A 57,671-nucleotide genomic window follows, 5' to 3' on the forward strand; every position below is an offset into this window, starting at 1 on the left:
CCCGACTGCATTACTACGCCCGGCTGTGTGGGAGCCTCCGCTTGTACGGCGACATCCGGCTGTGCCGGAGCCTCCGGCTGCGTTGCGAGATCCGGCTGTGCCGGAGCCCCCGGTCGCATTGCGAGATCCGGCTGTGCCGGAGCCCCCGGCTGCAATGCGACAACCGGGTGTGCCGCAGCCCCCGACTGCATTACTACGCCCGGCTGTGTGGGAGCCTCCGCTTGTACGGCGACATCCGGCTGTGCCGGAGCCTCCGGCTGCGTTGCGAGATCCGGGTGTGCCGGAGCCGCCGGTTGCATTGCGAGATCCGGCTGTGCCGGAGCCCCCGGTTGCATTGCGAGATCCGGCTGTGCCGGAGCCCCCGGTTGCATTGCGAGATCCGGCTGTGCCGGAGCCCCCGGCTGCAATGCGAGATCCGGCTGTGCCGCAGCCCCCGGCTGCTGTGCATCCGGCGCGCGAGCGCCCGGCTCTGTGCCGGCGTCCGGTTCTGAGCGGGTGGTAGGTGGTTGACCGGGCTTGTGGGCGTGGGGTGGGTTTGGGTGGCGGGTGGTGGGTGGGTCGGCCCAGGTGGGGCGGGAGACGTGGACGGTGCCGTTGGTGATGGTGATGGTCCAGTGGCCGGCGTGGAGGTCGATGTGGTGGCGGCGGCAGAGGAGGACCAGGTTGGTGATGGCGGTGGGGCCGCCGTCGATCCAGGAGCGCATGTGGTGGGCGTCGCAGTGGATGGGTGGGGCGCCGCAGACGACGCAGCCTTTGTCGCGGGCGTTGAGGGCGCGGCGCATGGCGCGGTTGACCAGGCGTTCGGAGCGGCCGACATCGAGTGGTTCGGAGTTCGAGCCGAGGACGAGTGGGATGATGTTGGCGTCGCAGGCGAGGCGGCGGATCGCGGCCGCTGAGAGGGCGTCGCCGTACACCAACTGACCGGTGGCGTGGGCGGTGGCGGTCTTCAGGTCGTTGTAGTCGATGGTGACGGTGATGTTGGCCTTCGCACCGAAGCCCGGCAACCAGTTCCCAGCGTTGGTGGTGGGTTGGGCCGCGGAGTGGGTGCGGTGGTCGTGGGTCGCGGTCGCGGGGTTGGCCTGCGTGGTGCCGTCGCTCGCGGTTGTGGGGGCGGCGTCCGAGGTGGTCGCGGTCGTGGTGTGTGTGCCGGCGTTCCCGTTCCCGTTCCCGTTCGCGGCCGCGGCCGAGGTGGCGGGGTCGGCGGCCGTGGGGTGCGTGCCGACGTTCCCGCTCCCGCTCCCGTTCGCGTTCGCGTTCGCGGCCGAGGTGGCGGGGTCGGCGGTCGTGGGGTGCGTGGCGGGGTTGCCGGGTGTGGGGTTGGTGGCGGGTCGGGTGAGGGTCGACGGGTGGGGTGCGTGGAAGGTGGTGTCGGTGGCGGCTGCGGCGATGGTCAAGGCGGCGGTGAGTGCGTCGGCTTGGCGCTTGTCGCGGGGGCGGGGGTCCGGGTCGCCGTCGATGGTTTTGTGGGGGCGGGCGCCGGTGTGGGTGAGGGTGCGGAGGAGTTCGGCGTTCTCGTTGGCCAGGAAGCCGCGGAATTTGACGCCGTTCTCGGCGGTGGACAGGGTGAGGGACTCGCGGGCGTAGGCCTTGTGTTCGTCGGGTTCGGGGCCGTCGCTGTCGAGGAGGTCGCCGATTTCCTTGCCGGCCTTGCGGAGCTGGCCGGGTGACAGGTGGGCGGCAAGCCCGACCAGTTGTTCCTCGGCGACCGCGAGGTGGTGCGGTGGGACTCGGGAGGCGACGCGGTCCAGTGCCCACACGATGGCCTGGGCCTGAGCCGGGCGCAGGGGCCGCGCACCGGCGCGAGGCGCGTCACCGCGAGGTGCGTCGCCAACAGGCGCACCGGCGGCAGGCACCTCGCCGGGAAGTGGGTCGGATGCAGCTGCGTCGCCGGCAGGTGCGTCGGCGACGGGCGCGTCGCCCACAGGCGCGTCGGCGCCACACGCGCCGGCGGCAGGCACCTCGGCGGGAAGTGGGTCGGATGCAACTGCGTCGCCGGCAGGTGCGTCGGCGACGGGCGCGTCGCCCACAGGCGCGTCGGCGCCACACGCGTCGGCGTCAGGTGCGTCGGCGTCAGGTGCGTCGGCGGGAAGTGTGTCGGATGCAACTGCGTCGCCGGAAGGTGCGTCGGCGACAGATGCGTCGGCGTCATGGGCAGCGGTGGCAGACGCATCGGCGCAACGCGCGTCGGCGGCACACGCGGCAGCAACAGGTGCGTCGGCGGCAGGGGCGTCGGCGGGCAGGGTGTTGGCGGACGGACTGTTCGATTCGGTGGAGGTTGTGGGGGTGGTGTTGGGGAGGGCTGCGGAGACGGTGGGGTATTTGGGGAGGGAGCGGGCCAGGCGGACGTCGCGGTGGGCTTCGGCGCTGTCGAGGCGGTAGCGGAAGGCTAGGAGGCGGGCGGTGTCGTGGGCGCCGATCTCTTTGGCGTAGCCGATGGTTTCAAGGGCGGCGATCAGGTGGAGGCGGTAGGTCTGTCGGCGGGCGAGCTCAGCATCCAGCTGGTCGAGAGCCGACAGCATCTCGCTGCCGCTCATCGACCACACCGGCCGCTCGCCCAGAAGTTCCATGCCGACAACTCTAGACACCCCCACCGACAGTTTCCAAAGCCAGAACCCCTTTATTTCAAAGGGAATCCACCCCCTGCCGAGAGTGTCAGGTTATCCACAAGGGACCAGAAGGTGTTGACAGCGGCTACGGCCAGGGGATGAGTTCGCAAGAGTCGTACAGCCGGCGGGCCGGATGATTGCCCTCGGCAACACGCAGGCTGGCTCGGCCGGTGGTGCATCCAAGGCTATCGGTAAGGAGCGCGGGCGACACCATGCCGACGCCAGACTGTTGCGGTGAACAGGTCGAGGATGAACGGTCCATCCGGAGTGTCCGGCCACGGTGCTTGATCGACCACCAGGATGGCGCCGATCAGGTCCGTCCCCCGCGGTCGCGAGCCGGCTGATGCTGAGGTTCAGCGGGCCGTACCCCCCGACGAAGCTGAGCCTGATGTCTTCGACTGCCTCGGCTGCGGTGAACGATGCGAGCCCCGTTCGTACGACGCGAAGCACAACCGGCCAAGCTCGACGATTCGTCCGGAGACGGCGGATGCAGTACGACGCCGCTCGGCGCCGGGGTCAGGTCGAGGGGACCCGCAGGGCGGACGAGCGCAGCATCAGAGCTGGCGGGCGGAAGCGATAACGGCCCGGCCGAAGGCGACCGTCGGTGTCGCGTCGGCGACGGTGAACTCCCCGAGCGCCCCCGCACGGTGGTTGATGGCTCGGGTGCAGAGGTCGGCGTACGACGGGAAAGCCGCAGCACCATGCTGACGGGCGGCCGTCTTGGAAATGATGTTGCCAGTGGCAAGGAGTGCGTGCAGGCGCGGAATGCCGAGGACGTACCAGGGGATGATCCAGCCGTCGAGGACCTGATCGTCTGGCAGTTCGGCCGCGCGCTGCTCCAGCCGATCGAGCATCGGCTCCCAGTACGACGTGAGGTTCGCGCGGGTGTGGTCGACCAGCGCCTGGTGATCGTCGTGCACTGCCAAGCCGTCCACCGCTCGTACGGCGATCGACTGCCGCGCGAGTTCCGACCACAGCACCGGTGTCACCGTGCCCGCGGTGGCAGGATCCCGGAACTGACCATCGATCGTGTACACAACCGGCGTACTGCGATCTGGTGGCGCGGCCAGCGCGGATGCGGTCAGGTAGGTGACATCGAAGTACGGCCGCTCGGGCAACTTCTCGTGTACCGCTCGAACGATCTCCGGGTCCGTCACCGGCTCGGACACGACCACCACGCCGTCGATGTCGCTGCGGCCCGGATGGTAGTCGTCGAGCGGGATCGAACCAGTCAGATAGAACCCGCTCACCAAGCCCGGCAAGGCGTCGTCGATCAGCTCCAGGTACTGCGAGGTGACTGCCTCGAACTCAGTCATCGGTTGGAGGCTGAGCTGATGAAGGCTGCCAGGTCCTCCGACTGCTGCAGGCGCGACGGTTCGTGGATGTACATCATGTGACCCGCCGGGTAGTACTTCGTCTCGATGTTGCCGACCAGGTCGGACGGGATCTGCAGGCGAGCCAGCGTGTGATCGGTCGCGAAGTACGGCGTGGCGCCGTCGTAGTGCCCGGAGGCCACGTGGACCTTGAGGTGCGGGTTGACCCGCATGGCTTCGGCGAGCTTCTCGGCGACCGTGATCTGCTGTCCTTCGAACTCCTTGAAGGACCAGTTCTTCGCCGCGTCCATGTTCAGGATCTCGTAGGGCAGGTCGTTCTTGTACTCCAGCTCCACCCGCACGTAATGGTTCAGCGCGGCGGTGTACGGCCCGATGATCGCGCTGAACGACGGATCCTTGCCAGGAGTCTCCCCGGCGTAGTCCGCGTCCCAGCCGGTGAAGCGGCCGTCCAGCCGGCCGATCACCTGGCGGCGTGACCGCAGCAGCTCGGCGAAGAAGCGCATGTGCTCGATCCGCAGGTTCACCCGGTCGAGGTAGTCCTCGGACAGCCCGGTCAGCGACGCCAGCCGGGTGACCACCTCGGCCCGGTAGTCGGCCGGGATCCGATTGCCCTGGGCAAGCGCATTCGGGTAGCGCCCGGCCGCGAACCGCTCCGCGTCCGCGAGCACCTCGTCCAGCGACCGGTCCGGGATCAGGCCGTGGTAGTGGGCGATGGCGGCGTACGACGGCAGGAACAGGGTGTACGGCAGGTCGTTGCCCGGGGTGAAGTCGAGGGTGCCGAACTCGAGTGCTGCGGAGATCAGCATCACCCCGTTCAGATACATGCCGTACCGCTCCTGCAGGTGCGCGGCCAGCCCGGCGGCGCGGGTCGTACCGTACGACTCGCCGGCCAGGAACTTCGGGGACATCCACCGGCCGTTGCGCGATGTCCACAGCCGGATCACCTCGCCGACGGACTCCAGGTCGCGGGTGAAGCCGTGGTAGTCGCCGGGCTTCTCCCCCTCGACGGCGCGCGAGTAGCCCGTCGCCACCGGGTCGATGAAGACGAGGTCGCTGTGCTGCAACAGTGACTCGGTGTTGTCCACCAGCCCGTACGGCGGGGGCGCGAGCTCGCCGGCGTCACCGGACACGACCCGGCGCGGACCCAGCAGGCCGAGGTGCAGCCAGATGCTCGACGACCCCGGGCCACCATTGAAGGCGAACGTGACCGGCCGATCGGCGGCATCGGCGTCATCCAGCGTGTAGGCGGTCAGGAACACCTCCGCCTTCGGCTTGTGCCCGTCGAACTTCCCCTCGGTCAGCACCTCCTGCCGCAGCACGATGCGCCCGGTGGTGGCGGTGTAGTTCAGCTTCTTCCGGCCGATCGGCAGCACGTGCTGCGTCGACACCAGATCGTCGGCAGGGGTCGTGACCGCCGCAGGCTTCTGCTCCTCGGTCGCCGCCTCTGACGTGGGCTCGGTGCTCTCATCCTTCGCCATGCCGAGCACCTTAGTTCACCCGTGAGCACGGCCTGCTATGTTTGACACGACTGTCAAACATCATCGTCACCGGAGCGACACATGACAGCGAGTGAGATCGTGGAGGCCTTCTGGCAACAGGTCTGGAACGAGCACGACCCGGAAGCCGTCGACCGGTTCGTCGTACCGGATTTCGTGATCACCACCGCCGGGGACGACATCGTCGGCCGGGACGCGTTCAAGGCCTGGATCCGGGCTTTACTGGCCGAGCTCCCTGACCTGCGGCTCGACGTCGTGGAGACGTTCGAGAACGCCGCCGGGACCAGGGTCGCATCGCGCTGGCGGGTCAGCGGGACGAACAACGGTTACCTGCCCTCCGCCGCGATCGGTGCCCCGATCACCTTCACTGGGACGGCAGTGTGGGAGGTGCGCGACGGCAAGCTCGCCCACAACTGGGTGGAGCGCTCGGCGGCCAGGGTGGTCGGCGGCTGATGGCCGGTGTCCGCCAGTTCGACGAGGAGACGGCGCTCCGGCAGGCGCTCGAGGTGTTCTGGGACCACGGCTTCCAGCGGACCACGATGCTGGATCTCGCGGCTGGCACCGGCGTACAGCGCGGCTCGCTCTACCACGCCTACGGCGGCAAGGAGCAGATCTTCCTGAAGGCGTTCGACCAGTTCGCCGCGTCCTTCCTGGACGGCGCCGAGGCCGCACTGAAAGGACGTGATTCGCGCATCCGTTTGCTCAGGTTCTTCGACTACTGCATCGAGTCGATCATCAGCGGATCGCCATCCCGCGGGTGTCTGTCGACCCGGACTGCCGTCGAAGCCGGTGCCGAGCCGGTACGGCGCGCCGTACGCAAACTCCTGGATGATCTGGAAGAACTGGTCTTCCAGGCCTTGGACGGTGCCGACCTGGTCCTGAAGCCACGGGAAGCCGCACGCCTGGTGGTCGCCACCACGCGTGGACTCGCAGTCCTGGAGCGGGTGTACGACGACCCGCGGCGGCGGCTGGGTGACACCACCCGATCCTTCGTGCGGACACTGCTCCGATGATCCGCCGAGGCAGACGGGTGCGGCACTAACCTGTGGGCATGGCGACGATTCTGCACCTCGCGTTTCCGGACCAGTGGGAAGCCGCCAAGCAGGCGGGCAGTTACCGGTGGTCGACGCGAGGCAAGAGCCTCGACGACGGGGCGACGTTCATCCACGCGGCCCGGCCGGAGCAGGTGGGCATGGTGGCGAACTTCGTGTACGACGACGTCGAGGAGCCGCTGTGTCTGCTGGTGATCGACACCGAGCGCCTGGTGTCAGCGCTGTGTGACGAGGACCTGGATGCGATCGGCATCAGCTTTCCGCACATCTACGGTCCGCTGAACCTCGACGCGGTAGTCGACGTACGCCCGTATCTACGTGGTGCAGACGGCCGGTGGCCAGAAGTCCTCGATCACTCACTCCGTTCGTGATGTGACCGCCGAAGCCGTATCCTGAAAGCGGAACGGGTCGGTCGGGCGATCGCGTCGTCCCCTGGTGGGGGCGCCGAGGAAAGTCCGGACTCCACAGGGCAGCGTGGTGGGTAACACCCACCCGGGGCAACCCGCGGGACAGTGCCACAGAAAGCAAACCGCCAGCGGCTTCGGTGAATCCTTGGTTCATCGGAGTGCGGGTGAGGGTGAAAGGGTGGTGTAAGAGACCACCAGCTCCGCAGGTGACTGCGGAGGCTCGGTAAACCCCACGTGGAGCAAGGCCAAGAAGGGCGGTGGGCAACCACCGTCCGCGCGAGCGTTCGAGGGCTGCCCGCCCGAGCTCGCGGGTAGGCCGCTGGAGGTGCCCGGCAACGGTCACCGTAGATGGATGGTCGCCGACTACAGAATCCGGCTTACAGACCGGCCCGTTCCCTTGTCCACAGCTCTGGAAATCGTTGGTGGTCCAAGGCCGAAACGCGTTACATTCTTGGACAAGACAGGCCTGGACGGGCCGGAGCCAATCGGTTACCACTCCTAATGGGCGGGTCGCGGGTTCGAGTCCCGCCGCCGGGCTTCGGTTCGGCGTAGCTCAGCTGGCTAGAGCAGCTAAACGCCGGTCGGCACAACACGTCCGCCCAGGCCTGTCTTTTTCATGCACCGACGACAGGAGAAAGGGATGTCCAACGACCCGCTGGCTCTGATCAGCACCCGGCAGACGCCTCAGCACGAGCAGGCCGACCCACGGCAGCGGCAGAACCGCGCCGGCGGCTACGCCTTCGTGCTGGACGACCTCGCCCGGTTGCACCGGTTCCTCACGCTCGGCACCACGGGAGGCACGTACTACGCCTCCGAGCGTGAACTCACCCGGGACAACGCCGGAGTCGTCGTCGAGCTGGCGAGGACGCGTGCGGCCGACGTCGTGGCCGCCGTACTGGACATCTCTCTGACCGGCCGCGCACCCAAGCAGAACCCGGCGCTGTTCGCCCTCGCGGCCGCGGCCAAGCTGGGCGACGACGACGGCCGTCGCGCCGCGCTGGCCGCCGTACCGCTGGTCGCTCGGACCGGGACGCACCTGTTCCAGTTCGTCGGGTACCTTCAGCAATTCGGCGGCTGGGGCCGCGGCACCCGGCGTGCGATCGGGAACTGGTACGTCGGCCCGGACCGTGACGTCGACGCGATCGCATACCAGGTGCTGAAGTACCGCCAGCGGGACGGCTGGTCGCATGCGGATCTGCTGCGGCTCTCGCATCCGGTGACCACAGAGCCGGTACGACGGGAGCTGTTCGACTGGGTCCATGGTCGTGCGGCCGACCTGTCCGGACTGCCTCTGGTGACCGCGTTCGAGCGCGTTCAGGCATCGACCGACGTCACCGAGGTGGTCGACGTCATCGCGCTCAACCCGGGGCTGTCATGGGAGATGATCCCGGACCGGTTCCTGAACGAGCCGAAGGTCTGGGACGTCCTGCTCGCGAACGGTCTGCCGCAGACCGCGCTGATCCGGCAGCTTCCCCGCCTCACCCGGCTGGGTCTGCTCGATCCGCTCGGCTCCTGGACTCCGATCGTGGCCGGGCAGCTCGCCGACGCCGGACGCCTGAAGAAGGCACGGGTGCACCCGGTCAACGTTCTCGTTGCCCAGCGCACCTATTCGTCGGGACGCGGAGTGCGGGGTGGGCAGACGTGGACACCGTCACAGCCGATCGTGGACGCACTCGATGCGGCGTTCTACGCGGCGTACGACGCGGTCGAGCCGACCGGGAAGCGGCTGCTGCTGGCGCTCGACGTGTCGGGGTCGATGACGGCGGGGGTGTCGGGGCTGCCGATCACGTGCCGGGAGGCGTCGGCGGCGCTGGCGCTGGTCACGGCGGCGACCGAGTCGTCGTACGAGCTCGTCGGGTTCACCAGCAAGGGCGACTACCGGCGCTCCGAGCTGACCCGGCTCGCAATCAGCCCGCGGCAGCGGCTGGACGACGCCATCCGGGCGGTGTCCGGGCTGCCGTTCGGCGGGACGGACTGCTCGCTGCCGATGCAGTACGCGCTGCGGCGGAAGATCGCTGTCGACACGTTCGTGATCTACACCGACAACGAGACCTGGCACGGGGAGATCCACCCGCACCAGGCGCTCCAGCGGTACCGGCGGGAGATGGGGATCGACGCCCGGCTGGTCGTGGTCGCGATGACCGCAACCGGCAGCACGATCGCCGACCCGTCGGACCCGGGAATGCTCGACATCTCAGGGTTCGACAGCGCGGTCCCAGGCCTGATCGCCGACTTCACCCGCGGCCCGTAACGCCACTGCAGGCGCCCTCGGCCCGACCTGTGACGTCGGAGCCGAAGTCGGAACTGCGGTCTGTCGCGGGCAACTTCGCTTGCGGCCCGCGACGCCCGAGCCGCAGCCTGCCGCGATCTCCTCGCGCATGCTGCGGCCAAGGCGTTGACCGGCCCCGCAGCCACGCTCGGACGCCTGCACCAGGCACATGGTCAGGCAGGCTGACGTCGGACGCCTAGACCGGGCATGTGGTCAGCTCGGCCGCTCGGACGCCTGCACCGGCACGTTGTCGGCCAGGCCTGGGTCGGGAAACCCGCGCGAGCTATCTGTTGCCTGGCCCTGACCCGACCGCAGCACCAGCCACCAGGGCCGTGTCTGTGATGCCCCGCCGCGAGCAGGCGCGGGGTGCGCGCAGTAGGCGAGGGATCAGCAGAGAGGGCCCACCTGGTGGGAGGCTTGGGGTATGGCGGGTAGAGGGGTGCGGCGGGTGCGTACGGGGATTGTGATTCTCGTGTTGTTTGTGCTGGTCGCCGGGTGCGGGTATGTGGGCTGGGTGATGGTCAAGCGGTCGGAGCCGACGGCGTTGCCTGAGCCGACCGGCGATCACCTGGTTGGGCGGCGGACGTTCGAGTGGACTGACACAGTTCGTCGGGATCCGTACGGCGAGGGGCCGCGGAAGTTGTCGGTGTGGCTTTGGTACCCGGTGGCCAAGGAGACGACAGGGCGCAAGGTGCAGTACGCGCCCGGGTTGTGGAGCGACTTGCAGGTGAATGGGCCGGCCTCGGTCTTTCAGGGGCCGTTCGACAGTCTGAAGGATCCGGCGTTCGATCGAGCTGCGGTCGCGCCTGGACGGTTCCCGGTCGTCGTACTGATGCCGGGGCTGGGGCTGTCGGCACCGATGTACGCCAGCCTGGCCGAGGATCTCGCCAGTCACGGCTACCTGGTGGCCGGCGTGACGCCGACGTACAGCGCTGACCTCACCGTGCTGGATGGCCAGAAGGTCGAGAGCACGGAGGCGGCCAAGCCCGAGGATCTGGAGAAGCAGGGCGATCACCTCGTCGGGCTCTGGGCCGCCGACGCCCGCTTCGCCGGCACGATGGTCGCCAAGCAACTGCCGAACAGCGTCGAGTCAGGCGTCGGTACGGCGTACATCGGTCACTCGTTCGGCGGCGCGGCGGCGCTGGAGGCGTGCCGGATGGCGAACCGGTGTGCGGCGGCGGTGGACCTGGACGGCGTCCCGTACGGTGACGCGGTGACGAAGGGCGTGCACGCGCCGATCCTGCTGCTCGGTGCCGACGACTCGTGCATCACCGGCGTCTGCGGCCCGGACGCTCGCGGCGACGAGGACCGCGACCGCAGCCTCTCGTTGCTCAAAGCAAGCACTGGTGCGTCGTGGTGCGCCACGATCCCCGGCACACGCCACTACAACTTCACCGACTACGGCGCCTACTACCTCGCGATGCCGCTGCGGAAATACCTTCCACTGGGCAGCGCGGGCCCCCGTCATGCCCTCCGTGTCCAGAACGGCTACATCTCCACGTTCCTCGCCCACGCGATCTACCGCGTCCCGTCCCCGGGCGCTCCCGCCTGCAGCACCTAGGTCGCGTCCCGTGCGGCAGGAAGCGCTAGAGGTCGAGCTCGTACGTCTGGCCGACCAGGCTCTCCCCCCACATGGTGTGCTGCTCGGAAGCCGTGAGGCGGAAACCACGAGCGAGATAGACGTGCCGGGCCGCGACGAGTGGATCGTTCGTCCACAGCACCATCCGCTTGTAACCGGCCTCGCGGGCGAAGGCCAGGCAGGTGTCGACCAGTTCGGCGCCGAGGCCGAGCCCGCGCGCCTGCGGAGTCACCAGGAGCAGCCGGAGCTGAGCGGTGGCCTCATCCGGGCCACGCACGCAGAAAATGCTGCCGGCCCGCTCGCCGTCCACCTCCGCGATCCAGGCGGCCTCACGTGAGTCGTCGTGCTCGCTCGCGTACGCCGAGACGATCTGCAGGATCAACACCTCGTACGGCAGACCCCAGCCGTACTCGGCCGCGTAGACCTCCGCATGTGACTGCACCACCCAGCCGAGATCGCCCGGCTCCCCCAGCTTCCTGATCAGTTTCGGCATCAACCCTACCCAATCTACTGAACCGAGTGTTTCAGTAAGCGATACTAGCGGGGTGCCGACCACGAAGCCAGCCCCGTCCGAGAAGCCAGTCCCGTCCGCGCGTCAGCAGGAACTGCTCGAGCGTGCCTACGCATACTCGCTCACCCACGGACTGGCCGACCTGTCGCTGCGCCCGCTCGCAACCGCGATCGGCTCCAGCCCGCGGGTGCTGCTGTTCCTGTTCGGCAGCAAGGACGGCCTGATCCGTGCCCTGCTCGCCCGCGCCCGCGTCGACGAGCTCGAACTGCTGCGACAGCTCGACGCCCAGTACGACGAACCACCCGGGCTGACGGTGGTCGCCCGGGAGCTCTGGACATGGCTGGCCGCGCCCGGACGGCGACCGTTGATGAAGTTCTGGGTCGAGGCGTACGGGCGCTCATTGGTCGCGCCGGAGGGTCCATGGGCGGACTACGGCCGCTCGACCGTGGACGACTGGCTCGACCTGCTCAAGGCGAGTCAGCCCGATCCCGGCACCGCCGAGGCGGAGGCACGCCGTACCGCCGTACTGGCCATGCTCCGCGGCGCCCTGCTGGACCTGCTGGCGACCGGCGACCTCGAGCGCACGACCAGAGCGGTCGAGGACTACCTGGGAGAATCCAGGACCACCTCGGACAGCGCCACCTAGGAGTCGGGACCAGCCAAGCCTCGGGATCAGCTAGGAGAGGGAGTAGCTGGGAGAGGGAGCAACCAGGAGCCGGGCTGGCTAGGAGACGAGTTCGAAGGCGACCACGCGCTTGGCGATGTCGGCTTCGACGAGTTTGACGCGGACCGGCTGACCCAGCGGCAGGGGCGTCGTACCGGTGATCCGGCCCTCGATTGCCAACGTGGACAGCACGACGATGCCGCGGGTGTCGTCGCGCTGGTCGACCTCGGTGATGACACCGTCGAACACGGACCCGACCTGGTCGGCCACCAGCCCGGCCTCGACCATGCCGACGATCGAGCGCTCGTAGGCGTTGGCCCGGCGATCGGCGTCGTCCATGATCTTCGGGATCTCGTCCATCGACTCACGCACCCACCCGGGCACTTCGGCGCCCGCGGACAGCGCCACGCAGATCTCGCCGGTCCAGCGATCCACCAGCCGCCGCAGCGGCGCGGTGACGTGCGCGTACTCCGCCTTCATCGCCGCGTGCTGGGGCCGCCGCGGCACCTCACCCGAGAACGCGGTGTACCCCGCGCCGCGGAACAGCACCGTGCACGCCGCGAGCATCGCCGCGTGTGCCGGCACCTTCGGATCCAGTCCGTGGATGAAGGCGGCGTACGACGTCTCGTCCGGCCACATGATCCCGAGTGCCTTGGCGACGTTCCCCAGCTTGCGTCGCAGGTCGTCGTGCGACTCGGGCAATGTCCGGAGGATGCCGATCCCGCCGCCCATCATCAGCTGCGCGGCGGCCATCCCGGTGAGCAGCGAGATCTGCGCGTTCCAGCCCTCGACCGGGAGCGGCGCGCGGAACTCCAGACCCCAGCCGTGGTTGGAGGTGACGACCTCCTGGTCCGGGATCGGCAGGTTGACGCCACCGCGCTCGAGCTCACGCTGCTCACGAAGCCTGCCGACCTCGCGGAGCAACTGCAGCGACTCGGAGGCATTGCCGGCGTCGAGGTCCTTCTGCACCCCGGCGTAGTTGAGCTTGGCGCGCGACTTCACCAGCGCGCGCTCGCAGACGACCTGGGTCCCTTCGCCGGTCGCGTCGACCGAGATCGTCCACAACACCGCGGGACGGACCTCGTCGGGGAGCAGCGACGCAGCGCCCTCGGACAGCTCCGGCGGATGCAGCGGGGTGCGCTTGTCCGGCGCGTAGAGGGTCTCACCGCGGCGGCGTGCCTCGACGTCGATCGGGTCACCCGGCTGGACGAACGCGGCCACGTCGGCGATCGCGTAGTGGACCGTGTACCCGTCGCCGTTCCGCTCGATGTGCAGCGCCTGATCGAGATCCATCGAGTCCGGCGGGTCGATGGTGACGAAGTCGATGTCGGTACGGTCCAGCTCGGGCAGGCGAGGATTCTTCGCCGCCCGCAGCGCCGCGGCGACCACCTCGGGCGGGAACTCGGCCGGTACGTCGAGCTCACGCCGGATGTCCTGCAGCGACGCCCGGAAGACCTCCGGCACGTCTTCGGCAAAGTGAACCCTCTGCAACGGCACCAGTACACCCCGTCTCTTTCGGCCACCCGCACTCTGTGCGCTAGGGGGAGAATAACCAAGGAGGGGGTGGGAATGTCCTTCTCGGGTTCGCTGGACCTCAGCCTAGCGACGGTTGCACGTTGAAGGATCGCAGGGACGCGAGGCCGTCGGCGTACCAGTGGATCTCGGTCAACGTTGCCGGGCGCAACTCCATCCGGAACAGCGACGACATCGGGGCCTGCAGCACCGCCCGGACCATCAGCTTGATCGGCGTGACATGGGTGACGACGACGACCGTCTTGCCCGGGTACTTGGCCAGCAACCCATCCCGTGCGGACCGGGCCCGCCGGGCACACAGGTCGAAGGACTCCCCGCCGGGCGGCGCGACCGCGGTGGACTCGAGCCAGGCGTTCATCGCGTCCGGCCACTTCTGCTGGATCTCGGCGAACGTGTGCCCGTCCCAGTCGCCGAACGACACCTCCCGCCAGCCGTCGTCGACGATCGGCTCGAGCCCGAGACCGGCCGCGACGATCTCTGCCGTCTGGCGCGTCCGTCGCATCGGGGACACGACGATCGCGTCCACGCCACCGATCCGGGACAGGTACTCCGACGCCGCGTGAGCCTGCGCCCGTCCGGTGTCGCTGAGGCCTGGATCGTCGCCACCGGATCCGGAGAACCGCTTCTCCACGGTGTGCGGGGTCTCGCCGTGCCGCAGGAAGATCAGCTGCGTCGGCGGCTCGGCCTGCGGACCCCAACCCTGCAACGCCTTCTGCAGATCCGACGGTTCCTTCGGCACCGCCGGCCCCGGTACGGTGGCCACCGGCGTCAACGGGATCGGTACGCCGTCCAGCGCCATGTTGGCGAGCGCGTCGGCCGCCGCGTTCTGCGCCCGCGGCACCCATGTCCACTCGGTGCCGAACGGGGCCAGGCCCTGCGCCTTGATCGCCAGCGGCTGCAGGTCCGGGTGCTTGATCTTCCAGCGGCCGGCCATCTGCTCGATCACCAGCTTGGAGTCCATCCGGACCTCGATCGAGGCCTCCGGGGCGTACTCCGCGGCCAGCTCCAGCCCGGCGATCAAACCGGAGTACTCGGCGACGTTGTTGGTCGCGATGCCGAGCGTCTTCCCGCTCTGCGCGATCACCTCGCCGGTCACCGGATCCCGGACCAGCGCGCCGTACGCCGCCGGCCCCGGATTCCCACGCGACCCACCATCAGCTTCGACGATCACGTGCTGGTACGTCATACCGCGCTCTCCGACGTACGCACCAGGATCCGGCCGCACTCTTCACAACGCAGTACGGCGTCCGGCGCGGCGGCCTTGAACCGGGTGAGGTCCGACGGCGCCAGCTCCATCCGGCAGCCCATGCACCGCTTGCCGACCAGCGGCGCGGCGCCGATCCCGCCGTTGTGCTCGCGGAGTCGCTGGTACAGCGTGACGAGCGCGTCCGGGAGCTCGGCGGCGACCGCGGCCCGCTTGTCACCGAGCTCCGCGCGCTGCTCGTCGAGCTCCTTCAGCGCGCCGTCGCGGGTGGCCTCCAGCTCGGCCTGCCGGCCGGCGAACGCCTCGGCCCGGGCACGCAGGTCGGCCTGGACCGCCTCGGCCGCCTCCAGCTTCTCCATCACCTCAAGCTCGGCGTCCTCGAGGTCGGAGATCCGCCGGTCCAGCGAACCGATCTCGTGCTGCAGGTTCTCCAGGTCCTTCGGCGAGGTGACCTGACCGGAGTCGAGCCGCTGCTGGTTGCGAGCCTTGCGCTGCCGCACCTGCTCGACGTCGCTGTCGGCCTTCTTCTGCTCCCGCTGCAGGTCACTGACCTCGGTGTCGGCGCTGACGAGCTCGCGGTCGACCACCGACTTCTCCGCGGCCAGCTCGGCCAGGGTCTTGTGCTCGGGCAGCGACTTGCGTTTGTGGGCGACCTGATCCAGCTGCAGGTCGAGTTCCTGCAGGTCCAGCAACCGGCGTTGGACAGCGGGCTCGGCGTTCAGAGTCGGCTCCTTAGATCACGCTTCAGCTTCAGTTGTGAGAGTCTCCACGCTACTGCCTCGCCGCCACAACCCGGGGGGTGGTCAGAAGGACTGTTCGAGGATCCGCTCGGCGAGTGGTTCGAGCTGGGCCTCGCGGCTGGTGTCCAGGTCGCCACTCCGACGCGGTCGGCTGAAGGTGCACTGGATGAGCAGCACCACGCCCGTGCTGTCCTCGGCCCGCAGGGTGACCAGCTTGCTGTCCTCGCTCTGGCGCAGCGTCGAGATCAGGACCTGCCGACCGGCCAGTTCGACCTTGCGCAGTGACACGCCCTCACCCGTCTTATGGTCGGTCACAACGACGCGGACCTGAAGCGCGTTGCTCGGCTCCACGTAAACACACGCGGCGCCCTCAACGACCGGACGGAATCCGGCGCCGAGCACACGCCGTACGGCGTCCTGGCTGATCGCGCACACGACGTTGCCGTCCTGGCTCCCGTGCCGATAGACCTCAACCGCACCGTTCGGCGGTTGCACCGGGTGGTACGCCTCACAGGGCGTCTGTGACTGGGCGACCGGCAGATCGACGCAGGCGCCTGGCCGGTCCGAGTCAGGATCGGTCGGCCCCAGCAGCAGCGGTGCCTGCGGTTTGGGTCCGGCCGACACCGGCCCGTCGAGGAGAGCGGACATTCTGATCGCCAGCCGCTTGGTGGTCCCACAGTTCGGCGCGCGGAGAACGATCTGCACCCATTTCTCGCGCGGATCCGGCTGCGCGGAGGGACCTTGGTTCCACGTCAGCCAGCACTGGCTGTCGCCGTACGTGATGCCGGCTGTCCGTGTGCCGAGGCGGATGGTCTTGCCGAAGTCCGAGAGCTTCAGGTCCGAGCCGTAGCCAAGGCTGACGTCGACGAGTCGCCGTCCCTCGGACAAGTCGCCGCAACCATCCACGTTGTTCGTCGGGTAGCTGCCCAGCTCGAAGCGGCCGGTGGATCGGCCGAGGAGCTTCCCCAAGGCCGCGCATCCGCTCCAACCTGCGAGCGGCACCTTCGCCGGGCTCGGCCGACGCAACACTGGTACGGCGGCAGTCGCGAACGCCTCGACCGTTGGGCAGCCGGCCTGGGTGCTCTTGTCCGGCCAATGACCGTAGAAGCTGATCGAGTACTGGAACGACACCGGAAGGCGGACCTCACAGGAGGTCTCGTCCCGCTTCACGTAGGCCTTGACTCCGGCCAGGGTGCGCAGCGCGCTGTCGGACCGGGAGAGGTCGCGGACGCCGAGCTCGACCCGAACCCATGCGCTCCGGTGCTCGATCCGGCACTCGTGCGGCGCCGTACGACGAAGCCGGTCACCAACCGCGAAGCCCGGTGCCTTCGCCTTCGCTCTGTCCAGCAACGCGCAAGCGTCGACCTGGGTTAGGGCAGCGACCACTCGACTCTGGTCGCGGTCCGCGGGCTTGGCCGTGGCCGGATGCACTGCCTTCGGCAGCGGAGACGGCAGCGGCGCCGGACTGGCCGAGCGGTCTGACTCCCCGATCGAGACACAGCCGGTCAGTGCGATGAGCAGGAGCGAGAACAAGCCGAGCCGGGACTTCAGCGGCTCACCCTAGGGAGGCTGCGGCTCAGCTCTGCGGATCCTGATCGACGCGGAGCGTCCAGGCGTCCGTGCAGATGGTGGAAATGTGCGTCTCCACGTCACCGGCCAGCTCCGCCCGCAGCAGCTTGTCAGCGTCGCGCAGCCACGGCCACTCGCTGGCCCAGTGCGCGACATCGACCAGCGCGGGCCCCTCGTCGTACGCCCGAGCCTCGGTCGCGGGGTGGTGCCGAAGGTCCGCGGTGACATAGGCGTCGACACCGGCGGCGCGAACCCGGTCGAACTCCGAGTCGCCCGCTCCCCCGACCACCGCGACGGTCTCGATGATGCGCCCGGGATCTCCCGACACTCGTACGCCGTGCTTCGTCCGCGGCAGGTTCTCGGCGACCAGGCGGGCGAAGTCCTCCAGCGGCAAGGGCTCCCCGAGTACGCCGACCCGCCCGCCGCCACGTTCACTCGGCTCAGGGGCCAGCTCGTAGATGTCGAAGGCCGGCTCTTCGTAGGAGTGGGCCGCCTTCAGCGCCTCGACGACGGCCCGGCGGTTCCGGCGCGGCATGAGCATCTCGAGCCGGTTCTCCGCGACCACCTCGATGTCGCCGACCTGTCCGATGGTCGGGTTGGCGCCCGCGAGCGGACGGAACGTCCCTTCGCCGGTCCCGCTCCACGCGGCCCGTTCGTAGTCCCCGATGTGGCCCGCGCCCGCCTTGGACAGCGCGTCGAGCATCGCCTGCGTCTCCTCGACCGGCACGAACACGACGAGCTTGTCCGTGGGGTCCGCCGGCAGGGCCTTCAACGGGCGGGTGTCCCGCAGACCGAGAGCGGCTGCGAGTGCGTCGCTGACACCTGGATTGGCGTTGTCGGCGTTGGTGTGGCAGACGTGCAGAGCCGTGTCGCTCTTGATCAGGTCGTGGACGACGCGACCCTTCGGCGTGGTCGCCGCGACACTGCTGACCCCGCGCAGCAGGAGCGGATGGTGAGTGACGAGGAGGTCGAAGTCACCGGCGATGGCTTCGTCCACGACGGCTCGCATCGGGTCGACCGCGAACAGGATCCGCCGTACCGGCTGCTCCGGATCGCCGGTCACCAGTCCGACCGCGTCCCAACTCTCCGCCCACGCCGGGTCGTACAGGCGGTCGAGTACGGACAGCACATCTGCGAGCCTCGGAGTCACGGCACTATCCTTTCACCTCCAGGGATTGTGACGGGGGCAACCGCCCGGTGCCCCCGCCACAACCACGTCCGCCGGTGCCGATGTGCCGGCGACAGCCGCCCGCCGCCTCCGGCACAACTCGTTCCGGCGGTTCGTTCGGGCCAACGCGGCGGCCGTTGCCGACGGCCTCGATGACCGGAACGTGCCTGTGGAGACCTAGATCAGCCAGGCGGTGGTGTCTCCCGGCAGCTTCTCGCCCTCGAGCGGGCTGCTGGACAGGACCACGGCGGCCTCGGGAAGCTCGACCGGGGCGGCACCGAAGTTGGTGATGGACTGCCAGCCGCCGGGGCGGGTGAAGTGCAGGACCTCGTCGACGCCGTCGACCCAGCTGAGCGAGTTGCCGGTCTGGAGTCCACGTCGTACGGCAAGGGCCTTGCGGTAGAGGCTGAGGGTCGAGTCCGGATCGCCCTCCTGCGCCTCGACCGAGTAGGCGCCGAACCACTTCGGCTGGACCAGGTGCGAACCGCCCGAGCCGAAGCCGAACGACAGCCCGCCGACGGTCCACGGGATCGGCACCCGGCAGCCGTCGCGGCCCTTCTCCGCACCCTTCGACCGGAAGTACGCAGGGTCCTGCAGGTTCGCCGCCGGCAGCTCGCCGACCTCCTGCAGCCCCAGCTCCTCACCCTGGTACAGGTACGCCGAGCCCGGCAGCGCCAGCATCAGCAGCACCGCAGCGCGCGCCCGCCGGAGGCCGAGCTCGACGTCGACCGTCGGCTCGGTCCCGTTGCTGAGCAGCCAGGCCTTTCCGTCCTGCCAGCTGCCGGACGGGTCCTTCGGCAGGCCGTACCGGGTGGCGTGCCGGACGACGTCGTGGTTGGAGAAGACCCAGGTCGACGACGAGCCGTTCTGCTCGGCCAGCGCGAGGTTGTCCTCGATCACCTGGCGGAACTTCTCGTACTCGAAGTCGGCCTGCAGCAGGTCGAAGTTGAACGCCTGCCCGAGCCCGTCCGCGCTCGCGTAGCGGGCCCGGCGCGCGGCCGGCACGAACGCCTCGGCCACCGCGGACCGGGGCGGGTCGTACTCGTTCAGGACCTTGCGCCACTCGCGGTAGATCTCGTGGACGCCGTCCTGGTCCCAGAGCGGATGCGCACCGTTCGACTCCGACTGCCGAGGCAGTGTGGTCTTCGACGGGAACGGCTCCGACAGGTCCTTCACCAGTGCGTGCGCGACGTCCACACGGAAGCCGTCGACCCCGCGGTCCGACCAGAACCGCAGCGTCTGCAGGAAGTCCGCGCGGACCTCCGGGTGCTCCCAGTTCAGGTCCGGCTGCTCGGCCGCGAACAGGTGCAGGTACCACTGCCCGTCCTCGACCTGGGCCCACGCGGAACCGCCGAAGACCGAGTCCCAGTCCGACGGCGGCTGGTCACCCTCGCCTTCACGGAAGATGTACCGGTCCCGGGCCGGCGCTCCCCTGTCGGCGGCCAGCGCCTCGACGAACCACTCGTGCCGGTTGGACGTGTGGTTCGGGACGATGTCGACGATCAGCCTGATCCCCGCGTCGTGCAGCGCGCTGACCAGCTCGTCGAAGTCGTCGAGGGTCCCGAGCCGCGGGTCCACGTTGCGGTAGTCGTCGACGTCGTACCCGCCGTCGGCCAGGGCGGAGGGGTAAAACGGGCTCAGCCAGACCGCGTCGATACCCAGGGACGTGAGGTACGGAACGCGGCTGATGATGCCCTGAAGGTCTCCGACACCGTCGCCGTTGGCATCGGCGAAGCTGCGCGGGTAGATCTGGTAGACGACGGCCTGGCGCCACCAGTCTCGGTCGATCGTCGGCTGCGTGCTGGTCAAGAAGGCCTCACTTGGGTCGGCAGGCGCGGGTGCAGGGGGTTTCCAGGCGGTTGCGGCAATGTTGCCCGCTGATTTATATACACTCTAAATTTAGATTCTGCAGTATTCTGCGCTTCGGTTCCACGACAGGTCAAGGGGGTTTCATGGCGAAACCAGCCGCCACTCCACCCACGGCGACGCCGCCGATGCTGCGCCGGGTCAACGCCGGCAAGCTACTCGGCGTGCTCTCCAAGGCCGGGGTGATGACAGGAACCGGCCTGATCGAGGCCACCGGCCTGACCCGCGCGACCGTGCACGCGGTCTGCAATGACCTGATCTCGATGGGCTGGGTGATCGAGCACGACCCCGGCCGGGACGACACGGCGGTCGGCCGGCCGTCGCGCCGGTTCGAGTTCAACAGCCGGGCCGGCTACGTGCTCGGGATCGACATCGGCGCGGGCAAGACCACCGTGCTGGTCACCGACCTGCGGGGCGAGACGGTGGCCAAGGCGGTGCGCTCGGTGTCCGGTGACTCGACCGCGGCCGAGCGGACCGAGATCGTGCACGAGACGGTCGTCGAGGCCCTCGAGACCGCGCAGGTGTCCGACGCGCAGGTGCTCGCCGCGGGAGCCGGTGTCGCCGCGCCGGTCGACCGGGGTGGCAACATCCTGGCCGATGACGAGTTCTGGCGCCGCTTCGACGCGGGCATGGGCCGGCGGCTGACCGAGCTGCACGGCTGGCCGGTGTTGCTGGAGAACGACGCCAACCTGGCCACCCTTGGCGAACACTGGCGTGGCGAGGGCCGCAACGTCGACGACCTCGCCGTACTGCTGGCCAGTGAACGGTTCGGCTCCGGGCTGATGGACTCCGGTCGGCTGCTGCACGGCAGCCGCGGCGGCGCCGGCGAGATGGTCTACCTCAAGCTCGTCGAGGGCGTCGGCGACACCCACGGCATCGCCCGGATCGCCCGCGAACGCGGCGCCGCGGCCGTCGCCGACCCGGCCGTGCCGACGGCACTGCGAGCCCTGTGCGGTGACCGGCCGGTCACCGCCGAGTTGGTCTTCACCGCCGCGGACGCCGGCGACGCGGTCGCGCTGGAGATCCTCCAGCACGTCTCCGCCCGGACCGCCCGGGTGGTCGCCACGCTCGGCATCCTGTTCAATCCCGAACTGGTCGTGCTCGGCGGCGCGGTCGCCGACGCGGCCAAGTCGCTGCTCCCCGAGATCGAGCAGCAACTGGCCGGCTTCACCAGTACGCCGCCACGCGTCGCCGTCTCATCCCTCGGCGATGCGATCGTGTCCGTCGGCGCCGTCCGCCACGCGCTCAACTACGTCGAGCAGAACGCCCTCGACCTGAGCCTCAGCTGCCGTCCCGGGTAAGGGCCCTGGCGATCGCTTCGAGGACGATCAGGTTGCGGCCGGACGTCGTACCCGTGGTGAAACCTTCGGGGACGAGCGCGCGATCCTCGGGTATGCCGGTGCACAGCACGACGGTGTCCTCGCCGCGGTTCTGCAGCAGGGCGGTCAGCGCCTCACGCATCCACGGCGTACGTACGGCGTCCTGCACCGCGATCACCAACGGGCGACCGGCCGCGGCCGCCGCAGCGCGGGCGATGGCGCCGTCGGGCTGTGAGCCGGCGCCGTCGAGCAGCCGCTGCTCGCCGCGCAGGACCACTCCGTCCGAGCCGGGTGCGATTCGGCCGAAGATCTCCGGAAGCCCACTGAAATAAGGGTTCCAGGCCGGGTGCAGGCCTTGGGCCAGGTCGACGACGTACGGCCGGGATCCGAGCGCGGGCAGGGTCTGGCTTGCCACCACGCGGGTGGCGGCCTCGCGGATCGGGGCGCCGTCGAGACCTGGCTGCCGGGTCCGGTTCCGCAGCGTCGTGGCAAGGGTGCGGACCCGGCCGGCGGCCTCGGCGAGCCGCTGCGCGTCGAGCGAACCGTTGCCTACGGCACCGACCAGGCCGGCGGTGAGAGCCCGCGGGTCGGCGGTGGCGACGGCGACCATGGCGAGGTCGGCGCCGGCCCGGATCGACCCGACCGCCGCGTCCTCGATCGACCGGGTCTTGGTGATCGCCTGCATCTCGAGGGCGTCGGTGGTGATCACACCGGTGAAGCCGAGCTCGTCCCGGAGCAGTCCGGTGAGAATGCGATGCGAGAGGGTGGCCGGCTGGTCGTCGTACGCGGAGAAGACGATGTGGGCGCTCATGATCACGTCGGCGCCGGCCGCGATCGTGGCCTTGAACGGCGCCAGCTCGACCTCGGTCACCTCCGCGATCGAGCGGTCGACCCGGGGCAGGTCGAGGTGAGAGTCCACGGTGACATCGCCGTGGCCGGGGAAGTGTTTCGGGCAGGCGGCGATACCGGCCTCGTGGACACCCTCGACGAACGCGACGCCATGCCGCGAGACGACGTCCGGCGTGGTGCCGAACGAGCGGGTGGAGATGATCGGGTTCGCCGGGTTGCTGTTCACGTCAACCGATGGCGCGAGCATCAGGTCGATACCGAGACCCGCCAGCGTGGCGGCGGCGTCCCGGGCCGAGGCGCGGGTCAGGTCGACGTCGTCGAGGTCGCCGAGGATCCGGGGTGAGGCCAGCGGCCACGGGTTGGCCGGCGCGAGGTGGCTGAACTCGCCGCCCTCGTGGTCGATCGCGATCACCAGGTCCGGCCGTTCGGCCCGCAGCGTCGCGGTCAGGGCGGCGACCTGCTCGGCGTCGGCGACGTTGCGGGTGAACAGGATGACCGCGCCGAGGCCGGCCGCGACCGCGCGGCGCAGGTCGTCCGGGGCGGTGGTCCCGTCGAAGCCGACGATCAGCGCACCGGCGGCATCACGATCCAGCTCGTCACTCATCCCCACACCTTCTCCTCCCGGGCGGGAAAGCGCCACCCGACCCGCCCAGGTTGGCCGTCACGGACAGCTAATAATCAGCCCCGGCTGATGGTGTCAGTGCGATCGTTGTCAAGCTGCTGGGGAGCTGATATTGAGCGTGGACCTGCGGCTTTGTGGCGGATTCCTGAGATTGACCCCTCGCTGTCCGGGCCGACTACGGATAACGTTGTCTCTCGACCTTGACCGCTCTCGACGGAGCCCGACACCGTGACCGTACAGATCACTCACGTCTCCTCGCCCGAGTTGTTCGCCGGCAGCGACGACGATCCCCGCCAGCTGTTGCGGGTGGAACTGAGCCGTTCCACCGGCGATGGCGCCCTGTCCGTGCGGATCGCGGGAGACGGCGTTTCGGGTACGGCGGACGTCCCGCCGGGCGACGGCCAGATCCGGATCGAGGTCCCCTTGTCGGTCGCAGACGGGGTGCGCACGCAGTACGGCGCGACCATCGACGCGACCGTGACCGTTTCGGCGGATGGTGTGGACGTGGCGTCGGACAGCGGCACGGTGGTGATCGCCGAGCCGGGCTGGACGATGGTCATGGTGTCGCACTTCCACTACGACCCGGTCTGGTGGAACACGCAGGCGGCGTACACGACGAGCTGGGACCTGCAGGGCCCGGACGGCACCACGCGGCCCGTCTACACGCACAACGCGTTCAGCCTGGTCGACGCGCACCTCAAGCTCGCGCTGCGCGATCCGGCGTACTGCTTCGTGCTGGCCGAGCTCGACTACCTCAAGCCGTACTTCGACACCTTCCCGGAGAACCGGGCGGTCCTGCGCCGGCTGATCGCGGAGGGCCGGGTCGAGATCATCGGCGGCACCTACAACGAGCCGAACACGAACCTGACCGGCGCGGAGACGACCATTCGCAACATCGTGTACGGCGTCGGGTACCAGCGCGACATCCTCGGCGGCGACCCGCAGAACGCGTGGCAGCTGGACGTGTTCGGCCACGACCCCCAGTTCCCCGGCTACCTGGCCAAGGCCGGGCTGACCGGATCCGCGTGGGCACGTGGCCCGTTCCACCAGTGGGGGCCACTGCGACAGGCCTGGGGCGACCCGAAGGCCGGGACTGCGACGGTCATGCAGTTCCACAGCGAGTTCGAGTGGATCAGCCCGAGCGGGGACGGCGTACTGACGCACTACATGCCGGACCACTACGGTCCGGGCTGGGACCTTCAGCACGCGCCGAGTGTCGAGGCGGCGGGCGACACGGCGTACCAGCTGTTCGCGGTTCTGAAGACGGTGGCCGCGACCCGCAACACACTGCTGCCCGTCGGCGGTGACTACACCCCTCCGAACAACTGGATCACCGCGCTGCACCACGACTGGAACGCTCGCTACGCTTGGCCGAAGTTCATCTGCGGTACGACGAAACACTTCATGGACCGGGTCCGGGCCGAGCTCGCCGAGACCGGGCGCCGGCCGTCACCGCAGTCGCGCGACATGAACCCGATCTACACCGGCAAAGACGTGTCGTACATCGACACCAAGCAGGCCCAGCGTGCCGCCGAGGTGGCCGCGGTCGACGCCGAGAAGCTGGGCACGTACGCCGACCTGCTCGGGCTCGGCCGGTTCGCCGAAGCCTCGCTGGACAAGGTCTGGCGGCAGCTCGCGTACGGCGCGCACCACGACGCGATCACCGGGTCGGAGTCGGACCAGGTCTATATCGACCTCGTCACCGGGTGGCGCGAGGCGCACGATCTTTCGGATGCCGCGCGGACGGCGTCGCTGGAGGCGTTCGCGGCACAGATCGACACGTCGGTCTTCGGAGAGCATGCGGTGGTCGTCACGAACACGCTGTCGTTCACGCGGACCGACCTGGTCACCGTGCAACTGCCTTCGGATGGTGCCTGGCGGATTGTCGACGATGCTGGTGTCGACGTGCCGGCTGTGGTCGAGGGTGACAAGGTCACCTTCCTGGCTACTGCGGTGCCGTCGCTGGGGTGGCGGACCTACGCGCTGATCGGCGGCGCGGCGTCCCCGGACGCGGCTCCTCCGGATGCGGCCTCCTCGGATGCGGCCTCCTCGGATGCGGCTTCCTCGGGTGCGGCGTCTTGGGGTCCGGCCGATGATCGTGAGTCGGTCGACAACGAGTTCTTCCGGGTGACGGTGGATCCGTCGCGCGGTGGTGGGATCAGTCAGATTGTCGACAAGCGAACCGGTCGACAGGTCTTGAAGGGGCTCGGCAACGAACTGCGGGTGTACGAGGAGTACCCCGACCACCCGCGCTTCGGCGAGGGTCCGTGGCACCTGATCCCGTCGGGTCCGGTGGTCGGCTCGAGTGAGGCGCCGGCGAAGGTGTTCACGCAGACGGGTCCGCTCGGCAGCCGGATCGTCAGCCGCGGGGAGGTCGACGAAATCTCGTACGAAGCGGTCGTCACGGTGTACGACGGCCTCGACCGGATCGAGTTCACCACCCGGATCCTCGACCACGCCCAGTCGGACCGCCTGGTCCGGGTCAAGTTCCCGGCCGACGTGCCGGGCGCATTGCCGCTGAGCGAGGTGGCCGGGGCGGTCGTCGGCCGCGGCTTCGGCCTCATCGACGTCGACAGCGCCCAAGCTCCGTGGACCCTGGACAACCCGGCCAACACCTGGTTCGGCCTGGGTTCCACCGCCCGCATCGACCTATTGGATGCCTCAGGCCACCAGATCGGCACCCGGCCGGTGGCGGTCGCGGAGATCGTCGTACCCGACGACTCAGACCCAGCCGACGTCCGCGACCTGGTCGTGGCCCTGGCCCGGGTAGGCGTCACCGCAACCACTTCCCTGGTCGGCGGCTCCCGCTACGGCCACCTGAAAGTGGACTCCAACCTTCCCGACCTCCGCATTCTCGTCGGCGCCGCTTCTTCGTTGCTCGCTGAAGAGGTCCCGGGCGACACCGCGGCGTTCGTCCCACCCCGCACCGCACTGGCCGAGGTTTGGCAGCCGAACGCGGATGTGCGGGATGTGCGGGCGATTCCGGCCCTCGTGCTGCCCACCCCGGACTCGGTGGCCGCGGCTGTGGCTGAGCTCGGCGGGGCACGGGTGACCGCGATTGTTCGCGGTGATGGGGTGATCGAGGACTTCGAGGATCGGACCGTCGCGTTGCTGACGTACGGGCTGCCTGGGTTTGCGGTCGATGCTTCCGGAGCGTTGCATGCGTCGCTGATGCGGTCGTGTACCGGATGGCCGTCCGGGATCTGGATCGATCCTCCGCGTCGGTCGGCGCCGGACGGCTCGGCGTTCCAGTTGCAGCACTGGACCCACGAGTTCCGGTACGCGTTGACAACCGGCGAGGGCGACTGGCGCGCGCAGCAGTTGCCGAGCCGCGGCCAGGAGTTCACGTCACCGTTGCTCGCGGCAACCACCACCGCCCACGACGGCACCCTGCCGGCGACCCACTCGCTGCTCCAGGTCAGCCCGGAGCGCGACGTCCTCGTCTCCACGCTGAAGCCCGCCGGCAACCCGATCGCCCGCGGGTCGGGAGTCCCGGCCGACCCGCGCGACGGCGTGACCCTGCGGTTGATCGAGGCGACGGGTCTGGGGGCGACGGCGACCGTCACCTCAGCCCTGCCGATCACCGGCGCCCACCACGCCGACCTGCTGGAGAATGCGGCCGCCCCGATCGAGGTTGCCGACGGCAACTTCACTGTCGACCTGGCCGGCTCGGCAGTCGACACCTTCGTACTGAGCCTCGACGGTGCAGCAGCCGCGAACCCCGCCGTACTGGGTCAACCAGGTGAGCTGGCCCAGCCGACGTACGCGCGCTACTGGCTGCACAACCGCGGTCCCGCGCAGATGGGGTTCCTCCCGGTCAGCCTGTCGGTGTCCCCCACCGTCGCGCGGACCGCCGGCAAACCGTTCGAGCTCTCGATGGTGATCGCGAACCAGTACGCCGACACCGCTGCCGAAGGATTGCTGACAATCCAGCTCCCGGACGGGTGGACGACTGATCAATCAGATCGTCAACTGCGGCTCGAACCGGGCGGGTACGTTCGCCACCTCGCGTACGTGAACCCACCGGAGACCTGCGAGCCCGGCCAGTACTTCGTCGCCGCCCGCGTGCTCACCAAGACCGACGAGCTCGCCGGTGGCGCCGGCGTCACGGCGGTCGAGGACGTCGTCACCGTCTTCGTCGGTGAGAGCCCTGAGCTCACCGCAACCCTCGGATTCGGCATGCCGCCGACCGAGCAGCCGGACCACGGAGCGGGTGCGGCCGAGGGCCAGCCAGGACGACCGACCGGTCTGACCGTGACCCCCTCGACCCAGGACCTGCGTCTGTCTCCGGGCACGTCGGAGACGCTCGAGCTGGAATTCACGAACAACACCTCGTCGGAGATCCGCGCTGAGCTGCAGCTTGCCTCGCCGTACGGGACATGGTCGTGGTTGCCCGAGCCGGTGCGGCTGGTCGTCGTACCGCCGAAGTCGTCGGTCACGGTGCCGGTGCCGGTACAGGCGCCGGCGGATGCGACACCGGCGCATGCCTGGGTGCTGCCGAAGGTGATGTGGTTCGGCCGCGCACAGTACGCGCCGACAGTCCGCCTGGAGATCCAGTGACACCCGCCCTCACCATCGGCCACGGCCACGAGCACGCGGCCGCGCACGGGCACGCGGATCCGCACGAGCACGGGCCGGGGGAAGCGCACGGGCACAGCCGGGCGCCGGTCGCTCCACCGGAGGTGATGGCCTACCTGAACGGTGAACCTCTGGCCCGCGAGCTGCTCGACGAGCGGCTCGCGGTACTGCGGTCCGGCGACGCCTCCTGCGTGCTCCCCCGCCCGGACAGCCGTGAGGGCCGCCAGCTCACCCGCTGGGTTGCGCAAGTCGTCCTGACCGAGCAACTCTGCCTCGACGAGCTCCGCCGCCGCGCAAACGCCGTACCCCAACCGCAGGACGCCGCACCCCGGCCGCAGGACGCCGCACCCGCGACGTCGGGCGGAGCGCGGGACGTGGCGCCCGAGGCCGAGTCGCTGGGCAGCGTCGAGACCGATCCGATCGGGGTGGCGACGGCTATTGCGGTCGGGTCGATCACGGCCGCGGCGCTTGCCGGTTCGGAGGCAGTACGGCGGGTGGCCGCGCTGGTGACCGCGGACGTGCGGATTCCGGCTGAGCAGTTGGCGTACGCGGCCGACGTACTCGGTGAGGAGCTGCCGGCGGACCCCGGCGTACCGGTCGCGGGCTGGCATCGCGAGTTGCTGCAGAGCGCTCGGCTGGAGGCGTTCGCGCGCTGGCTGAACGCGGCCATGTACGAGCGGGTACAGCTCGTCCGAGGGCTCGAGCATCCGGGCGACAGCAATCAACCTGACAACCTGCACCGGCACTGACGGGGGGACGATGAGCGACGTTGCAGTGAGTGATTCCGGGATAGATTCCGGGCCCGGAGGGACGGTTCTCGGGATCGACATCGGCGGGACGAAGATGGCCGCCGCTCTCGTGTCCGCGGACGGCCGGATCGTCACCGAGGACCGGATCCTCACCCCGGTCGGCGACGCGGATCAGGTCTTCGCCGCGCTCGCGGAGCTGATCGACCGCGTCCGCGGCGAGGCCAGGCCGCTCGCAGTGGGGATAGGTTCGGCCGGGCCGCTGGACCAGCAGCACGGGCTGGTGTCACCGGTGAACATCTCCGGCTGGCGGAACTTCCCGCTGGTCGACCGGGTGCGCGCGCTGGTCGGCGACGTACCGGTGACGCTGGGCGTGGACGGACACTGCTTCGCGCTGGGTGAGTTCTGGACCGGGGCCGGGCGGGGCGTCGACACGCTGCTCGGCATCGTGGTGTCGACCGGCGTCGGCGGTGGGCTGGTCGTGGACGGCAAGCCGCTGATCGGTCAGTCGGGTAACGCCGCGCACATCGGTCATGTGGTGGTGGACCTCGACGGCGAGGCGTGTGCATGCGGGTCGTTCGGGTGCGTCGAGGCGTACGCGAGCGGACCGAGGATGGTCGCCCGCGCCAAGCGTCGCGGCTGGCGGACCGACGAGGACGTGGACGCCACCGTACTGGCCGCCGACGCGGCCGCCGGTGACGAGCTCGCGCTGGCGGCCTTCGACGACGGAGCGCAGGCGCTGGCCGCCGGCATCGTGGCGACCGCGGTCACCGTCGACCTCACCACCGTGGTCATCGGCGGCGGGGTCTCCAAGGCCGGACCGATCCTGTTCGACCCCGTCGAGGCCTGGGTCAAGCGCCTCGCCCAACTCCCTTTTGTCACCGACCTGACGGTCGAACCCGCCCAGCTGAACAACGCCGGCCTGCTCGGCGCCGCCCATCAGGCCTGGTCGAGCATCCGCTGATGCCGCCACAGGGCTTACGCACAGGTACGTCGTGCGGAAAAGGGAGTCCTGCGCACCTTTGCGCAGGTTTAACCGAATTTCCCCGTGAGGTGTAACGACCGGGCCGTCGTACCCGATGCAACGGATGGATGGGGTGGGGGCACGTCATCCAAGGTCGGTCAGGGGGCTCGGACTGACCGAAACGGCCGGTCAGGGGGCCTGGACCGGTGGAAGGCGAAGCGCGGCGGAGAGGCAACTCTCCGCCGCCATCGCATCGCAGTACGTCAGGTGAGGTAGCAACGTCCGCCAGCGTTGTCCGGGGCAACGCTCGACCCAGGGGGATCGGTCCTGATGGACGTCGCGGCATTCCTGCTCTTCACCCTCTTCTTCGGCGCCGTGGTCGTCTCGACGACGTCGCGCCACCAGCTCCTTCGTACGTCGGTCCGACGGCCACGACTGTTCCAGGTCGTGGCCGTGGGTGCCGCGGCGGTCATCGTTCCAGTCGACCTGTACGCCGTTGTCCACGGCGCGATCGGTCCGGTTGGCGCCGATCGACTCTTGTTGCTGAACGTCGCCGCCGCGTGCGGCGTTGCCGCCCTGCACGGTTGCCTGCGCGGACGAGCCCTCGCCGGCTCGGTGCCCGCCGCAATCGTCGCCGGCGCGGCCGCGGCCTGCTCACCGGGAGCCGGCACCGGTCTTCGCCCGGGTTCTCCTCCGGGCACCGGCTCGGGTTCCGGTGGGCAGGTCGACGACGGGCACGCGCTCCGGATGGGCGTGCTCGGCTGGACCGGACCGCTGATCGCGCTCGTCGTGGTCACTGCCGTGGTGGCGCTGGGGTCCGCAACCGGTGGGAACGCAAGTGGTCCGGGCAGCGTCGGATCCACGGCCGGTTCGGCGCTCGCGGTCTACTCCCTGCTCGTCTGCGTGATCAGCGCCTCATCGCTGTTCCGGGGCGCGGGAGTGCGATCGATCCTCGGGAGGGATGAGGATCGACGCGGGTTCTGCCCCGTGGACGGTGGGCCGGTGACTGCGGGAGGGCTGTCATCGACACAACCCCCCGTCCCCGGTGCAGAACTGACGGCCTCGGCGGGGGATCATCAGACACCGCCTAGGGCTTGAGCCACTCGGGTTCGGGCAGGCGGGTGCGGTCCAGGCGGCCGTTGTCGTCGAGGGGAAGCTCCTCGATCGGGATCAGGTCGGCCGGGACCAGGTAGATCGGCAACTCCTTGCCCAGGTCAAGCATCAGCCGCGCCAGCACGGCGGGGTCGCTGTCCTCGAGTACGACGTACCCGAGCAGGCAGGTGTCACCCGCCAGGTCCGCACACGCGATCACCACCGCGTCGATGACACCCGGCTGATCGGCCAGGACGTGCTCGGTCTCACCCGGCTCGACCCGGTGACCGCGGATCTTCACTTGATCGTCCGCGCGACCGAGGTACTCCAGCGTCCCGTCCGGACGCCAGCGGCCGAGGTCGCGACTGCGGTACAACCGCCCGCCGGGGTGACCCGGGTCCGGCACGAACGCGCGCTCGGTCTCCTCCGGCCGCCCGATGTAGCCCTGGGCAACGGCCGCGCCGCCGAGGTGGATCTCCCCGACCGCCCCGATCGGAAGCGGGCGAAGCGTCTCGTCCAGCAGTCGTACGACGGCACCCTCGATCGGGCGGCCGATCGAGGGCCGGTCCTCGGCCGGGTCGACCTCGTGGATCGTGGTGACGATGGAGGCCTCCACCGGTCCGTACTCGTTGAACAGCCGGCAGTCCGGATGTGCGTCGAGGAAGTCGCGCACCTTGTGCGTCAGCACCATCGCCTCACCGCCCGCGACGATCTCCCGCAGCGCGGGCAGTTCCGGCAGCCGGCGCATGGTCGCGAGCAACGCCGTCAACGGGCTGAACGCCATGAACAGCCGCTCGACCTGGTGATCCCGTAGCGCCGCGATCACCGCGTCCGGGTCGTACCGGTCGTCCTCGCCGATCAGTACCAGCGGAGCACCCGACGCGAGCGCGGTGAACATCTCCTGCACATGGACGTCGAAACCGAACGACGTCCACTGCAGCGTCCGCAGCGAACTCCGGGTGCGCAGGTAGTGCCGGACCAGGTTGACCGGCCCGCGGTGCGGCACCAGCACGCCCTTCGGGTTCCCCTTCGAGTCCGACGTATAGATGCAGTAGGCAACATCATCCGCGGCCGACCGTACCGGCGGCGCCTGTTCGGCCCGCGCGTCGCCGGCCGGTGCCGCGACCGGGACCAGCCGCACCCCGAGCCGATCCGCCAGCGCCGCGTCGTCGCCGACCAACGCGACCGCGGACGAGTCCCCGATCATGAACGCCCACCGCGACTCCGGTACGCCGGGATCCAGCGGCAGGTAGGCCGCACCGGACTTCAGGACGGCGAGCACCGCGATCACGAGTTCGGTGCCTCGGGCAACACGTACGGCGACCAACTGGCCGGGCTTGACGCCGAGGTCGACGAGTTGCCACGCGACCGCATTGGACCGGCGGTCGAGTTCGGCGTACGTCAACTCCCGCTTGCCCTGGATCAATGCGATCGCGTCGGGCGTCCGGGCGACCTGCTGCTCGAACAGCGTGTGCAGTCCGCTGAGCTCACCGGCCACCACCGCGTTCCGCCGTACCCGGCCGATCGGACCGGCGGGGTCGAAGTCACCCTCCAGCTCGCGCAAGGACTCGAGGTCGGACTCGATCGGCAGCATCAGGTCGGGCAGGCGCAGGTGCGGCTGGGTGGTCGCACGACGTAGTACGGCTTCCAGATAGGCCAGCAGGCGATCGATGGTGCTCTGCTCGAACAGGCCGGCACGGTAGTCCGCCGTACACGTGATGCCGGCACCGTGATGGGTCAGCCGCAGCCGCAGGTCGAGGTGGTCCGGCAGGTCCTCGTCGCCGTCCTCGAACTCCACCAGCACCTGGAACAGCGGGTCCCGTTGCAGTACGGCGAGATCGATGCCGGCGTGGTCGAACGCGCCGGTCGTGACGTCGTGAACCCGGTGCGCCAGCTCACCCAGATCAGGCTCGCCGGACAGGTCGATCCGGATCGGAAGCGGCCGCAGCGGCGTCGTCGAGGTGTCGCCCTTCGGCCGGATCAGCGCGGTCCCGATCGTCACGTCGTCCTGCGCCGCGAACCGGCCGAGCACCGTACCGACCGCCGCAAGCATCACCATCAGCGGACCGACCTTGCGCTCCCGGCTGAAGGTGAAAACCGCGTCTCCGAGCTCGCTCTCCAGCTCCTGCTTGACCGAAGCAACATCCTCGTTGCCGGTCGGCCGATCCGGCGGCAACACCAACGGCTCCGCCCCCGCCAACGCCACATCCCAGTACGCAAAGTCCCGCCGCCGCACCTCCAACTCCTCCGGCGACACCTCCCGCGCACCCTCATCGGACCGATCCGCCGACTCGCCGTCGGACTCGGTTGAGCCTGCCGCCGGTTCATGGGCAGGCTGTTCATCCGGGCGCTCCCCGGCATCGGCCTGCTCACCGGCTTCGGCTTGCACCTCTACCGCTGGGTCAGACAGCTCGGCGGCGGAAGTCAGCTCGTCGTCTTCCTCCTCGGCAGTGGACGGCTTCACCAGCTCGGCGGCTGGAGCCACGCCGTCCCCGGCATCCTCTGCAGCGGCGGTCGGCTGTGCCAGGTCGTCCCCGGCCTCTTCCGCGGCGGCGGTCGGCATTGCAGGCTCGTCAGCGTCCTCCGCGGCGGCGGTCGGCTTTGCAGGCTCGGCGGCGGCATTCTCCGCAGCCGTGGTCGGGTTCGACGCCCCGTCGGCCTCCTGCAGCCCAGCAGCCGGGGGTTCATTGAGGAGCGCCAGTTGCTCGAGCATCAGCTTGGTGACGCCGTCGACCAGCTGTCCGGCCACCCGGAGCTGCTGGGACATGAGCGCCGCCATGCCCGACCCGGGAAGCTCGGCTTCGCTGGTCGCCGCGGCTGCCTCGTCGACCTTCGCAGCCAACTCGGCAAGCCCCGACCCCAACCTCGCCAGGGCAGCCCGGGCATCACCGGCCTCAGCAGAAGATTCGGTGCCCTCGGCAACAACATCCGAACCTTCAACCACAGCCGGCGCCCCTTCGGCGCCTCCAGCAACTTCTGCGTCCTCGACAGCTCCGGTCGCGCCGGGCTTCGAAGCCTGAACGGCGACCGCGGTGGCAAGCTTGTGCGGCGTGGTGTAGCTGCCAAAGAGATCCTCGGGCGTGAGTCTGACCGCAAAACGCGCGTTGATCTGCTCGATGACAGGAGCCATCGACCCAGGGTTGGCGCCAAGCTCGGCGAACGTGTGGTCGACGGTGAGGTCGTACGGATCGAGCGACAGCTCCTCGCAGGTCAGATCAAGGACCGCGTCGAGCGACTCGCGATACCGCTCTGCAGAAATCTCGTCACCCGACAACGAACCCGCCCGCGCCAGGTAGTCCGCGTCCACCTGATGCGTCTCGGCCGGCAGCGCGAACGGCGACTGCTCTCCCGCCTCGCCCTCGGCTTCGTCGGACCACACAGCCTCGCCCGGCTCCGACTCGACCGGCGGATCCAGCGGAATCTTCTTCACCGCAGGGCCCGTGCCGCTCGCAGGCTCGAAGACCGCGGTTTGCGCCCGCGCCGCACGCTCGAACACCTTCGGCCGGCTGGCATCAACCCGACCAGCATCGGCACCTTCGGTGACAGCTGCAGAGGTATCGAACGGGTGATCCACCCGGCGGAACGGATACGTCGGCAACGGCACCCGGCCGCTGTGGGCGTACACCTTGGACCATGCGATCTCGGTGCCCTGCTCGTACAGCTCGGCCAGACCGTTCATGGTCGCCAGCACCGGATCCTGTCCGAGCCGCTGCGCCGGGATCCACGTGCTGTTCGGCGCGATCCGGCGGCCGGCAGGACTCAGTACGGCGTCCGGCCCGAGCTCGATGAATCGCCGGCACCCAGCCGCCGTCACCGCCTCGACCGCGTCGCCGAACAGCACCGGCTGGCGCAGCTGCCCGACCAGGTAGTCGCTGTCCAGAACGGTCCCCGACTCGAGCAGATCACCGGACCAGCTCGACACCATCGGCGTATGCAACGGCTTCAGCGTGATCTCACCGACGATCGCCGCGAAGTCCGCCAGGATCGGGTCCACCAGCGAACTGTGGAAGGCCCGGTCGACATCGAGCCGCTGCCACGCGACCTGCAACTGATCAAGCTGCGCGGCCAACTGCCCGACGATCACCTCGGACCCGGTCAGCACGAACGACTGCGGACCGTTGCCTGCGGCAATCTCCACACCGGGCGTCTGCGCCAGCTCACGGACCCGATCGGCATCCGCCCGTACGGCAACCATCGCGCCCGGCACGGTGCCACGCTGCATGAGCTCGCCACGCTTGGCTGTCAGCCGTACGCCGTCCGCCAGCGACAACGCACCCGCCACGCACAGAGCGGCGTACTCCCCCACGCTGTGACCGACCACCAGTGCAGGCTGCACGCCGAACGACTGCCACAACCGCGCCAACGCAAGCTCAAACGCGAACAGGGCCGGCTGCGCGGTCTCCGTCGGCCAGACACCTTCCGACGTACCAGCAGGGGTCAGCAACAACTCAAGCAGGCTGCCACCGAACTCCTCGGCGTACACGCGGTCGCACTCGTCCAGCACCGACCGGAACACCGGGAAGCGGGCTGCCAGCCCAGCAGCCATGCCACGGCGTGCAGCACCCTGTCCGGTGAAGGCGTACCCCAATGGGCCGGGTCCGCCTCGCGGCACCTCGGCTGCTTGGGCGGTGGCGAGTGCATCGACCAGATCAGCCTCCGACGAGCCCGCGACCGCGATGCGGTGACGGTACGCCGGTCGGCCGAGTGCCGCCGTACCAGCGAGGTCGATGAGGCGGTGACCAGTACCGTGACCGAGGTCAGTGCGGTACAGCTCGACCAGGTCGGCGAGAGCATCCAGGTCGGGTGCGGACAGCGGCAGGACGACCGGTCCGTCGTCGCCACGGCGGACCTGCCGCGGCGCCTCCTCCAGGATCACGTGCGCATTGGTGCCGCCGGCATCGAGTGCGCTGACGCCGGCGCGCAACGTCGTACTGCCGTCGGGCACCGCCCAGTCGCGGACCTCGGTACCGATGACGAACGGGCTGCCGTCGAGGTCGAGCTGCGGATTCGGCTCGGTGTAGTTGATCGTCGGGACCAGCATCCGGTGCTGCAGCATCAGGATGGTCTTGATCAGGCCGGCCATCCCCGCGGCGCTGTCCAGATGGCCGATGTTCGGCTTGACCGAGCCGATCGTGCAGAACCCTACCTTGTCCGTGTGCCGGCGCAGCGCAGTGGTCAGCGCCTTCACCTCGGCCGAGTCCGCGGTCGCGCTGCCGATCGCGTTGGCCTCGATGTAGCTCAGCGAGTCGGCCGCGAACCCGGCCCGCTCGAGAGCACGCTCGAGCAGTTCGACCTGGTTGCCCGCGGGCGCGTCCTCGCTGCTGACCGCCGTACCGCGGATGACGGCGTACACGGTGTCACCTTCGGCCACCGCCTGGTCGAGGCGCTTGAGCAGTACGGCGGCCACGCCGTTACCACCAACCGTGCCGTCAGCGTTGGCGTCGAAGGCGCGCAGGCGCCCGCTCGGCGACAGGATCGACTCCGGCGCCGGGTGATAACCCGTTGCCTGAGGCACCTGTACGGCGGCCGCACCGGCGAGCGCGAGATCCGCGTCACCCGATCTCAGAGCCTGGCAGGCGAGATGCACGGCGACGAGTGAGGACGACCACGCGGACTGTACGCCGATCGCCGGGCCGGTGAGACCGAGCCGGTACGCGACCCGGGTGGCGAGTGAGTCGCGTGACTGGTTCTGCCGGGTGTAGAGGTTCATGCCGGAGCCGGCGAACACACCGACGCGGCTGGTGGTACCGGCGTACCCACCGTGCTCGAGCGCCTGGTAACACACCTCGAGGAACAACCGCTGAGCCGGATCCATCAACGCGGCCTCACGATCACTGAGACCGAAGAACTTCGCGTCGAACGCCTCCACATGATCGAGCGCCCCACTCACTGCAACCATGCCGTCATCCGGGTGCCCACCCGCCTGGCTCACCTCATCGGGCGTGAACCGGCGGATACTCTCCACCCCGCCAACCAGGTTGTCCCAGAACTGCTCCAACGACTCAGCCCCCGGGAACCGCCCAGCCAACCCCACGACCGCAACCGGCTCAACAACCCCCACCTTGCGACCCACCGGCTTGCCGCCAGGCACACGCTCCGCAGCCACGATTTCGGTCGTGTCCCCAGGCTTGCTCGCGCCCTCGGCAGCCACCCGCGCAACTTCCTCGGCGGGCACGGCGGCCAGCACGGTCTCGCCAGCCTCAGCCACCCGACCCGCAGCCTGCGCACCCGCCTCCACGGCGGCCTCATCTTCCGCAGACGCGGAATCACCCTCCGGCCCAGCTTCGACAACCTCAGACCCCGGAGCCGACTCACCATCGACAGCGAGCTCAGCCTCGGCGGTCCGCTCCATCTCCGCAGACGACCCAATCCCAGCAACCGGCGCAGCCTTCCCTGCGGCCTCCTCGCCCGGCTCGGGAGCGGCGGCCTCAGCACCGTCGGCCTCTGCCGATACGACGACGTCACCCGGCGCACCCAACTCGGCGACGGACTCCCCGGCCGCAGGCGATTCGACCGCAGGCTCCGAGACAAGCTCGTGCTCGGGCGGCACATCCAGCTCAGCGGCGGGCGTCTCAGCCGCCACCGAGTCGACCGCAGCCTCCGCGGCCGCGTCGGACCCGGACGGCGCCTCCAACTCGGAGGTGTCCTCAGCCCCCGCCGGTACGACGACCTCGCCCGGCGCATCTACCTCGGCAACAGGCTCCCCGGCCGCAGACGAGTCAACGTCAGGTTCGGAAGCGGCCTCGGACGGCCCATCCGCCCCGCCGGTCACCTCAGACTCCACCCGTCCAGCGGTGCCCCCCGGCGACTCCAACTCGGTGTCGCGCTCAGACTCAGCCGGTAAGCCGTCACCCGACGCATCCGACCCGTCGGTGCCCTCAAGCTCTGCCGGTACGACGGTGTCGCCCGAAGCATCCAGCTCAGCCGCGGACTCCTCGCCCGCCGGTGAGTCGACCAACCGCTCGGCGACGAGCTCTGCCTCGGAGGGCCCGTCCTCCCCGGGAGCGCCCTCAGAGTCCGCCCGTACGACGCTGTCGCCCGAAGCATCCAGCTCGGCCGCGGACTCCTCACCCGCCGGTGAGTCGACCACACGCTCAGCGGCGACCTCTGCCTCGGAGTGCCCATCCGGCCCGGCAGCGTCCTCAGACTCCGCCCGTACGACGGTGTCGCCCGAACCATCCAGCTCGGTTGCTGACTCCTCGGCCGCTGACTCCTCCGTCGCAGACTCCTCGACTCCGGGCGAGCCGACCGCGCGCTCAGAGGCAATCTCGGACTCAGAGGGGGTGTCCGGCTCGGCGGCGCCCCCAGGCGGGGAGGACAGCTCGGGCTCGGCGCTCAACTCGGGCTCGGGGCTCAGCTCAGGCTCGGAGGTGGTGGTGTCCGGCTCGGCGGCAGGGCTGGGCTCGGGAGTGGGTTCGGTTGTGGAGGTTGGAGCGATCTCCTCCGGCGCCGCCTCGGGCTGGGCGACCTGCGCAGCGGTTTGCTCGCTCGGCCCAGATGTGACGGAACCGCCGTGGCCCGCGACCTCGGGCATGGCCTCAGCCCCGGAGCTGTCCTCCGGCGCCGCCTCGGGCTCGGCGACCTGCGCAGCTTCCTGTGCGGTTTGCTCGCTCGGCCCAGGTGTGACGGAACCGCCGTGGCCCGCGACCTCGGGCATGGCCTCAGCCCCGGAGCTGTCCTCCGGCGCCGCCTCGGGCTGGGCGACCTGCTCAGCTTCCTGTGCGGTTTGCTCGCTCGGCCCAGGTGTGACGGAACCGCCGTCGGCCGCGACCTCGGACATGGGCTCAGGCTCGGAGCTGTCCTCCGGCTGGGCCGCGTGGGCGGTTTGTTCCTCAGCCTCGGCTAGCTCGGCTGCAAGCCCAGCAGTCTGGGAAGCCTCCGCAGAAGGCTCGAGCTGTGTGGCCGGCGTGACTTCTGCGGCCTGCTCAGCAGGTGCGGGCTGCTCCTGGTCCGCGGACTGGACGCCGTCCGTCGGCTGCTCGACGGCCGAAGCTGGCCGAGCGCCTGCCAGTGCGTCGGCGGCGGGCTGCTCGTGGTCTGCGGGCGCGACGGCCTCCGTCGGCTGCTCGGGAGCCGAGTCTGGGCGGATGGCCGCCGGAGCTTCGGCGGCCGCGTCGGGGCCGGGCTGCTCGTGGTCTGCGGGCGCGACGGCCTCCGTCGGCTGCTCGGCAGCCGAGTCTGAGTGGATGGCTGCGGCCGCGTCGGGGGCGGGCTGCTCCTGGTCCGGGGGCGCGACGACGTCCGTCGGCTGCTCTACGGCCGAGCCTGGGTGAGCGGCTGCCGGTGCGTCGAGGGCGGCCGCACTGTCGGGCTGCTCCTGCTCCACGGGCGCGACGACATCCGTCGCCTGCTCGACGGCCGAACCTGGATGAGCGCCTGCCGGTGCGTCGGCGGCGAACTGCTCTTGCTCCACGGGCGCGAGGACATCCGTCGGCTGATCGACGGCCGAGCCTGGGTGAGGGGTTGCTGGTGCGTCGGTGGGCGAGGTGGGAGCTGCGTCGGATGCGGGGTTGGGGGTGGGCTCCGTTGCGGTGGGGGTGGCTGGGGTGCTGACGTCTACGCGGCGGAGTTCGGTGGTGGTTTCGGAGTCGGTGGGTGGTTGGGTGTCGGCCGGTTGGCGGGTGAAGGCGGTGCTGTCGAAGTAGGCGTCGGAGTCGTGTTCGACCTCACCAGCACCCCCGGACTCGACCGCCGACCCGGATTCGGCTTCCGCGCCCGGCTCAGCTGCCGCCCCGGCTTCGACCGCCGACCGGGATTCGGCTTCCGCGCCCGGTTCAGCTGCCCCGGATTCGACCGCATCCCCGGGCTCGACGGCTGGCCCCGATTCGGGTGTCGCGTTGGGGGTGGCTGCGGCGGCGGGGTCGGCTGGCGGCTCGGGGGTTGGATGGTGGGGGGCACCCAGGGTGGGGCGTTGGGGCGGGGTGGGGATGGATTGTTGGAGGGTGCGTTTCCACGCCAGGCGGACTACCGGGAGTTCGGTGGTGCGCTCGCTGGCGTCCTCCTCGACTGAGATGAGGGTGTCGGCGATGTTGGCGTGCGGGCCTTCGCCGGCTGGGCCGGAGTAGGAACTCGCGCCTGCTGGTTCGACGTACGGGGTGGCGGAGGTTTCGAGGGTGCCGTCGATCCAGCGTTGGCGTAGGAGGGGGCGCAGGATCTTGCCGCCGGGGGTGGTCGGGAAGTCGCGGCGCGGTACGCCGACGACCTCCGCCTGGAGGCCGAGGCGGCCCTGGATCAGGCTGCGGATCGCCTGGTCCATGCCTGGAACCGACTCCGGGGTCAGCGCGTAGAACACGACCAGCCGGTCGGTGCCCGTCTCCACGTCCGCGACCCCGCAGGCCGCGATCAGGCCGTGTTCGGCACCGACCACTGACGAGGCGACCGTCTCGATGTCGTGGGCGTAGTACAGCTTGCCGGACATGATGATGCGTTCGCTGTCCCGGCCGGTGATGACCACCTGCCCGCCGGTGATGAAGCCCTGGTCGCCGGTCGCGAGCCACTTGCGGACCGGCCAGTTGCCGATCGGGAACGCGGCCCGGTCGGCCTCCAGGTTGCCCAGGTACCCCGGTGTCACCCGCGCGGAAGCAACCTGCAACTGCCCGATCCGGCCTTCCGGCAGGACCGCGCCGTTGGGTGCGACGATGCGTACGGTCGTCCCCGGCGCCGGCGCACCGACCGACACCAGGCTGAGCACGCCTGGCGCCTCGGCTCGCGCCTTGCCCGGCCGCGCGACCGCGACCTTGCCGGTCGACGGGCGCTGGTCGACCCACTCGACGACTCCGGTCGGCGGGATCCGGACGCGGTGCACGTTCGGCGTCAGGCCGGGTCGCGCGAACGTGATCCCGGTGACGGTCTCGGTCATCCCCCACGCCGCGACGAAGGTCTCCGGTACGACGCCGAAGCGGTTCGTCAGCCGGAGGAACTCGGTCATCACCGGCACGGTGATCTGCTCACCACCGCTGACGAGGCTGCGCAGCGCGGACAGGTCCCAATGCCGGTCCGGCTCGCTCGCGATGGCCTTGGTGGCGAGGCGGTAGCCGAAGTTCGGCGACCAGGAGTGGTTGACCCGGTGCTGGTCCATCAGGTCCAGCCAGCGCAGCGGGTTCGCCAGCACCCAGTCCGTGTTGACGTGGATGTTCGTGCACCCGGTGAACACGGGCAGCAGGTGGTACAGCAGGAACGCGCCGCTCTGGTCCAGCGGCAGCCAGTTGAGCGTCGTCTGTCCCGGCCGGACCGGCAGCATGGCCGGCGTACCGGCGGCGAACTCGACCAGCCCGCGATGCGTCAGCTGCACGATCTTCGGCGTACCGGTGCTGGTCCCCGACGACATCATCAGTACGGCGACGTCGTCCGCGGCGGGGCGGTGGAACTCGGACGTCGGCTCGTGACCGGCCAGCGCGTCGGGGTCGAGGACGGGCAGGCCGAGGTCGTTCGGCAGGTCGGACGGGCGGCCGATCAGCACAGTCCAGCCGAGCAGGTCGGTCACCTTGCGGAGCCGTTCGCGACCTTCCTCGGTCCGGTCGCCGTTGGGGCTCGGCGCCATCAGCAGCGGGCGGATACCGCCGAGCGTGCAGGCCCAGAACGCGGCGAAGAAGCCGACCGGCTCGGTGCAGTGCACGACCGCGGGATCACCGGCGCGTACGCCGTTCGCCCGCAAGCCGGCCAGGATGCGCGCGGCGAGCTCGAGCAGGGTCGGGAAGTCGAGCTTGGTCTCGCGGCCGTCCGGACCGATCTCGACCACGCCGGCGCCACCGAAGTCGCGGGCGGCCCGCAGCAACGCGCTCGGCAGGTCACGCGGGTACCCGGCCGGAATCATCAGGGCCGGTCCGGTGCTGATCGCCGGCCGGTCCACACCGCTTCTCACCACGCCGATGCCACCACCACGAGAAGAGCCGGTACGGCGTCGAGCGGGTGCGTAGGCCGACACATCACCGGGACAGCGGTGGCCGGTTGGCGACCCACGGACACGCGCCTCCCCAACTGGACGGAGCCGGGCTCAGGGCAGACCCGTCTCGCTCTCACCGACAGAAGCCCCGTTTTCCGTCTGCCGGAATGATGCCGTGACCGGGTGGACCCGGTACGTCATCGTGCCGACCGACAGCCGTGAACCCTACCAGCCGCACCCTGCCCTGGAGGAGTCCGATCTCGGCAGCCGACGGTTAAGAATTCCGGCGCCCGCCGTCACCCAGCCCGACGAGCATGACCGTCACCGGGTACGCCGTCGCCGGGCATCGTCCGATCACCGGAATCGCTTCCCGAGGCCGGAGTTGTCTCCAGGAATTGAAAACCATTATCGTTTTCGACTGTCTGTTGTCCGCCCGAGGAGTGAGGTCCCGTCATGTCCAGTTCGTCGTTGAGCCGTCGACGGTTCCTCGGTCTTGCCTCGGCCGGGGCGGCGGTTGCCGTACTGCCCGGGTGTGCCGGCGGCAGCGGTCCCGTCCAGAGCGGGGGCCAACCGCGGTCCGGCGGACAGTTGCGGGCCGCGTTCTCGGGCGGCGGCGCGGCCGAGGTGCTCGATCCGCACCAGAGCAACCTGTACGTCGAGATCGCCCGGGCGAAGGCGTTGTTCGACAAACTCGCCGACTACGGCTCCGACATGGCGCCGCAGCCGCGGCTCGCGGAGAAGTGGGAGCCGAGTGCCGACCTCCGCACCTGGCGGATCACGCTGCGCCAGGCGACCTTCCACGACGGGCGGCCGGTGCGGCCTGCCGACGTACTGGCGAGCTTCGCGCGGATCGTCGAGCCGGGGTCGACCCGGCGGGCGAAGTCGGCGCTGTCGGTCATCGACCTCGCCAGCAGCCGCGCGATGGGCGACCGCACGATCGAGTTCCGGCTCAAGCGCCCGTACGGCGAGTTCCCGAACGCGCTGGCCACGCTCGGGACGTACATCGTCCCCGGCGGCACGCCGGACCTGGCCAAGCCGGTCGGGTCGGGTCCGTTCAAGTTCCGCTCGTTCGAGCCCGGCCGGAGTTTCGTGGCCGAGCGCAACCCCGAGTACTGGGACGGTGCGCCGTACCTGGACGAATTGCACCTCGTGATCAGCAACGACGAGGCTGCTCGGGTCAACGCGCTGCTCGGCAAGCAGGTCGAGTACGCGCACGATCTCACGCCGACCAGCGCCCGTACGCACGAGAAGACCGTGCAGATCCACCGGCTGCCGTTGAGCAACTTCCACGGGCTCGCGATGAAGGTCGACCGGCCGCCGTTCAACCAGCCGGAACTGCGGCAAGCCCTGTTCCACCTCGTCGACCGGGAGGAACTGATCCGGTCCGTGCTGCACGGATCGGGTGAGCTGGGCAACGATCTCTACGGCAAGAACTACCGGTACTACGCCGGCAGTCTGGCGCAGCGCGGTCAGGATCTGGATCGGGCCAAGTCGCTGCTGAAGAAGGCCGGCGCCGAAGGTCTGACGATCGACTTCGACACGTCGGACGCGTCGACCGGGCTCAAGGAGGCCGCACTGGCGATCAGCGACCAGGCCCGGGCGATCGGGCTGAAGCTGAACGTCAAGCTCGGCAACAAGGACACCTACTGGGCCGACATCGCGAAGAACGGCGTACTGGCCAGCTACCGGTCCGGCGCGATGCCGCTGGAGTCGCACATCTCCCAGCGATTGCTGACAACCTCGACGACCAACAACACCCAGTGGCGGCGGCCGGACTTCGACAAGCTGTACTACGACGCCCAGTCGACTACCGACGAGACGAAGCGCGCCGACCTGTACGTGCGCATGCAGGAGCAACTGTTCGACCAGGGCGGCTTCCTGTGGTGGGGCGTCTCGGACTGGAACGTTGCCTCCAGCCCCAATGTCCGAGGCGTCGACGACAAGGCTCCGGCGAACACGTTGGACTGGGCGCGCTTCGACAAGGTCTGGTTGGCGTGATCCAGTACGTCGCCAATCGCTTGCTGCTCGGTGTCGTTCAAGTGCTCGTAGTGATGGCGGGGATGTTCTTTCTGACCGAGGCGTTGCCGGGAGATGCGGCGGTGACGATTGCCGGGGACAACCCGGATCCGGCGATCATCGCGGCGCTGCGGGAACGCCTTGGTCTGAACGAGTCCGCGTGGCATCGGCTGGGTGAATGGCTGGTCGCGGCGCTGCATGGTGACTTCGGTCAGTCGTTGGTCGGTCCGCGTGCGGTGGTGGACATCATCGGCACGGCAGCCGGGCCGACGGTGTTGCTGGCTGGGTTGACGTTGGTTCTGCTGATCCCGTTGTCGGTGGGGCTGGGGGTCGTCGCGGCGCATCGCGAAGGTGGTCGGCTGGACCGGGTCATCACCGGGACCACGCTTGGGTTGTACTCGGCGCCGGAGTTCGCGATGGGAATCCTTGTCGTCACGGTGTTCGCGGTGCAGCTCGGGTGGTTTCCACCGACGGCCGTCGGTACGGCGCTGAGTAGTAATCCCGCCGTACTCGTCCTGCCCGTGTTCGTGCTGTTGCTGCGGCCGATCTGCTCACTGAGCCGGCTGATCCGGGCCGGGATGATCGACGCGCAACGGTCGGACTACGTCCGGCATGTGCAGCGGATCGGATTGTCAGCAATCCGCATCCGGCTGCTGCATGCGTTGCCGAACGCGGTCGCGCCGTCGGTGCAGCAACTCGCGCGAACGGTCGACTGGCTGGTCGGCGGCGTGATCGTGATCGAGGCGATCTTCGTCATCCCCGGCCTCGGAACAACACTCGCCGACGCCGTCGCCGCCCGCGACCTCCCGGTCGTGCAGGGCCTCGCGGTCGTACTGGCAACCACCACAGTCCTGGTCAACCTCCTGGCCGACGTGGCGGCCCGCGCACTCGCACCCGCGGCGGAGGCCGGGCGATGAGGACTGCGCGGACGTATCTCGCACCGGCGATGTTAGTCGCAGTACCACTCGTGCTTGCGCTTCTCGGCCCACTCTTCGCGTCCGGCGACACCGCGAAGGAGGTGCCGTTCAGCCTGGCGGGCGGGCATTGGTTCGGGACGGATTTCGTCGGGCGGGATGTGTGGAACGAGGTGTTGCTGGGTGGGCGGTCGCTGATTCTGGTGGCTGTGGCGGCGACCTTGTGCACGTACCTGATCGCCGTACCGCTTGGGCTGATCGCGGGTATGACCCGGAGCCGGGGGCTCGACGAGGTGCTGATGCGGCCGCTGGATCTGCTGCTCGCGGTGCCGTCGATGCTGATGCTGTTGTTGCTCGTCTCGATCGCGCCGCATTCGCCGTTGGTGCTGATCGCGGTCGTTGCCCTGATCAACGTTCCCGACGTGGTCCGGATCAGCCGCGCCGCCGCGCTCGCGTTGTCCGCGCGGCCGGCCGTCGAGGCGATGCGGCTCCAGGGCGAGAGCCGGATCCGCATCGGTCTCGGGTACGTCGCCCGGTCGATGCGCCGTACTCTCGCGGCCGACCTGGGTACGCGGTTCACCGGCGCGACCTACCTCGTCGCCTCCGCCAGCTTCCTCGGCGTCGGTATCTCACCGCAGGCCAGCGACTGGGCCGCGATGGTGGACCGGAATCGCGGCGGCCTCTTCGTGCAGCCGTGGGCGGTCGTCGTACCCGCGTTGCTGATCGTGATGCTGGCCATCGGCGTGAACCTCACCTTCGACCGCATCCTGCGCAGGGAGACTCCGTGACCGTCGTCAAGGTCCACAATCTGACTGTCCGAATCAAGGATCGTTCGATTGTCGACAATGTCTCGTTCAGCCTGACCGCGGGCAGCATCACGGCGGTGGTCGGCGCATCCGGCAGCGGCAAGACCACCACGGCCCTCGCACTGCTCGGCGAGAAACCGGCCGGCGCGGCCGTCACCGGAGAGGTGTGGATCGACGGGCCAGTCGGCTACATGCCGCAACAGCCTTCGTCCGCGTTGAATCCGGTACGGCGGATAGGCGGCGTACTGCGGGAGATCGCCCGGCTGCATGTGCCGCGCAACGAGGTCCGCGAACGAGTCCTGGAAGCGTTGCGACAGGCTCAACTCCCTGACGGCGAGCAACTGCTGCGCCGGTATCCACATCAGCTCTCGGGTGGCCAGCAGCAACGCGTCGTACTCGCCCACGAATTGGTCGGCCGCCCGAAGGTCCTGATCGCGGACGAACCCACCACCGGCCAGGACGCGCTCATCCGCGCGGGCCTCATCGACGAACTCCGATCGATCGCCGAGCAAGGCATCGCCATCCTGCTCCTCACCCACGACCTCGACCTGGTTCGCCGCCTCGCCGACCACGTCCTGGTGATGAGCAGTGGTGCGATTGTCGACAACGAACTGCCCGCGGTCTCGCGCCAACAACCGCATGAACAGAGAGCCTCAGGACCGCCGATCCTGGAGGTACGCCGACTGACCGCAGGCCATCGTCGCGTCGACACGTTGCACGAGGTCGCGGTCACGATCAACGCGGGTGACACCCTCGCCGTCGTCGGACGGTCGGGCAGCGGCAAGACCACGCTGGCCCGGTGCATCGCCGGACTGCACCCATACCGCAGCGGCGAGCTCCTACTCAGCGCCAACCACGCCAACTCCGGCGACCATCCCTACTCCGACGACCACGGCGACCACGGCGACCACGCCGACCGCATACGCGCCCGTCCAACGCGGCTGTCTCCCCTGCTGCGCAGACGGTCGCGTGAGCAGCTGGCACGCGTCCAGTACGTCCACCAGGACGCCCGCGCCTCGTTCAACGAGTTCGTCCCGGTGCTCGACCAAGTGGCCCGGACGGCCGAACGCCTACGCGGCCACGCAGACTCTCATCGCCGAGCCCTCGACGAGCTGGCCCGACTCGGCATCAGTGAAGCGACCGCTCGGCGGCTGCCCAAGTCCCTGTCCGGTGGTGAGCTGCAGCGGGCGGCGCTCGTACGTGCGCTCATGGCTGAACCCGACCTGCTGATCTGCGACGAGATCACCTCCGCGCTCGACACCGTCGCGCAGACCGAGCTCATCGCCGTACTGCGGAAGCTTCAGGAGACGACCGGTTGCGCGCTCGTCGTGATCACGCATGACTTCGCAGTCGTCGCCGCGCTCGCCCGTCAGGTGGCGGTGATGGACGCCGGCCGGATCGTCGAGCAGGGCACGACAACCGCAGTCCTTGCCGACCCATCCCACCCGGTCACGCGCGCCTTGGTGGCCGCCGCGACTCTGGAGGAGTGCCTTGACCCCACCGGATGAACAGAAGCTCGGCCCGTACGTCGTCCGGACCGCCCGGCGGGAGGACATCGACGGTGCGCGCTCGGTGATGCTCGACACCTTCTACCACGTGTTCGGGCACGGGTACGTTCCCCGCTGGCACGCCGACGTCGTCGATCCGGGCCGGGCGTACTTCGACGATCCGCGACAGCGGCTGTTCGTCGCCGTACTGGACGACGAGGTGGTCGGCACGGCCGCCGTACGCGCGGACGGCCCGAAAAGCCCGCCGCACGCGCCCTGGATCGCCGAGCGGTATCCGTCCGGCACGACCGCCCAGATCTTCCGCGTCTACGTCCGCCCCGCCCACCGCCGCCACGGCCTCGCCCGAGCGCTGGTCGACCTCGCCTGCCGGTTCGTCGCCGAGACGCCCGGGTACGACGTCATCTACCTCCACACCAACGCATCCGTCGAAGGCGCCGAGCCCTTCTGGCGCAGCATCGCCACCGAGGTCCACGACGGCCGCACCGACCCCCGTTACAGCCCCGCCGTCCATTTCGAGATCCCGGTCCCGCCGCTGTGAACTGCTTCAGCTGACGACCTGGCCACCGGTGGGCTTCTTGAGGACCTCGGTCAGGGCCGAGATGCTGTGGTCGCCGTAGCCGGCGGCAACAGCTCGCTCGAGGAGTTCGTGCAGAGGGCGCTGCCAGGACACGTCGAGGTTCGCTTCCTTGCCGAGTTCCTCGTCGTGGGCGGCGCCCGCAAGGAACAGGTTCACGCTCGACTCCGGCTCGGTGTAGTCGCCGGTGTCGATCTCGCGAGCGAACGCCGGCAGCACGGAGCCGATCATCTCCAGCCACTTGATGGTGTAAGGCACCAGCGTGCTCGCTGGCAGCCCGCGGGCCTGTACGGCGGCGGCACCCTGGAAGAAACCGACGAGTGCCGGAAGCAGGGTGCCGCCCACTGCCATCTCGTAGAGGGCGGCGAGGTCGGGTTCGTCGCCGAGGTGGACGGTGTCGCCGCCGAGCACCTTCAGGGTCGTCTCGAACTCGTCGAAGACGCTCCGGTCGCCGCCGTAGTACAGCAAGGTGTCGGCGCCACCCACAGCCGACGGCACGTTCTTGACCGCCCCGCCAAGGAACCGGGCGCCGTTGCTCGTGGCCCACGCGGCCATCTGCCGGGCTCCGGCCGGCGAGCCGCTGTTCAAGGTGACCAGGGCCCGCCCCTCGAGTTGTTCAGCAGCCGGCTCCAGGACTTCAAGCGTGTCGTCATACGTGGTCAGACAGGCAATGACCAGCGGGCTCGCCGCAACCGCATCTTCAACCGTCGCCGCCTGCCGACCACCCTTGGCAACCAACGCCTCGGCTTTCGCCGCCGTCCTGTTCCAAACGGTGGTCGGATATCCGGCCCCAACAAAGGCCCCAGCCAACGCGGCCCCCATCGCCCCCAGTCCAATGACACTCACGGGCGTGTAGCTGTTCTCAAACATGACCAAGAGCCTGAAACGTCGCCTGCCTCCTGACAAGTACCAACTATTTTGTCAGGTACTGACCAAAAAGTAAGTGATGGGCTCAGTCACCACGAGGCGGTCAGGCGAGGGTCGAAATGGCGCCGGACAGGGCGGTGGACCGCGGTGATCGGGGCGGCGCCAGCCACAGCGGCGGGCCGCGAATGAACAAGCACCAGCCACAGTGGGGGTCCGGGGGCGGAGCCCCGCCGGGCGGGGTCTGGGGGTTGCACCCCCAGAGGGCACGACGAGTGAGCCCGGCCCGCGCTCTCCGCGGGCATACCTCAACCACGAACTCGTGGGCGAAGAGGGGATCGAACCCCCGACATCTTCCTTGTAAGGGAAGCGCTCTACCGCTGAGCTATTCGCCCGGATCCAACGACCGGCGCAGTCTACCCGAGATCGATACCCAACTTGGTCAGGGCCGCCGCGTAGTCGTCCGGGTCGCGTGCCTCGGGAATCGCGTTGACGACCGACCAGCGGATCACACCGGTCCGGTCCACGACGAACGTGCCCCGGACGGCGCAGCCGCGGTCGGAGTCGAACACGCCGTACGACGACGCGATCGCACCGTGTGGCCAGAAGTCGGTGAGCAGGCCGAACCCGAGCTTCTGGGCGTCCGCGTACGCCCGTAGCGTGAACATCGGGTCGCACGAGATCGCCAGGAACTCCGCTGCCGCGAGCAGGTCGGGCCTGTCTCGCAATGCGGTCAGCTCACTCGTGCACACCCCGCTGAAGGCGTACGGGTAGAAGACCAGTACGACGTCCCGCCGGCCGCGGAAGTCCGCCAGCCGGACGTGTTCGCCGTACTGGTTCCGGGCGCTGAAGTCCGGTGCCCGGCTGCCGATGGCAGGGGTCACCGGACGGTCACCGGCCGCGGGCCGACTTGGGCACCACCAGCTTGGTAGCCGACCAATCGTCGGAGACGGTCAGGCTGCTCGTGGTGGCCAGTCCCGCCGTCGGTGCGGCTTCGGCGATGTCGCTGGCGTCGACGTACCCGTCCCGGCCAACCTTGGGGGTCAGCAGCCACACCACGCCGCCGGCCTTCAGGTCCGTCAGGATGTCGAAAAAGGCGTCGACCAGGTCGCCGTCGTCCTCCCGGAACCAGAGCAGGACGACGTCCACGACCTCATCGGTGTCCTCGTCGACGAACTCTTCACCGGTGATCTCCCGGATCGCGTCGCGCAGCTCGTCGTCGCAGTCGTCGTCGTACCCGATCTCCTGCACGATCCAGCCGGGCTCCAGGCCGAGCCGGGAAGCCGTGTTCGGCACACCGCTCTTGCCGTCCGCGTGGTCCGCGGTCGCGCTCACGTGTCCTCCTCCGTGGTCCCCGCTTGCCCGGGGGTAGGCGTCAGTAGCGATAGTCCATCGTGGCCTACCGCGTCGCGCAAGTATGCACGAGGGTTCCGTGACGTGTCCGGTATCCGCGTGCCGGGGACTGTCCGTGTCCGCTCAGATCACGCGCGGGCGACCGGAATCGGCCCCCTGTGGAAGGCGAAGTAGAACGCATTCCGAACAGGTGACAGGATTGCGGGGAAGAGCAACCAGAGAGAACGGCAGGACACCGTGGCTTCCGGACACGAACCACCAGCCATCATCACCGAGGGGATGCCCACCCAGCTCCCCGACATCGACCCCGACGAGACGCGGGAGTGGGTCGAATCGCTCGACGCCGTCCTGGACGAACGGGGCAAGGCGCGAGCGCGCTACCTGATGCTCAAACTGATCGAGCGAGCCCGGGAGCGACAGGTCGGGGTGCCCGCGCTGCGGAGCACCGACTACATCAACTCGATCCCGCCCGAGCGGGAGCCGTGGTTCCCCGGTGACGAGCACATCGAGCGGCGGATCCGGGCCTTCATCCGGTGGAACGCCGCGGTGATGGTGAGCAAGGCCAACCGCAAGGGCCTCGAGGTCGGCGGCCACATCGCCACCTACCAGTCCGCGGCCAGCCTGTACGAGGTCGGCTTCAACCACTTCTTCCGCGGCAAGGACCATCCCGGCGGCGGCGACCAGGTCTTCATCCAGGGCCACGCCTCCCCCGGTATGTACGCGCGTGCCTTCCTCGAGGGCCGGCTGTCCGCGGACCAGCTGGACGGCTTCCGCCAGGAGGTCTCCCGCGGCCCGCACAACGGCCTGTCGTCGTACCCGCACCCCCGGCTGATGCCGGACTTCTGGGAGTTCCCGACCGTCTCGATGGGACTGGCCGCGCTGAACTCGATCTACCAGGCCCGCTTCAACCGGTACCTGCACCACCGCGGCATCAAGGACACCAGCCAGCAGCACGTCTGGGCGTTCCTCGGCGACGGTGAGATGGGTGAGCCGGAGTCGCTCGGCGCGATCGGCCTGGCCGCCCGCGAGGAGCTGGACAACCTCACCTTCGTGATCAACTGCAACCTGCAGCAGCTGGACGGCCCGGTCCGTGGCAACGGCAAGGTGATCCAGGAGCTGGAGGCGTTCTTCCGCGGCGCCGGCTGGAACGTGATCAAGGTGATCTGGGGCCGGGAGTGGGACAACCTGCTGGCGCAGGACCACGACGGCGTGCTGGTGCACAAGATGAACACCACGCCGGACGGCCAGTTCCAGACCTACTCGGTCGAGTCCGGTGAGTACATCCGGAACAACTTCTTCGGCGGTGACCAGCGGCTGCAGGCGATGGTCCGCAACCTGTCCGACGAGGACCTGCGCAAGCTGCCGCGCGGCGGTCACGACTACCGCAAGGTGTACGCCGCGTTCAAGAGCGCGACCGAGCACGTCGGGCAGCCGACGGTGATTCTGGCCCAGACCATCAAGGGCTGGACGATCGAGGCGCTGGAGGGCCGCAACGCGACCCACCAGATGAAGAAGCTGACCTCGGACGACCTGAAGGCGTTCCGGGACCGGCTCTACCTGCCGATCGAGGACAAGGACCTCGAGGACGCGTACAACCCGCCGTACTTCCACCCCGGCAAGGACTCGCCGGAGTACCAGTACATGATGGAGCGGCGCCAGCAGCTCGGCGGTTCGCTGCCGGAGCGCCGGGTGACGCCGAAGACGTCGCTGAAGCTGCCTGGCGACGACGTGTACAAGCCGCTGTCCAAGGGCAGCAACGCACCGGTGGCGACCACGATGGCGCTGGTCCGGCTGTTCCGCGACCTGATGAAGGACTCCGAGATCGGCCACCGGATCGTGCCGATCGCCCCGGACGAGTACCGCACCTTCGGGATGGACTCGATGTTCCCGACGGCGAAGATCTACTCGCCGCAGGGGCAGCAGTACGAGGCGGTCGACCGCAACCTGCTGCTGTCGTACAAGGAGTCCAAGCAGGGTCAGCTGCTGCACGAGGGCATCAGCGAGGCCGGTGCGATGGGCTCGATGATCGCGGCCGGTACGGCGTACGCCACGCACGGCGAGCCGATGATCCCGTTCTACATCTTCTACTCGATGTTCGGGTTCCAGCGGACCGGTGACTCGCTCTGGGCGTTCGGCGACCAGCTCGGCCGCGGTTTCCTGGTCGGCGCGACGGCCGGCCGGACCACGCTGACCGGTGAGGGCCTGCAGCACGCCGACGGTCACTCGCCGCTGCTCGCCTCGAGCAACCCGGCCGCGGTGCACTACGACCCGGGCTTCGCCTACGAGGTCGCGTACATCGTGAAGGACGGCCTGCGCCGGATGTACGGCTACGGCCTGGACGAGGACAAGCCGTACGGCGAGGACGTGTTCTACTACCTCACCGTCTACAACGAGCCCGTCCCGCAGCCCGCCGAGCCGGAGGGTCTCGACGTCCAGGCGCTGCTGAAGGGCATGTACCGCTTCAGCGAGTACGAGACGGCCGAGGGCGACGACGTACCGCGGGTGCAGCTGCTCGGGTCCGGTGTCGCGCTGCCGTGGGTGCGCAAGGCGCAGCAGATCCTGGCCGAGGACTACTCCGTCGCCGCCGACATCTGGTCGGTCACGTCGTGGAACGAGCTGCGCCGGGACGCGATCGCGGCCGAGGAGCACAACCTGCTGCACCCGGACGAGCCGGAGCAGGTGCCGTTCGTGACCGAGCAACTGAAGGACACCAAGGGCCCGGTCGTCGCGGTCAGCGACTTCATGCGGTCGGTGCAGGACCAGATCTCCCGCTGGGTGCCGAACGACTACACCTCGCTCGGGACCGACGGCTGGGGCCTGGCCGACACCCGGGCAGCGGCCCGGCGCCACTTCCACGTGGACGCCGAGTCGATCGTCGTCGCCACCTTGGAGATCCTGGCCAAGCGCGGTGACGTCAAGCCGGAGGTCGCCGCCGAGGCGGCCCGCAAGTACCGCATCGACGACCCGACGGCGGTCGCCGGCGTGAAGCAGGAGGGCGCCGGCGCCTGACGCCGACCGCTCATCGGAAAGCCGCTCCCCCGGCCTCGGGGCGAGCGGCTTTTCGCTGCCTACGACAAACCACGTAGGGACCGGCGTACGCAGGTTGCGCATTCTGTCCGACGCGAAGGGTAAGGCCGGCTACCTACCGTCAGGAACATGACTGACGTAAGCGTTGCTCTTCTCGCGGGGACGGTGTCCACCATCCTGTTCGCGTCGAGTGCTCTGCCGATGGTGATCAAGGCGATCCGGACCCGCGACCTCAGGTCGTACAGCCCGGCGAACCTGGTGCTCGCGAACGTCGGCAACGCCGTCCACTGCATCTACGTGGTGCACCTGCCGCCGGGACCGATCTGGGCCCTGCACGGCTTCTACGTCGTGACGTCCGCGCTGATGCTGCTGTGGTGGTTGCGCTACCGCACCGGCCCGCACGGCGTCGTACGCACCGAGCGGAGGCTCGCATGAACACCGAAAGTGTCGAGACCGTCATCATCGGCGCCGGCCAGGCCGGACTGGTCACCGGCTACCACCTGCGCAAGCGCGGCCGGCCGTTCCTGATCCTGGACGGCAACGCCCGGATCGGCGACCAGTGGCGGGCGCAGTGGGACACGCTGCGGCTCTACACCCCGCGGAAGTACGACGGCCTGCCGGGGATGCCCTTCCCCGGCACGCCCTGGTCGTACCCGACCAAGGAAGAGGTCGCAGACTACCTGGCGTCGTACGCCGACCGCTTCGAGCTCCCGGTGCGGGGAAGCACCCGGGTCGAGAAGCTCGAGTCGCAGGACGGCCGGTACGTCGTGACCACGAGCACCGGGACCATCCACGCCGACAACGTGGTGGTTGCCACCGGCACCTTCGGCAAGACGCCGTACCTGCCGGACTTCGCCGTCGATCTCGACCCGGCCATCCGTCAGCTGCACTCGAGCGAGTACCGCCGGCCCGAGCAGCTGAAGGACGGGCCGGTGCTGGTCGTCGGCGGCTCGCACTCGGGGACGGACATCGCCTACGAGGTCGCGACCAGCCACCCGACCATCCTGTGCGGCCGGGATCCGGGCCAGATCCCGGTCCGGCTGGACAGCCCAGGGGCGCACGTCTTCTTCCCGATCTTCCTGTTCGTCGGCAAGCACGTGGTCACCCGGCGGACCCCGATCGGCCGGAAGGCCAAGGAGGAGCTCCGGTTCCACGGCGGCCCGATGCTCCGGGTGAAGCGGGAGGACCTGCTCGCGCGAGGGGTCGAGCGGGTCCACGACCGGGTCACCGGGGTCCGCGACGGGTGCCCGGTGCTCGGTGACGACCGCGTGCTGGACGTGGCCAACGTGGTGTGGGCGACCGGGTTCAAGCAGGTCTTCGACTGGATCCGGCTGCCGGTGATCGGGGCGGACGGCTGGCCGGTCGAGGAACGGGGAGTGGTCACGGCCGCACCGGGCTTGTTCTTCTGCGGTCTGTCCTTCCAGTTCGCCTTCAGTTCGATGGTGCTGCCGGGTGTCGGGCGGGATGCGGCGTACGTCGCCAAGCGGATCGCGAGCCGATCCGTTCGGAGTCTTGCCGCTGCCTGATCCGGGGCGCATCCTCGCCAGTAGGGGGCGCGAGTGATGGGGATCGTCGACGATCTGGAGCGAGCGCGTCGTGCGTTCGAGCGGCGGGACTGGGCGGTCGCGTACGACCGCCTGACCGCAGCCGACCTGACCGAGGGCGCATCACGCTCGGCCGGCCTCGGCGCGGCCGACCTGATGGCCCTCGGCACGGCGGCGTACCTGATCGGTGACCACGACGCGTGTATCCGTGCATTCCAGCGCGGATACCGCCTACAAGTCGACCAGGGCGACGTCCCGGGAGCGGTCCGGTTCGCCTTCTGGCTTGCCATGGTGCTCAGCCTCCGGGGTGAGATGGCCGTCGCCAGCGGCTGGACCGCGCGGGCCGAGCGACTGCTGGCCGACCATCCCGAGGAGGTTGTGGAGCGGGGGTACCTCCGCCTGCACGAGTTCTTCCGGCACCTGGCTCAGGGCGACATCGCCGGTGCGGAACGAACCGCCGACGAGATCACGACGGTGGGGCGCCGGTTCGCCGACCCCGATCTGGTGGCGGAGGGCCTGATCTGTCAAGGCCGGCTGCGGGTGTACCAGGGACGAGTGCCGGAGGGGCTCGCCCTGATGGACGAGGCGATGGTCGGCGTCGCGGCCGGCGAGGTGTCGCCGATCGTCGCGGGCAACGTGTACTGCGCGATGATCGAGGGCTGCCAGGAGGTGCTCGACTTCGACCGCGCATCAGCGTGGACCACAGCGCTGACCCGCTGGTGCGACAGTCAGCCGGACCTGGTGCCGTACACCGGCCAATGCGCCGTACATCGCGGTCAGATCCTGCGACTGCACGGAGCTTTCGGACCGGCGCTGACCGAGTTCGACCAGGCATGCCGCCGCTACGCGGCTTCGGGAGCGGACGCCGCCGCGGGCCTGGCGTTGAGCGAGTGCGGCGACATCCTGCGCGTCCGTGGCGAGTATGCCTCGGCCGAGAGCGTCTACGAGCGGGCGGCGACCTACGGCCACGAGCCCCAGCCAGGTCGTGCACTGCTGCTGCTGGCTCGTGGCCGCACACCGATGGCTGTCGCCGCCATCCGACGGTTGCTGGCCGAGGCCGGTGGCCCGGTGCAGCGGTCACGGTTGCTGTCGGCCGCCACGGAAGTGTTCCTGGCGGGTGCGCACGTCGACGACGCCGCGTCGGCCGCGGCGGAACTGAGTGGGATCGCGGACAGCTTCGGATGTACCGGCCTGCGGGCGATGGCGGCGTACTGCCTGGCTCTGGTTGCCTTGGAGAGTGGTGACCCGGACAGGGCGTTGCCGCATGCTCGGGTGGCGATGCAGCTGTGGGGTGGGCTGCAGGCGCCGTACGAGGTCGCCCGGTCGAAGGTGCTGGTCGGACGGGCGTTCCGGCTCCTCGGTGACGAGGACTCCGCGACCGCCGAGCTGACATCGGCGGTCCGGACCTTCGAGGAGCTGGGCGCAGTGCCGGCCCGGCAGGAGGCCGAGAAGCTGCTGCACCGCGACACGGCCGGCGGGCTGACCGCGCGCGAGCTGGAGGTCCTGCGCTTGGTTGCTTCAGGCAACAGCAATACCGAGATCGCGAACCGGCTGGTGCTCAGCGACAAGACCGTGGCGCGGCACCTGACCAACATCTTCACCAAGCTCGCCGTACCCTCCCGCACCGCCGCGGCCGCGTACGCCCGGGACCACGACCTGCTCTGAAACGCTCTCGGGAGGGAGCCGGTTCACTCTCACGGGTGAGGTCGGCCGGGCCGCACGTTGAAATGCTCGGGAGTGTGAAAACGACTGAGCGACCTGTTCCCCGGTGGGCCTACCTGCTGGCCCACGCGATCCCGCTCATGACGCTGCCTTCCGGCCTGTGGCGGCTCGGGCTGGTCGCGGGCTCCTCGATGGGCATGCTCGACGACGCCGGCCACCCGATCTACCTGGACAGCACCGGCGGGAAGATCTACGTCGTCTTCCTGTCGCTGTTCTCCGAGGCGGTCGCGCTGATCGCGTTCGGCCTGGTCAAGCCCTGGGGTGAGGTCGCGCCCCGCTGGCTCCCGTTCATCGGCGGCCGCCGCGTCCACCCGTACGCCGCGATCGTCCCGGCGATCCTGGGAGCGCTGGCGCTGATCGCGATCTGGTCCTACGGCTTCCGCGACGTGTTCAGCGACGACTTCCTGCCGTTCGCCGGCACCGGCTGGGCCGTCCTGATGATCGGCTGCTATGCCCCGCTCCAGCTCTGGGGCCCATCGCTGCTGGTCCTCACCTGGGCCTATTACCGCCGCCGGGTCAGCGCGCCCGCGGCCTTGGTTTCAACGCGGTAGCGGGCAGCGCGGGCGCCGACAGCGGGTCGCCGTCGTAGCCGGTCACCATCGGGAAGCGGCCGGTGCCGCCGGCGGCGATCGCCTCCTGCCAGGCTTCGCGCGCGGCGACGATCTCCTCGTGGCTGCGGCCGATGAAGTTCCACCACATGACCAACTGCTCTTCGAACGGTTCGCCGCCGAGCAGGAGGAGCCGCGCACCGTTGTCCGCGGCAACCAACTGGACGGAGTCGCGGCCGTCGCCGAGGTACACCATCTCGCCGAAGCCCGGCGTCAGGTCTCCGACGCTGAGCGATCCGTCCACGATCAGTACGGCGTACTCGTTCGAAGGCGTGAGTGGCACTGTCAGGGTGCGACCGGGTTCGATGGTGATGTCGGCCCCTACGAGTGGCGTGTACGCCGGGGCGGGTGAGGTGACCCCGGCGACGGTGCCGATCATGACCGTGGCCCGGGCGCCGTCGAAGTCGATCGTCGGCAGGTCGGCGTACGCGTTGAAGGCGGGCGGCACCGTCGTACGCACGGAGTCGGGCAGCGCGACCCATAACTGGGCGCCGTGCAGCATCGGCGGCGCGGTCGGAGTCGAAACCTCGGAGTGCGCGATCCCGTTGCCCGCGGTCATGATGTTGAGCTCACCCGGCCGGACCATCGCGTGCGAGCCGACGCTGTCGCGGTGCTCGATCTCGCCCTCGAACAGCCAGCTCACCGTCTGCAGGCTCGTGTGCGGATGCGGCGGAACCTGCATTCCCCGCTCCCCTGGTACGTCGTACGAGTCGACGCGACGGGTCAGGTCGTCGGGCCCGTAGTGATCGACGAAGCACCACGCACCGACCATCCGGCGGTTCTTGTTCGGCAGCAACCGCCGTACCTTGGTCGTCCGGCCGAGGACGACCTCGCGAGGCTCGAGGAACTCCAGCACGGGTCCACCGTCGCCGCCGACACAGACAACCTCAGCGGGGTCCTTCTCCAGGTCGCTCACGAGTCCCATCCTTCCGCTGCCGCAACGCGCTTCGCACGATACGCCGATGTCATCCGCCGGGGTGAAAGGTTGTGGTGAGGCTGCCGTCCGCGGCGATCCGATGCAGCGCCAGGCCGGGCGGCACGTCCCGCAGTGTCAGCGGGCGCCGGTCCGGGTCGAGCCCGAGACTCGACACGATGCCCGGCGCGCCAAGCACCGGGATGCCATCGAGCGAGGACGCCAGCGCGGTGTGTACGTGTCCGCAGAAAATCGCGATCACCTGCGGCAGGCGGCGGGTGAGCGCGACCAGCGCTTCGGGGTTGGTGAGCGGCATCGTGTCGACGTACGCATGCCCGATCCGGACCGGCGGCTGGTGGAAGGCCAGGATCACCCGCTCCGCGCCCGCCGCTGCCGCCACGACGCGGTCCGCGGTGTCGGAGCGGAGGAAGCCATGGTCCTCACCAGGCACGGTGACGTCGAGCCCGATCACCCGCACCGGCCCGACGTCGAGCACCGGGCACTCGTCCTGTCCGAGCACCGCACGCAGCGTCGCCGGATCGTCGTGATTCCCCGGTACGGCGAGCCACGGCGGCTGACCCGCCATCGTCTTGGCGAATGCGTCGTACTCCGTCGGCAGCCCGTGATCGGCGATGTCTCCGGTGACGACGACCGCGTCCGGCCGGCGTGATGCGGGCAGGTCGAGCACCTGACGCAGCCGAGCGCTCGTCGCGGGGTCTTCGGTCAGATGCGGGTCACTGAGGTGGAGGACGGTGAAGATCATGACCGGGAC

At 69.4% G+C, this 57,671-nt stretch carries 38 protein-coding genes, 1 tRNA gene and 1 other RNA gene; 22 read left to right on the plus strand and 18 right to left on the minus strand.

What is annotated here, in order from left to right; genetic code table 11:
• The 3 genes from AB0F43_RS03360 to AB0F43_RS03370 form a co-directional block, all read right to left on the minus strand.
• The coding region (locus tag AB0F43_RS03360; RefSeq protein WP_360469972.1) for a DUF222 domain-containing protein at positions 1–2,567 on the minus strand (2,567 nt) is incomplete at its 3' end.
• A 593-nt stretch (positions 2,568–3,160) separates the two neighbouring features.
• Positions 3,161–3,922, minus strand: a complete 762-nt coding sequence (locus AB0F43_RS03365; protein WP_360469974.1) for a nucleotidyltransferase domain-containing protein — start codon at positions 3,920–3,922, stop codon at positions 3,161–3,163.
• Positions 3,919–5,418: a peptidase S10 gene (locus tag AB0F43_RS03370; RefSeq protein WP_360469976.1), complete on the minus strand. Its 1,500-nt coding sequence runs from the start codon at positions 5,416–5,418 to the stop codon at positions 3,919–3,921. Before AB0F43_RS03370 ends, AB0F43_RS03365 begins: the two co-directional genes overlap by 4 nt.
• A gap of 81 nt (positions 5,419–5,499) precedes the next feature.
• Between AB0F43_RS03370 and AB0F43_RS03375 the strand changes: the two genes are divergently transcribed.
• The 6 genes from AB0F43_RS03375 to AB0F43_RS03400 all read left to right on the plus strand — a co-directional run bounded on the left by AB0F43_RS03375 (position 5,500) and on the right by AB0F43_RS03400 (position 10,725).
• A complete protein-coding gene (locus AB0F43_RS03375) occupies positions 5,500–5,889 on the plus strand; it encodes a nuclear transport factor 2 family protein (protein ID WP_360469978.1) in 390 nt (129 codons plus the stop codon).
• Positions 5,889–6,449 (plus strand): TetR/AcrR family transcriptional regulator, encoded by a 561-nt coding sequence (locus tag AB0F43_RS03380; RefSeq protein ID WP_360469981.1) that lies wholly within the window; start codon positions 5,889–5,891, stop codon positions 6,447–6,449. Before AB0F43_RS03375 ends, AB0F43_RS03380 begins: the two co-directional genes overlap by 1 nt.
• A gap of 38 nt (positions 6,450–6,487) precedes the next feature.
• Complete coding sequence (locus AB0F43_RS03385; RefSeq protein WP_360469984.1) at positions 6,488–6,859, plus strand: DUF952 domain-containing protein; 372 nt, start codon at positions 6,488–6,490, stop codon at positions 6,857–6,859.
• 33 nt (positions 6,860–6,892) lie between these two features.
• Positions 6,893–7,291: RNase P RNA component class A (rnpB, locus tag AB0F43_RS03390), an RNA gene on the plus strand.
• 244 nt (positions 7,292–7,535) lie between these two features.
• A complete protein-coding gene (locus tag AB0F43_RS03395; protein ID WP_360469987.1) occupies positions 7,536–9,146 on the plus strand; it encodes a TROVE domain-containing protein in 1,611 nt (536 codons plus the stop codon).
• Between the two features lie 466 nt (positions 9,147–9,612).
• A complete protein-coding gene (locus AB0F43_RS03400) occupies positions 9,613–10,725 on the plus strand; it encodes a hypothetical protein (protein WP_360469990.1) in 1,113 nt (370 codons plus the stop codon).
• Between the two features lie 25 nt (positions 10,726–10,750).
• Here the strand turns inward: AB0F43_RS03400 and AB0F43_RS03405 are convergent, their stop codons facing one another.
• Entirely contained in the window at positions 10,751–11,236 is a 486-nt protein-coding gene (locus AB0F43_RS03405) for a GNAT family N-acetyltransferase (protein ID WP_360469993.1), read from the minus strand.
• Positions 11,237–11,288: 52 nt separating this feature from the next.
• Between AB0F43_RS03405 and AB0F43_RS03410 the strand changes: the two genes are divergently transcribed.
• Positions 11,289–11,900 carry a TetR/AcrR family transcriptional regulator gene (locus AB0F43_RS03410; protein ID WP_360469995.1) on the plus strand — a complete coding sequence of 204 codons (612 nt, stop codon included), beginning with the start codon at positions 11,289–11,291 and terminating at the stop codon, positions 11,898–11,900.
• Positions 11,901–11,978: 78 nt separating this feature from the next.
• On the opposite strand, the gene AB0F43_RS03415 is transcribed toward AB0F43_RS03410, so the two are convergent.
• The 6 genes from AB0F43_RS03415 to AB0F43_RS03440 all read right to left on the minus strand — a co-directional run bounded on the left by AB0F43_RS03415 (position 11,979) and on the right by AB0F43_RS03440 (position 19,941).
• The gene (locus tag AB0F43_RS03415; protein WP_360469998.1) at positions 11,979–13,415 is read right to left on the minus strand and encodes an RNB domain-containing ribonuclease; all 1,437 of its coding nucleotides are present in this window, start codon (positions 13,413–13,415) and stop codon (positions 11,979–11,981) included.
• Between the two features lie 97 nt (positions 13,416–13,512).
• Positions 13,513–14,637, minus strand: a complete 1,125-nt coding sequence (locus tag AB0F43_RS03420) for a bifunctional RNase H/acid phosphatase (RefSeq protein ID WP_360470001.1) — start codon at positions 14,635–14,637, stop codon at positions 13,513–13,515.
• The gene (locus AB0F43_RS03425) at positions 14,634–15,347 is read right to left on the minus strand and encodes a C4-type zinc ribbon domain-containing protein (RefSeq protein WP_360470003.1); all 714 of its coding nucleotides are present in this window, start codon (positions 15,345–15,347) and stop codon (positions 14,634–14,636) included. Before AB0F43_RS03425 ends, AB0F43_RS03420 begins: the two co-directional genes overlap by 4 nt.
• Positions 15,348–15,458: 111 nt before the next feature.
• Positions 15,459–16,928 carry a hypothetical protein gene (locus tag AB0F43_RS03430; RefSeq protein ID WP_360470006.1) on the minus strand — a complete coding sequence of 490 codons (1,470 nt, stop codon included), beginning with the start codon at positions 16,926–16,928 and terminating at the stop codon, positions 15,459–15,461.
• 43 nt (positions 16,929–16,971) lie between these two features.
• A complete protein-coding gene (locus tag AB0F43_RS03435; protein ID WP_360470007.1) occupies positions 16,972–18,114 on the minus strand; it encodes a Nif3-like dinuclear metal center hexameric protein in 1,143 nt (380 codons plus the stop codon).
• Positions 18,115–18,309: 195 nt separating this feature from the next.
• Entirely contained in the window at positions 18,310–19,941 is a 1,632-nt protein-coding gene (locus tag AB0F43_RS03440) for a glycoside hydrolase family 13 protein (protein WP_360470010.1), read from the minus strand.
• A gap of 143 nt (positions 19,942–20,084) precedes the next feature.
• Here AB0F43_RS03440 and AB0F43_RS03445 point away from each other — a divergent pair, with 143 nt between their 5' ends.
• Entirely contained in the window at positions 20,085–21,299 is a 1,215-nt protein-coding gene (locus AB0F43_RS03445; RefSeq protein ID WP_360470013.1) for an ROK family transcriptional regulator, read from the plus strand.
• Here AB0F43_RS03445 and nagZ read toward each other — a convergent pair.
• A complete protein-coding gene (gene nagZ, locus AB0F43_RS03450) occupies positions 21,280–22,770 on the minus strand; it encodes a beta-N-acetylhexosaminidase (protein ID WP_360470015.1) in 1,491 nt (496 codons plus the stop codon). The genes AB0F43_RS03445 and nagZ overlap by 20 nt on opposite strands.
• A 246-nt stretch (positions 22,771–23,016) precedes the next feature.
• Here nagZ and AB0F43_RS03455 point away from each other — a divergent pair, with 246 nt between their 5' ends.
• From AB0F43_RS03455 to AB0F43_RS03470, 4 genes are all read left to right on the plus strand, one after another.
• Positions 23,017–27,348, plus strand: a complete 4,332-nt coding sequence (locus tag AB0F43_RS03455; RefSeq protein WP_360470018.1) for an NEW3 domain-containing protein — start codon at positions 23,017–23,019, stop codon at positions 27,346–27,348.
• Entirely contained in the window at positions 27,345–28,115 is a 771-nt protein-coding gene (locus AB0F43_RS03460; protein ID WP_360470021.1) for a hypothetical protein, read from the plus strand. Before AB0F43_RS03455 ends, AB0F43_RS03460 begins: the two co-directional genes overlap by 4 nt.
• A 10-nt stretch (positions 28,116–28,125) precedes the next feature.
• Positions 28,126–29,076: an ROK family protein gene (locus tag AB0F43_RS03465; protein WP_360470024.1), complete on the plus strand. Its 951-nt coding sequence runs from the start codon at positions 28,126–28,128 to the stop codon at positions 29,074–29,076.
• Positions 29,077–29,406: 330 nt separating this feature from the next.
• Positions 29,407–30,174, plus strand: a complete 768-nt coding sequence (locus tag AB0F43_RS03470) for a hypothetical protein (RefSeq protein WP_360470027.1) — start codon at positions 29,407–29,409, stop codon at positions 30,172–30,174.
• Here the strand turns inward: AB0F43_RS03470 and AB0F43_RS03475 are convergent.
• Positions 30,164–41,029, minus strand: coding sequence for an amino acid adenylation domain-containing protein (locus AB0F43_RS03475; protein WP_360470030.1), 10,866 nt, complete (start codon positions 41,027–41,029; stop codon positions 30,164–30,166). The two genes, AB0F43_RS03470 and AB0F43_RS03475, sit on opposite strands and share 11 nt — an antisense overlap.
• 474 nt (positions 41,030–41,503) lie before the next feature.
• On the opposite strand from AB0F43_RS03475, the gene AB0F43_RS03480 reads away from it, so the two are divergent.
• The 5 genes from AB0F43_RS03480 to AB0F43_RS03500 are packed head-to-tail and all read left to right on the plus strand — an operon-like array spanning position 41,504 to position 46,832.
• On the plus strand, positions 41,504–43,048 hold the full coding sequence (locus AB0F43_RS03480; RefSeq protein ID WP_360470033.1) for an ABC transporter substrate-binding protein: 1,545 nt from the start codon (positions 41,504–41,506) through the stop codon (positions 43,046–43,048).
• Positions 43,045–43,983 carry an ABC transporter permease gene (locus AB0F43_RS03485; RefSeq protein ID WP_360470036.1) on the plus strand — a complete coding sequence of 313 codons (939 nt, stop codon included), beginning with the start codon at positions 43,045–43,047 and terminating at the stop codon, positions 43,981–43,983. The genes AB0F43_RS03480 and AB0F43_RS03485 overlap by 4 nt, the downstream gene beginning before the upstream one ends.
• Before the next feature lie 50 nt (positions 43,984–44,033).
• Complete coding sequence (locus tag AB0F43_RS03490; RefSeq protein WP_360470039.1) at positions 44,034–44,768, plus strand: ABC transporter permease subunit; 735 nt, start codon at positions 44,034–44,036, stop codon at positions 44,766–44,768.
• Positions 44,765–46,294, plus strand: coding sequence for an ATP-binding cassette domain-containing protein (locus AB0F43_RS03495; protein WP_360470041.1), 1,530 nt, complete (start codon positions 44,765–44,767; stop codon positions 46,292–46,294). Before AB0F43_RS03490 ends, AB0F43_RS03495 begins: the two co-directional genes overlap by 4 nt.
• Entirely contained in the window at positions 46,278–46,832 is a 555-nt protein-coding gene (locus tag AB0F43_RS03500) for a GNAT family N-acetyltransferase (RefSeq protein WP_360470043.1), read from the plus strand. The genes AB0F43_RS03495 and AB0F43_RS03500 overlap by 17 nt, the downstream gene beginning before the upstream one ends.
• Positions 46,833–46,838: 6 nt before the next feature.
• On the opposite strand, the gene AB0F43_RS03505 is transcribed toward AB0F43_RS03500, so the two are convergent.
• The 4 genes from AB0F43_RS03505 to AB0F43_RS03520 all read right to left on the minus strand — a co-directional run bounded on the left by AB0F43_RS03505 (position 46,839) and on the right by AB0F43_RS03520 (position 49,067).
• A complete protein-coding gene (locus AB0F43_RS03505) occupies positions 46,839–47,738 on the minus strand; it encodes an NAD(P)-binding domain-containing protein (RefSeq protein ID WP_360470046.1) in 900 nt (299 codons plus the stop codon).
• Between the two features lie 317 nt (positions 47,739–48,055).
• Positions 48,056–48,127 (minus strand) — tRNA-Val (locus AB0F43_RS03510).
• 21 nt (positions 48,128–48,148) lie between these two features.
• Positions 48,149–48,616, minus strand: a complete 468-nt coding sequence (locus tag AB0F43_RS03515; RefSeq protein WP_360470048.1) for a peroxiredoxin — start codon at positions 48,614–48,616, stop codon at positions 48,149–48,151.
• Positions 48,617–48,623: 7 nt separating this feature from the next.
• A complete protein-coding gene (locus AB0F43_RS03520) occupies positions 48,624–49,067 on the minus strand; it encodes a DUF3052 domain-containing protein (protein WP_360470051.1) in 444 nt (147 codons plus the stop codon).
• Between the two features lie 297 nt (positions 49,068–49,364).
• Between AB0F43_RS03520 and aceE the strand changes: the two genes are divergently transcribed.
• The 5 genes from aceE to AB0F43_RS03545 all read left to right on the plus strand — a co-directional run bounded on the left by aceE (position 49,365) and on the right by AB0F43_RS03545 (position 55,929).
• A complete protein-coding gene (aceE, locus tag AB0F43_RS03525; RefSeq protein ID WP_360472997.1) occupies positions 49,365–52,094 on the plus strand; it encodes a pyruvate dehydrogenase (acetyl-transferring), homodimeric type in 2,730 nt (909 codons plus the stop codon).
• A gap of 147 nt (positions 52,095–52,241) precedes the next feature.
• On the plus strand, positions 52,242–52,547 hold the full coding sequence (locus AB0F43_RS03530; RefSeq protein WP_360470054.1) for a hypothetical protein: 306 nt from the start codon (positions 52,242–52,244) through the stop codon (positions 52,545–52,547).
• Positions 52,544–53,638 carry an NAD(P)/FAD-dependent oxidoreductase gene (locus AB0F43_RS03535; RefSeq protein WP_360470057.1) on the plus strand — a complete coding sequence of 365 codons (1,095 nt, stop codon included), beginning with the start codon at positions 52,544–52,546 and terminating at the stop codon, positions 53,636–53,638. The genes AB0F43_RS03530 and AB0F43_RS03535 overlap by 4 nt, the downstream gene beginning before the upstream one ends.
• Positions 53,639–53,674: 36 nt before the next feature.
• Positions 53,675–55,321 carry a LuxR C-terminal-related transcriptional regulator gene (locus tag AB0F43_RS03540; protein WP_360470059.1) on the plus strand — a complete coding sequence of 549 codons (1,647 nt, stop codon included), beginning with the start codon at positions 53,675–53,677 and terminating at the stop codon, positions 55,319–55,321.
• 74 nt (positions 55,322–55,395) lie between these two features.
• Positions 55,396–55,929 carry a hypothetical protein gene (locus AB0F43_RS03545; protein ID WP_360470062.1) on the plus strand — a complete coding sequence of 178 codons (534 nt, stop codon included), beginning with the start codon at positions 55,396–55,398 and terminating at the stop codon, positions 55,927–55,929.
• On the opposite strand, the gene AB0F43_RS03550 is transcribed toward AB0F43_RS03545, so the two are convergent.
• Entirely contained in the window at positions 55,895–56,902 is a 1,008-nt protein-coding gene (locus tag AB0F43_RS03550) for a pirin family protein (RefSeq protein ID WP_360470063.1), read from the minus strand. The two genes, AB0F43_RS03545 and AB0F43_RS03550, sit on opposite strands and share 35 nt — an antisense overlap.
• A gap of 49 nt (positions 56,903–56,951) precedes the next feature.
• The gene (locus tag AB0F43_RS03555; protein ID WP_360470066.1) at positions 56,952–57,662 is read right to left on the minus strand and encodes a metallophosphoesterase; all 711 of its coding nucleotides are present in this window, start codon (positions 57,660–57,662) and stop codon (positions 56,952–56,954) included.
• Positions 57,663–57,671 lie beyond the last annotated feature (9 nt).

This window comes from Kribbella sp. NPDC023972 (genome assembly GCF_040639075.1).
In the GTDB taxonomy this organism is placed as follows: Bacteria; Actinomycetota; Actinomycetes; order Propionibacteriales; family Kribbellaceae; genus Kribbella.

Coding starts and splice junctions, on each gene's coding strand:
- AB0F43_RS03395 (WP_360469987.1), top strand. CDS start 7,536: ATGTCCAACGACCCGCTGGCTCTGATCAGCACCCGGCAGACGCCTCAG.
- AB0F43_RS03505 (WP_360470046.1), bottom strand. CDS start 47,738: ATGTTTGAGAACAGCTACACGCCCGTGAGTGTCATTGGACTGGGGGCG.
- AB0F43_RS03380 (WP_360469981.1), top strand. CDS start 5,889: ATGGCCGGTGTCCGCCAGTTCGACGAGGAGACGGCGCTCCGGCAGGCG.
- AB0F43_RS03370 (WP_360469976.1), bottom strand. CDS start 5,418: ATGGCGAAGGATGAGAGCACCGAGCCCACGTCAGAGGCGGCGACCGAG.
- AB0F43_RS03540 (WP_360470059.1), top strand. CDS start 53,675: ATGGGGATCGTCGACGATCTGGAGCGAGCGCGTCGTGCGTTCGAGCGG.
- AB0F43_RS03470 (WP_360470027.1), top strand. CDS start 29,407: ATGGACGTCGCGGCATTCCTGCTCTTCACCCTCTTCTTCGGCGCCGTG.
- AB0F43_RS03530 (WP_360470054.1), top strand. CDS start 52,242: ATGACTGACGTAAGCGTTGCTCTTCTCGCGGGGACGGTGTCCACCATC.
- AB0F43_RS03480 (WP_360470033.1), top strand. CDS start 41,504: ATGTCCAGTTCGTCGTTGAGCCGTCGACGGTTCCTCGGTCTTGCCTCG.
- nagZ (WP_360470015.1), bottom strand. CDS start 22,770: ATGAGTGACGAGCTGGATCGTGATGCCGCCGGTGCGCTGATCGTCGGC.
- aceE (WP_360472997.1), top strand. CDS start 49,365: ATGCCCACCCAGCTCCCCGACATCGACCCCGACGAGACGCGGGAGTGG.
- AB0F43_RS03375 (WP_360469978.1), top strand. CDS start 5,500: ATGACAGCGAGTGAGATCGTGGAGGCCTTCTGGCAACAGGTCTGGAAC.
- AB0F43_RS03555 (WP_360470066.1), bottom strand. CDS start 57,662: ATGATCTTCACCGTCCTCCACCTCAGTGACCCGCATCTGACCGAAGAC.
- AB0F43_RS03385 (WP_360469984.1), top strand. CDS start 6,488: ATGGCGACGATTCTGCACCTCGCGTTTCCGGACCAGTGGGAAGCCGCC.
- AB0F43_RS03465 (WP_360470024.1), top strand. CDS start 28,126: ATGAGCGACGTTGCAGTGAGTGATTCCGGGATAGATTCCGGGCCCGGA.
- AB0F43_RS03405 (WP_360469993.1), bottom strand. CDS start 11,236: ATGCCGAAACTGATCAGGAAGCTGGGGGAGCCGGGCGATCTCGGCTGG.
- AB0F43_RS03420 (WP_360470001.1), bottom strand. CDS start 14,637: ATGACGTACCAGCACGTGATCGTCGAAGCTGATGGTGGGTCGCGTGGG.
- AB0F43_RS03365 (WP_360469974.1), bottom strand. CDS start 3,922: ATGACTGAGTTCGAGGCAGTCACCTCGCAGTACCTGGAGCTGATCGAC.
- AB0F43_RS03445 (WP_360470013.1), top strand. CDS start 20,085: ATGGCGAAACCAGCCGCCACTCCACCCACGGCGACGCCGCCGATGCTG.
- AB0F43_RS03535 (WP_360470057.1), top strand. CDS start 52,544: ATGAACACCGAAAGTGTCGAGACCGTCATCATCGGCGCCGGCCAGGCC.